57 protein-coding genes and 1 pseudogene (1 of these 58 running past the window's edge) are annotated in these 56,369 nt (G+C 46.5%); 36 read left to right on the top strand and 22 right to left on the bottom strand.

The features are described from left to right. Window positions 1-240: 240 nt before the first annotated feature. From PMG71_RS20605 to PMG71_RS20615, 3 genes are all read left to right on the top strand, one after another. A complete protein-coding gene (locus PMG71_RS20605) occupies window positions 241-444 on the top strand; it encodes a type II toxin-antitoxin system HicB family antitoxin (RefSeq protein ID WP_283755609.1) in 204 nt (67 codons plus the stop codon). Beyond that, the gene (locus PMG71_RS20610) at window positions 441-665 is read left to right on the top strand and encodes a type II toxin-antitoxin system HicA family toxin (protein WP_283755610.1); all 225 of its coding nucleotides are present in this window, start codon (window positions 441-443) and stop codon (window positions 663-665) included. The genes PMG71_RS20605 and PMG71_RS20610 overlap by 4 nt, the downstream gene beginning before the upstream one ends. A gap of 167 nt (window positions 666-832) precedes the next feature. Continuing rightward, complete coding sequence (locus PMG71_RS20615) at window positions 833-1,732, top strand: glutaminase (RefSeq protein WP_283755611.1); 900 nt, start codon at window positions 833-835, stop codon at window positions 1,730-1,732. A gap of 26 nt (window positions 1,733-1,758) precedes the next feature. Here PMG71_RS20615 and PMG71_RS20620 read toward each other — a convergent pair whose 3' ends face one another. Genes PMG71_RS20620 through PMG71_RS20630 form a run of 3 tightly spaced genes read right to left on the bottom strand, consistent with a single transcriptional unit; the run spans window position 1,759 to window position 5,436 of the window. Beyond that, a complete protein-coding gene (locus PMG71_RS20620; protein ID WP_283755612.1) occupies window positions 1,759-3,282 on the bottom strand; it encodes a response regulator in 1,524 nt (507 codons plus the stop codon). 39 nt (window positions 3,283-3,321) lie between these two features. Then, window positions 3,322-4,314, bottom strand: coding sequence for a chemotaxis-specific protein-glutamate methyltransferase CheB (gene cheB, locus PMG71_RS20625; protein WP_283755613.1), 993 nt, complete (start codon window positions 4,312-4,314; stop codon window positions 3,322-3,324). A gap of 6 nt (window positions 4,315-4,320) precedes the next feature. Beyond that, complete coding sequence (locus tag PMG71_RS20630; RefSeq protein WP_283755614.1) at window positions 4,321-5,436, bottom strand: tetratricopeptide repeat protein; 1,116 nt, start codon at window positions 5,434-5,436, stop codon at window positions 4,321-4,323. Window positions 5,437-5,583: 147 nt separating this feature from the next. Here PMG71_RS20630 and PMG71_RS20635 point away from each other — a divergent pair, with 147 nt between their 5' ends. Beyond that, window positions 5,584-5,952: a hypothetical protein gene (locus PMG71_RS20635; RefSeq protein WP_283755615.1), complete on the top strand. Its 369-nt coding sequence runs from the start codon at window positions 5,584-5,586 to the stop codon at window positions 5,950-5,952. Here PMG71_RS20635 and larE read toward each other — a convergent pair. The 7 genes from larE to PMG71_RS20670 form a co-directional block, all read right to left on the bottom strand. Further along, window positions 5,942-6,763, bottom strand: a complete 822-nt coding sequence (larE, locus tag PMG71_RS20640) for an ATP-dependent sacrificial sulfur transferase LarE (RefSeq protein ID WP_283755616.1) — start codon at window positions 6,761-6,763, stop codon at window positions 5,942-5,944. The two genes, PMG71_RS20635 and larE, sit on opposite strands and share 11 nt — an antisense overlap. Window positions 6,764-6,782: 19 nt before the next feature. Then, window positions 6,783-7,565 (bottom strand): ABC transporter permease, encoded by a 783-nt coding sequence (locus PMG71_RS20645; RefSeq protein ID WP_283755617.1) that lies wholly within the window; start codon window positions 7,563-7,565, stop codon window positions 6,783-6,785. Between the two features lie 30 nt (window positions 7,566-7,595). Beyond that, a complete protein-coding gene (locus PMG71_RS20650) occupies window positions 7,596-8,186 on the bottom strand; it encodes a DUF5357 family protein (protein ID WP_283755618.1) in 591 nt (196 codons plus the stop codon). A 41-nt stretch (window positions 8,187-8,227) separates the two neighbouring features. Then, window positions 8,228-8,749 carry a filament integrity protein FraC gene (gene fraC / locus PMG71_RS20655; RefSeq protein WP_283755619.1) on the bottom strand — a complete coding sequence of 174 codons (522 nt, stop codon included), beginning with the start codon at window positions 8,747-8,749 and terminating at the stop codon, window positions 8,228-8,230. Between the two features lie 77 nt (window positions 8,750-8,826). Further along, window positions 8,827-9,588 carry a PspA/IM30 family protein gene (locus PMG71_RS20660; protein WP_283755620.1) on the bottom strand — a complete coding sequence of 254 codons (762 nt, stop codon included), beginning with the start codon at window positions 9,586-9,588 and terminating at the stop codon, window positions 8,827-8,829. 108 nt (window positions 9,589-9,696) lie between these two features. Beyond that, window positions 9,697-10,428 (bottom strand): PspA/IM30 family protein, encoded by a 732-nt coding sequence (locus tag PMG71_RS20665; RefSeq protein WP_283755621.1) that lies wholly within the window; start codon window positions 10,426-10,428, stop codon window positions 9,697-9,699. Window positions 10,429-10,442: 14 nt separating this feature from the next. Beyond that, window positions 10,443-11,840 carry a hypothetical protein gene (locus PMG71_RS20670; protein ID WP_283755622.1) on the bottom strand — a complete coding sequence of 466 codons (1,398 nt, stop codon included), beginning with the start codon at window positions 11,838-11,840 and terminating at the stop codon, window positions 10,443-10,445. A gap of 462 nt (window positions 11,841-12,302) precedes the next feature. Here PMG71_RS20670 and PMG71_RS20675 point away from each other — a divergent pair, with 462 nt between their 5' ends. Next, window positions 12,303-12,611 carry a hypothetical protein gene (locus tag PMG71_RS20675; protein WP_283755623.1) on the top strand — a complete coding sequence of 103 codons (309 nt, stop codon included), beginning with the start codon at window positions 12,303-12,305 and terminating at the stop codon, window positions 12,609-12,611. Window positions 12,612-12,733: 122 nt separating this feature from the next. Here the strand turns inward: PMG71_RS20675 and cysK are convergent, their stop codons facing one another. Both cysK and PMG71_RS20685 read right to left on the bottom strand, forming a co-directional pair. Beyond that, window positions 12,734-13,672: a cysteine synthase A gene (cysK, locus tag PMG71_RS20680; protein WP_283755624.1), complete on the bottom strand. Its 939-nt coding sequence runs from the start codon at window positions 13,670-13,672 to the stop codon at window positions 12,734-12,736. A 136-nt stretch (window positions 13,673-13,808) separates the two neighbouring features. Further along, window positions 13,809-16,436 (bottom strand): cyclic nucleotide-binding domain-containing protein, encoded by a 2,628-nt coding sequence (locus PMG71_RS20685; RefSeq protein WP_283755625.1) that lies wholly within the window; start codon window positions 16,434-16,436, stop codon window positions 13,809-13,811. A gap of 226 nt (window positions 16,437-16,662) precedes the next feature. Between PMG71_RS20685 and PMG71_RS20690 the strand changes: the two genes are divergently transcribed. The 14 genes and pseudogenes from PMG71_RS20690 (at window position 16,663) to PMG71_RS20755 (ending at window position 29,644) form a co-directional block, all read left to right on the top strand. Continuing rightward, the gene (locus PMG71_RS20690; RefSeq protein WP_347179355.1) at window positions 16,663-17,226 is read left to right on the top strand and encodes a Uma2 family endonuclease; all 564 of its coding nucleotides are present in this window, start codon (window positions 16,663-16,665) and stop codon (window positions 17,224-17,226) included. A gap of 56 nt (window positions 17,227-17,282) precedes the next feature. Then, complete coding sequence (locus tag PMG71_RS20695) at window positions 17,283-17,846, top strand: Uma2 family endonuclease (protein ID WP_283755627.1); 564 nt, start codon at window positions 17,283-17,285, stop codon at window positions 17,844-17,846. 44 nt (window positions 17,847-17,890) lie between these two features. After that, window positions 17,891-18,328, top strand: coding sequence for a DUF1810 domain-containing protein (locus PMG71_RS20700; protein ID WP_283755628.1), 438 nt, complete (start codon window positions 17,891-17,893; stop codon window positions 18,326-18,328). Between the two features lie 19 nt (window positions 18,329-18,347). Then, window positions 18,348-18,530 (top strand): annotated as a pseudogene (locus PMG71_RS20705) (hypothetical protein); the annotation flags it as partial. After that, the gene (locus tag PMG71_RS20710) at window positions 18,518-18,754 is read left to right on the top strand and encodes a hypothetical protein (RefSeq protein WP_283755630.1); all 237 of its coding nucleotides are present in this window, start codon (window positions 18,518-18,520) and stop codon (window positions 18,752-18,754) included. The pseudogene PMG71_RS20705 and the gene PMG71_RS20710, both read left to right, overlap by 13 nt. Window positions 18,755-18,894: 140 nt before the next feature. Further along, complete coding sequence (locus PMG71_RS20715) at window positions 18,895-20,619, top strand: ABC transporter ATP-binding protein (RefSeq protein WP_283755631.1); 1,725 nt, start codon at window positions 18,895-18,897, stop codon at window positions 20,617-20,619. A 106-nt stretch (window positions 20,620-20,725) separates the two neighbouring features. Continuing rightward, entirely contained in the window at window positions 20,726-21,094 is a 369-nt protein-coding gene (locus PMG71_RS20720) for a hypothetical protein (protein ID WP_283755632.1), read from the top strand. Window positions 21,095-21,470: 376 nt separating this feature from the next. Next, the gene (locus tag PMG71_RS20725; RefSeq protein WP_283755633.1) at window positions 21,471-24,692 is read left to right on the top strand and encodes a WD40 repeat domain-containing protein; all 3,222 of its coding nucleotides are present in this window, start codon (window positions 21,471-21,473) and stop codon (window positions 24,690-24,692) included. Window positions 24,693-24,816: 124 nt separating this feature from the next. After that, on the top strand, window positions 24,817-25,092 hold the full coding sequence (locus tag PMG71_RS20730; RefSeq protein ID WP_283755634.1) for a hypothetical protein: 276 nt from the start codon (window positions 24,817-24,819) through the stop codon (window positions 25,090-25,092). A gap of 4 nt (window positions 25,093-25,096) precedes the next feature. Beyond that, window positions 25,097-25,498 carry a type II toxin-antitoxin system tRNA(fMet)-specific endonuclease VapC gene (gene vapC, locus PMG71_RS20735; protein ID WP_283755635.1) on the top strand — a complete coding sequence of 134 codons (402 nt, stop codon included), beginning with the start codon at window positions 25,097-25,099 and terminating at the stop codon, window positions 25,496-25,498. 30 nt (window positions 25,499-25,528) lie between these two features. Next, on the top strand, window positions 25,529-26,086 hold the full coding sequence (locus tag PMG71_RS20740) for an HD domain-containing protein (protein WP_283755636.1): 558 nt from the start codon (window positions 25,529-25,531) through the stop codon (window positions 26,084-26,086). An 86-nt stretch (window positions 26,087-26,172) separates the two neighbouring features. After that, window positions 26,173-26,592 (top strand): DUF2996 domain-containing protein, encoded by a 420-nt coding sequence (locus PMG71_RS20745; RefSeq protein ID WP_283755637.1) that lies wholly within the window; start codon window positions 26,173-26,175, stop codon window positions 26,590-26,592. 284 nt (window positions 26,593-26,876) lie between these two features. Then, window positions 26,877-28,709, top strand: coding sequence for a biosynthetic-type acetolactate synthase large subunit (ilvB, locus tag PMG71_RS20750; RefSeq protein WP_283755638.1), 1,833 nt, complete (start codon window positions 26,877-26,879; stop codon window positions 28,707-28,709). Window positions 28,710-28,813: 104 nt separating this feature from the next. Further along, window positions 28,814-29,644: a pentapeptide repeat-containing protein gene (locus PMG71_RS20755; RefSeq protein ID WP_283755639.1), complete on the top strand. Its 831-nt coding sequence runs from the start codon at window positions 28,814-28,816 to the stop codon at window positions 29,642-29,644. Between the two features lie 844 nt (window positions 29,645-30,488). On the opposite strand, the gene PMG71_RS20760 is transcribed toward PMG71_RS20755, so the two are convergent. Continuing rightward, the gene (locus PMG71_RS20760) at window positions 30,489-30,884 is read right to left on the bottom strand and encodes a pre-16S rRNA-processing nuclease YqgF (protein ID WP_283755640.1); all 396 of its coding nucleotides are present in this window, start codon (window positions 30,882-30,884) and stop codon (window positions 30,489-30,491) included. A 108-nt stretch (window positions 30,885-30,992) separates the two neighbouring features. On the opposite strand from PMG71_RS20760, the gene PMG71_RS20765 reads away from it, so the two are divergent. Beyond that, the gene (locus PMG71_RS20765) at window positions 30,993-32,795 is read left to right on the top strand and encodes a M3 family oligoendopeptidase (protein ID WP_283755641.1); all 1,803 of its coding nucleotides are present in this window, start codon (window positions 30,993-30,995) and stop codon (window positions 32,793-32,795) included. Between the two features lie 561 nt (window positions 32,796-33,356). Here the strand turns inward: PMG71_RS20765 and PMG71_RS20770 are convergent. Further along, window positions 33,357-33,524, bottom strand: coding sequence for a hypothetical protein (locus PMG71_RS20770; RefSeq protein ID WP_283755642.1), 168 nt, complete (start codon window positions 33,522-33,524; stop codon window positions 33,357-33,359). A 110-nt stretch (window positions 33,525-33,634) separates the two neighbouring features. Between PMG71_RS20770 and PMG71_RS20775 the strand changes: the two genes are divergently transcribed. Together PMG71_RS20775 and PMG71_RS20780 are read left to right on the top strand one after the other, a co-directional pair. Beyond that, on the top strand, window positions 33,635-34,477 hold the full coding sequence (locus PMG71_RS20775) for a YaaW family protein (protein WP_283755643.1): 843 nt from the start codon (window positions 33,635-33,637) through the stop codon (window positions 34,475-34,477). Then, window positions 34,474-35,706: an O-antigen ligase family protein gene (locus PMG71_RS20780; RefSeq protein WP_283755644.1), complete on the top strand. Its 1,233-nt coding sequence runs from the start codon at window positions 34,474-34,476 to the stop codon at window positions 35,704-35,706. Before PMG71_RS20775 ends, PMG71_RS20780 begins: the two co-directional genes overlap by 4 nt. An 11-nt stretch (window positions 35,707-35,717) precedes the next feature. On the opposite strand, the gene PMG71_RS20785 is transcribed toward PMG71_RS20780, so the two are convergent. Both PMG71_RS20785 and PMG71_RS20790 read right to left on the bottom strand, forming a co-directional pair. Then, window positions 35,718-36,137 carry a type II toxin-antitoxin system VapC family toxin gene (locus PMG71_RS20785; protein WP_283755645.1) on the bottom strand — a complete coding sequence of 140 codons (420 nt, stop codon included), beginning with the start codon at window positions 36,135-36,137 and terminating at the stop codon, window positions 35,718-35,720. Window positions 36,138-36,142: 5 nt separating this feature from the next. Continuing rightward, window positions 36,143-36,460: a hypothetical protein gene (locus PMG71_RS20790; protein ID WP_283755646.1), complete on the bottom strand. Its 318-nt coding sequence runs from the start codon at window positions 36,458-36,460 to the stop codon at window positions 36,143-36,145. 79 nt (window positions 36,461-36,539) lie between these two features. Between PMG71_RS20790 and PMG71_RS20795 the strand changes: the two genes are divergently transcribed. Both PMG71_RS20795 and PMG71_RS20800 read left to right on the top strand, forming a co-directional pair. Beyond that, complete coding sequence (locus PMG71_RS20795; protein WP_283755647.1) at window positions 36,540-37,451, top strand: serine hydrolase; 912 nt, start codon at window positions 36,540-36,542, stop codon at window positions 37,449-37,451. A gap of 183 nt (window positions 37,452-37,634) precedes the next feature. Further along, window positions 37,635-38,453: a hypothetical protein gene (locus PMG71_RS20800; RefSeq protein ID WP_283755648.1), complete on the top strand. Its 819-nt coding sequence runs from the start codon at window positions 37,635-37,637 to the stop codon at window positions 38,451-38,453. 218 nt (window positions 38,454-38,671) lie between these two features. On the opposite strand, the gene sir is transcribed toward PMG71_RS20800, so the two are convergent. Then, window positions 38,672-40,612, bottom strand: a complete 1,941-nt coding sequence (gene sir / locus PMG71_RS20805; RefSeq protein WP_283755649.1) for a sulfite reductase, ferredoxin dependent — start codon at window positions 40,610-40,612, stop codon at window positions 38,672-38,674. 286 nt (window positions 40,613-40,898) lie between these two features. Here sir and PMG71_RS20810 point away from each other — a divergent pair, with 286 nt between their 5' ends. Further along, window positions 40,899-41,159 (top strand): CRR7 family NDH-1 assembly protein, encoded by a 261-nt coding sequence (locus PMG71_RS20810; RefSeq protein WP_283755650.1) that lies wholly within the window; start codon window positions 40,899-40,901, stop codon window positions 41,157-41,159. Between the two features lie 7 nt (window positions 41,160-41,166). Here PMG71_RS20810 and PMG71_RS20815 read toward each other — a convergent pair whose 3' ends face one another. Beyond that, entirely contained in the window at window positions 41,167-41,736 is a 570-nt protein-coding gene (locus PMG71_RS20815) for a DUF2854 domain-containing protein (RefSeq protein ID WP_283755651.1), read from the bottom strand. 124 nt (window positions 41,737-41,860) lie between these two features. Here PMG71_RS20815 and PMG71_RS20820 point away from each other — a divergent pair, with 124 nt between their 5' ends. Then, entirely contained in the window at window positions 41,861-42,118 is a 258-nt protein-coding gene (locus PMG71_RS20820) for a hypothetical protein (RefSeq protein ID WP_283755652.1), read from the top strand. Here PMG71_RS20820 and PMG71_RS20825 read toward each other — a convergent pair. Continuing rightward, window positions 42,115-43,038, bottom strand: coding sequence for a histone deacetylase family protein (locus PMG71_RS20825; protein WP_283755653.1), 924 nt, complete (start codon window positions 43,036-43,038; stop codon window positions 42,115-42,117). The genes PMG71_RS20820 and PMG71_RS20825 overlap by 4 nt on opposite strands. A 172-nt stretch (window positions 43,039-43,210) precedes the next feature. On the opposite strand from PMG71_RS20825, the gene PMG71_RS20830 reads away from it, so the two are divergent. The 5 genes from PMG71_RS20830 (at window position 43,211) to PMG71_RS20850 (ending at window position 47,179) form a co-directional block, all read left to right on the top strand. Continuing rightward, window positions 43,211-44,170: a LysR family transcriptional regulator gene (locus tag PMG71_RS20830; RefSeq protein ID WP_283755654.1), complete on the top strand. Its 960-nt coding sequence runs from the start codon at window positions 43,211-43,213 to the stop codon at window positions 44,168-44,170. A 10-nt stretch (window positions 44,171-44,180) separates the two neighbouring features. Then, window positions 44,181-45,257: an anthranilate phosphoribosyltransferase family protein gene (locus tag PMG71_RS20835; protein WP_283755655.1), complete on the top strand. Its 1,077-nt coding sequence runs from the start codon at window positions 44,181-44,183 to the stop codon at window positions 45,255-45,257. A gap of 2 nt (window positions 45,258-45,259) precedes the next feature. Next, window positions 45,260-46,435, top strand: coding sequence for a GTPase family protein (locus PMG71_RS20840; RefSeq protein WP_283755656.1), 1,176 nt, complete (start codon window positions 45,260-45,262; stop codon window positions 46,433-46,435). Between the two features lie 101 nt (window positions 46,436-46,536). Beyond that, window positions 46,537-46,839, top strand: a complete 303-nt coding sequence (locus tag PMG71_RS20845) for a DUF2499 domain-containing protein (protein WP_283755657.1) — start codon at window positions 46,537-46,539, stop codon at window positions 46,837-46,839. A 40-nt stretch (window positions 46,840-46,879) separates the two neighbouring features. Then, complete coding sequence (locus tag PMG71_RS20850; RefSeq protein ID WP_283755658.1) at window positions 46,880-47,179, top strand: DUF3593 domain-containing protein; 300 nt, start codon at window positions 46,880-46,882, stop codon at window positions 47,177-47,179. 100 nt (window positions 47,180-47,279) lie between these two features. Here PMG71_RS20850 and PMG71_RS20855 read toward each other — a convergent pair whose 3' ends face one another. Then, window positions 47,280-50,996: a DNA polymerase III subunit alpha gene (locus PMG71_RS20855; RefSeq protein ID WP_283755659.1), complete on the bottom strand. Its 3,717-nt coding sequence runs from the start codon at window positions 50,994-50,996 to the stop codon at window positions 47,280-47,282. A 270-nt stretch (window positions 50,997-51,266) separates the two neighbouring features. Next, entirely contained in the window at window positions 51,267-51,689 is a 423-nt protein-coding gene (locus tag PMG71_RS20860) for a GPW/gp25 family protein (RefSeq protein WP_283755660.1), read from the bottom strand. A gap of 138 nt (window positions 51,690-51,827) precedes the next feature. On the opposite strand from PMG71_RS20860, the gene PMG71_RS20865 reads away from it, so the two are divergent. From PMG71_RS20865 to rsmI, 3 genes are all read left to right on the top strand, one after another. After that, window positions 51,828-52,355 carry a DUF1269 domain-containing protein gene (locus PMG71_RS20865; protein ID WP_283755661.1) on the top strand — a complete coding sequence of 176 codons (528 nt, stop codon included), beginning with the start codon at window positions 51,828-51,830 and terminating at the stop codon, window positions 52,353-52,355. Between the two features lie 154 nt (window positions 52,356-52,509). After that, window positions 52,510-53,187, top strand: coding sequence for a response regulator transcription factor (locus tag PMG71_RS20870; RefSeq protein ID WP_283755662.1), 678 nt, complete (start codon window positions 52,510-52,512; stop codon window positions 53,185-53,187). A 48-nt stretch (window positions 53,188-53,235) separates the two neighbouring features. Continuing rightward, window positions 53,236-54,072 (top strand): 16S rRNA (cytidine(1402)-2'-O)-methyltransferase, encoded by an 837-nt coding sequence (gene rsmI, locus PMG71_RS20875; RefSeq protein WP_283755663.1) that lies wholly within the window; start codon window positions 53,236-53,238, stop codon window positions 54,070-54,072. Here rsmI and PMG71_RS20880 read toward each other — a convergent pair. Then, the gene (locus PMG71_RS20880) at window positions 54,069-54,671 is read right to left on the bottom strand and encodes a DUF4126 domain-containing protein (RefSeq protein ID WP_283755664.1); all 603 of its coding nucleotides are present in this window, start codon (window positions 54,669-54,671) and stop codon (window positions 54,069-54,071) included. The two genes, rsmI and PMG71_RS20880, sit on opposite strands and share 4 nt — an antisense overlap. A 209-nt stretch (window positions 54,672-54,880) precedes the next feature. Here PMG71_RS20880 and PMG71_RS20885 point away from each other — a divergent pair, with 209 nt between their 5' ends. Continuing rightward, entirely contained in the window at window positions 54,881-56,236 is a 1,356-nt protein-coding gene (locus PMG71_RS20885) for a hybrid sensor histidine kinase/response regulator (protein WP_283755665.1), read from the top strand. Between the two features lie 2 nt (window positions 56,237-56,238). Further along, window positions 56,239-56,369, top strand: partial view of an urease accessory protein UreF gene (locus PMG71_RS20890; RefSeq protein WP_283755666.1) — the 5' portion only. It continues 544 nt past the right edge of the window; 131 of the gene's 675 nt are visible here — the first part of the coding sequence; it begins with the start codon at window positions 56,239-56,241; its stop codon lies off the right edge, out of view.

Genomic DNA, 56,369 nt, shown 5'->3' on the forward strand with positions numbered 1-56,369 from the left:
ATTCATGTCCGCGAAGCGGAAATACCCTAATTAAAAATCCAGGGAGCAAGATGCTCCCACTCCAGTCAGATCAAAGAATTCGAGGAGTGCGGGCATCTTGCCCGCTTCTTAACAAATTTTCAAGTCCGCTTGCGGAAACCGGACTTGATATGATATGATATGCCTCTTCTGTCACTTTCCCAAAAAGGGGGTTCAAACCCTTATTCTTTCGTTCAGGATTAAGTTTTAGAGTTAAACCCTATGAAATGGCGTGTCGTGTTAGAAGTAGATCCCCAAACCCATGATTGGGCGGTTTGGTGTCCAGAATTACCGGGTTGTGTCTCAGCCGGAGAAACAGAAGCAGAAGCGTTAGAGAATATTCGGGAGGCGATCGCACTGTATCTAGAACCAGATAAGATTGAACTGAAATCTGGTGAGATTTTGCGAGAGGTATCTGTAGGATGACTCGTATTCAACGTATGAACGCCGATCAAGTAGAGCGTATCTTAACTGAATATGGGTTTGAATTAGTGTCACAAAAAGGAAGTCATCGTAAATGGAGAAATACTGAAGAACAACTTCAGGCAATCGTTCCTTATCATAAAGGAAAAGACCTCCCCATTGGAACTCTACGCAACATTATGATAAGCGCCAATATTCCAGAAACGGAATGGAAAACAGAGTAGATCAAATTTCTTTTAAGTGCCTCTTTGAACACCTATCTGCATAACCTAGAGAAAAACCTAGCAAAAGGCAGCGAGCGCAGCCATTTAACTGGGGGCTGTCGTTGCGATTGTGGTAAAATATTCCCAGTTAAATTTTAGAGTCAAATCCATAATTGGGCGGTTTTAGAGTGAAACATCTCAATACAATCTCCCGGTCTCTGATCGAGCAGTGGTTAACGGAAATTGAACAGTTAAATTTATCGGGTAGCTTGCCTCGTTATATCCCTCAATTGGCTCAGGTCGATCCTAGACATATGGGTATTTATGCCAAAAGTTTAGAGCGTCCGGGTGATGGATGGGGGGAAAGTTATGTGCCGTTGATGAGTGTGATTAAGCCGTTTGTGTTGCTGTATGCTTTAGAACAGTTCGGTTTAGGGAAAATTAAGACGATGGTGGGTGATTTGCCTTCGGATTTACCCTATAATTCGGTGGAGCAATTACGAGTGGATGGGGGATTTCCCCGGAATCCGATGATCAATAGTGGGGCGATCGCCCTTTGTTCCCATTTTCCCGGTACGACGGGTATAGAAAAATGCGAACAGTTCTGTAATTGGCTCAATGATTATGGTCAAACTCAGTTGTTTTTAGATCGACAACTTCTCGCCTCTGTCGAGTCTTTACCGAATGTCATCAATCAGAATTTAACGGAACTTCTAGCCCAATCGGGATATTTAGGCAGTTCTGAAGCAGTGGCATTAGATACTTATCAACGGGTGTGTTGTTTATCATCGAGTCTTGAGGATTTAGTTCAATTGGGATTAGGGTTAATTGATTCACAAGCCAAAATTCAGTCAGAGCATCAACTCTGGGTAACGGAGTTAATCCGAACCTGTGGCTTATATGAATATTCTAGGGACTTTTCTCGTTTAGTGGAATTACCGACAAAATCCGGTGTTAGTGGAGTATTATTGTCTTTGGTTCCCCAGCAGGGGGCGATCGCCATTTATAGCCCCCGTCTCGACTCTACCGGAAATTCAGTCGTAGGAATGGCATTATTAAAACGCATAGCCGCTTACTTGCAGGATTAACATCCTCAATTTCATGATCTATGCCGCTATTTTTCCGTAAAAACCCATACTCCTTGCCAATCTTCTGGCACACCCTGCTCCAGTAATTGATCGATTCGTTCTACATAGAGCAAAGCCGTTTTATCTTCTGGATTGACGGCAATCACCCTCTCAAAACAGGCTCTAGCGGCTTCAAGTTGGTCTTTTTGCTGATATAACTGTAACCCCTCCTCAAAATCCGGTTGGGTTTTCAGCTTCAGTTCTCTGATGGTATCATCGGCTGCATCTAAAACCTCATAAACAGAGATGGCCTCATTTCGTCCCTTAACAATAGCTCGGTCTAAAAAGCGCAACTGAAATTCATCCGCATTCGTTGCATGGTCTAAAACTTCCCCCGAAATTAACAGAGAAACCCCATAAAACTTAGTCAATCCTTCTAACCGTGCCGTTAAATTAATACTATCAGAAAATGCATCCCCCTGCATCCGATTTTGTTCTCCCACCATCCCCAACATAATATGACCCACATGCAGGCCAATCCCAATTTCAATCGGTTTTTCTCCCGCTTTACATCGTCCCTGATTCCATTCTTTCACCGCTTGCAACACATCAACCCCAGCCACCAGTGCATCATTCGCTGTCTCTGGAAAAACGGCCATAATTCCATCTCCCAGAAACTTGACAATTAACCCATGATGAACATGAATTCTGGGTGTAACCAGTTGCAAATAAGTATTAATAAAAGCAAAATTATCCTTAGCGCTCATGGACTCTGAAAGAGTTGTAAACGAGCGAATATCAGAAAACATCACCGCCATCACCTTACTGACATGATCCCCTAACTGCACTTCAGTGATACTTTCTTTCCGCAAAAAACGTAGATACTCATGGGGAACAAAGCGACCAAAAGCCGTCAGCAATTCCTCCAATTTTTGATTGGCTTCAGTTAATTCTTTTTCCCTTGCCTTAACGGTTTTCACCATCTGACTAAACACTCGCGCCAGTTGTCCCAGTTCATCACTGCGTTGGGCAACTTCTGCTAGGGCATCGGGCTGAAAATTATCCCGTTCTACTTCTGAGGCGGCTGTAGTGACTTTTCCCACTTGTTCAATATAGGCAGCTTGACGCATAATTTCTGCTTTAAACAATTGTTCCGCTTCCTGTCGTTTGAGGAAATTTAAGTAAGCTTTAGAATGATAGCGGATGCGAGCAATGATTTCCCGGCGATCGGGTAGTTTCACGAGGTAGTCATTGGCTCCCAATTCAAAAGCTTTCGCTTTGATCGTCGGATCTTCCTTACTCGACAAGACGATTAAAGGAATATGGGAGGTTAAGGAGTCATGAGAGCGCAGAAACTTGACTAATAACAGTCCATCCATTTGCGGCATCACTAAATCTTGTAAGATGACCGTCGGCTGGGACTTTTCAACCCAATCAAAGGCTTCAGTGGGGTCGCTACAATAGCAAAAGGTAATATCCTCTTCATCAGCTAACATGCGACTAATGGCTTCACTAATAATGGGTTGATCGTCGATGAGTAAAACGGTGATTTTTTCTTCTGTAGAATTCATATGTGTCTATTAAAAATAATCAGTAATTTCCAAGCTAATCTATCTCCCCATCCGAGAAGCGATCCCTTTAGCAATAGCATCGAGGGACAAAACCTCGATCGCCGCGTTTAACTCTATCGCGGCTTTGGGCATTCCGTAGACTGCACAACTGTCTCGATCTTGGGCAATGGTATGCCAACCTTGACGCTTAAGTAAGTGTAATCCTTCGGCTCCATCTCGCCCCATGCCCGTGAGTAAAATGGCGATACCCTGACGGGTAGAATGTTCGGCTAGACTCTTGAAAAATACATCCACTGAGGGACGATAGGGGTTATGGCGAGGATCTGGGGTATAGGCAAGGGTTAAGTCGGGTTTGAGATAGAGGTGATCGTTTGTACCGGCAACTAAAACGGTTCCGGAGAGCAGGCGATCGCCCTTAACCGCTATTCTGACCGGTAACTGGCTCTGTTGTCGCAACCACTCTACTAAGCCACTCGAAAATTGGGCATCCACATGCTGAACAATCACAATAGCACCCCTAAAATTCACGGGCAGTTGGGAAAGTATACTGGCTAAGGCTTTCGGCCCCCCCGTTGATGAGCCAATGGCGACTAAAGGAGGAGATTGGGTTTTAGGGAGATGAACAGATGTTGATGAGGAGTGTTTCAGCAATTTCCCCATGCGAGCGACTTTAGACAGGAATACATCAGTGGGATCGGCAGTTGTGTCACTCAAAAGGGGCATTTCCACCGCATCGATCGCCCCCTGTTCTAGGGCAGCATAGACTTGGGCAATCTTTGGTTTGCCATTAGCCGTCAGGATCACAATGGCACAGGGACATTTTTTCATGATTTGTTGAGTCGCTTCTACCCCATTGAAGTCCGGCAACTCCATATCCATTAAGAGCAGATCCGGTCGATTTTGATGGCACTTAGCCACCGCTTCTACCCCATCTGATGCTGTCCAAATCACTTGGTAGTTAGCCACACTTTCTAGCATCCGTCGTAAGGCAGCCGTGGCGATCGCCCCATGATGAACAATTGCAATTCTCATTAAGATTTAATCTCCTTGGCGAAAGAAGACCAAGCCACTGTACAAGGCAAAAGCCCGATCCCAATCTGTTTCTGCCCTGCGAAAGATATCAATATAGGGGCGAATTGCGCCAAAGAGATCCCTCATATCTGCTACCACTTTAGCCTCCTGTAAGACCATTTCCCCAAAAGGCGTAAAATCTGACCAAATCGGAATCTGGGGTAAATTTTTGACCATCACTTGGATTAAACGATTCCATTGCAAACGAGTCGTCAGTTGCGATCGCGGAATCTCTGGAGAAACAATGCCCACACTCTGATGAAACTCAAAGGAGCGATCGCAAAACCGCAATAAACAATTTCTCTGGGGAAGATGTAAATCACACAAATAAACATAATCCTGGGTGCGCTCCACCCTCTCCTGTTTACCCTTACTATCCAACATCACCACCGATTCAAAAATGGGTACTCGCCCCTCTACCCGTTGCGCCACTTCTGACCATTGAAAACTCAAAGTTCCCAACTGATTCGACTCATCATGGCACATAATACCCACACTTTTTCCCAATTCCGAAATCGACTGCACCCGAAACACCCGAATCTGTTCAATTTTCTCCAAATTGACCCAAAATGCCGGAATACCTGCCTCTCGCAATTCTTGACCATAAACCCCCAACGCCCCTATATTCCCAGTCCGGTGCAAACGCCAAAACCTCCCAGGAAGTTGCCGTTGGGCGCTATAAGAATCTAAATTCATGATCCGGGCAAACTCTTTTGCCGCCGCTTTACGCCCTTCTCCAACTACCGGCTCAATAATCAAGAGTCCAGGTTTAGCTTGATTAGGATCTTGAGTCGCTTGGGCGATCGCCTGTTGCCGTCTTTGCTGTTCCTGAGCCTCTTTTTGGCTTTGCAGCCGTTGCAGTCCCGAACGAGCTTGAGACACAATTTTCGGATGTTCTGCTTTCCGTAATAACTGCCGATAAATCGGTTCAGCTAAATCCGGTTTCCCTCGTTCCTCATACAACCGCCCCGCATAAAGTCGCCCCCAAGGATTTTGGGGTTCTTTCTGCAAGAAACTCTTGAGCAAATTCTGAGCTGTACGATAATCCTTACGTTCAAAGGCTTTAGCAATTTGATCGAGCATGGTAGGGGAGTGGGGAATGGGGAGTGCCCTTCGACTTCGCTCAGGGCGAGGGGAATAGGCAATAGGGAGTGCGAGCGTCTCGCTCGCTACAAGTCAAAAACGAGCTATAACACTACCGATTTAAACTTAAAGCCAACAGCGAGCAAGATGCTCGCACTACTAGCTGTAAATCATTTAAATTTAAAGCCAACAGCGAGCAAGATACTCGGACTACTGGCTGTAAATCATTTAAATTTAAAGCCAACAGCGAGCAAGATGCTCGCACTACTAGCTGTAAATCATTTAAATTTAAAGCCAACAACGAGCAAGATACTCGGACTACTGGCTGTAACTCATTTAAATTTAAAGCCAACAGCGAGCAAGATACTCGGACTACTGGCTGTAACTCATTTAAATTTAAAGCCAACAGCGAGCAAGATGCTCGCACTACTGGCTGTAAATCATTTAAATTTAAAGCCAACAGCGAGCAAGATGCTCGCACTAGCTATAACTTATTTTAGCCCAGTCACACCCTAGCGACTTCCCCTAAAACGCGATTGAGTTTGCCACTGACATACCCTTCTAAGTCCAGGGTGACATAAAGAAAACCAAATCCCTGAAACTGTTTCACCAGTGTTGGTAAGTCTGTAGAGAGAACAAAAGATTGAATCTGTTCTGGCGGTAATTCAATTCTGGCGGTTTCTCCCTCCGATCGCACCCGCACTTGAGTTAAACCCAGTTGTCGTAAATAGCGCTCGGCTCGCCCCACCCGTTGTAATTTAGACAGGGTAATTTCTTCACCATAGGGAAAGCGGGAACTCAGACAAGGTTGAGCGGGTTTATCCCACCAGGGAAGTTCTAGATATTTCGAGAGTTCCCGAACCTCAGCTTTAGTTACCCCAACTTCCGCTAAAGGCGATCTAGCTCCCCGCTCTTTTGCCGCTTGAATTCCCGGACGATAATCTTGTAAATCATCCCCATTCACCCCATCAATGACATAGGGATATCCCCAAGCTTGGGCTAGGGGTTTGAGGGTATCATGGAGTTCGCTTTTACAAAAATAGCAACGGTTAACGGGATTAGACGTATAGTTTGGATTGTCCATTTCGTGGGTTAAGACAACCTTGTGGGTAATTCCGATCGCCTCCGCCTGCACTTTAGCATCCTCTAAATCTTCCGGCAACAGGGAGGGAGATTCAGCAGTGACAGCGAGGGCGCGATCTCCCAGGCGATCGTAAGCAATTTTCGCCACCAACGTACTATCAATTCCCCCGGAATAGGCAATCAGCGCCCGATCCATCTCAGTAAATAAGGTTTGTAGACGATTGAGTTTTTCCCTGATATCCATATTCTGTATTAATTAGGAATCAAAATTCCCGTTGGGCAAAAATAATCGTGGCTAAAGCTAATAATGCCATCGTGTAAACTATACCATATCCCGCATTAACTGTCAGCGTCAAAGCATCCGGCAAAGAGTTCATCCCATACACCGCTAAGTTTTTCACATCTAAGCGCGATAGATCGGGCACAATGATAAATAAAACTTGGCTCAGACGGGAAAACAGGGGATTTTCGACTAAGGCATTAAGCTTCACCATATCGGCACTTAAATTGCCCATGAAATAAATGCCAAACGTGAGGAATAGCGCCACTAAGGAACGGGTAAAAACTCCAAATAAAATCGCTGCGGCTGTAATTAAACAGAGCTTCAGAATCAAGAACAGAGCAGAAATAATCAGGGCAGTTAAGGATGGATAGCTCGTTTGATTCAGGCTTAAAATCCCTAGATAAATAGCCATCATCCCCGTGACTAAGATGCTTAAAACCGCCGCAATTCCCAAGAATTTACCGGCAATGAGTTCAGAGGTATTCAGGGGTTTAGCAATCAGTAAATAGATGGTACGTTGGTCAATTTCTTTATTAATTAATCCCGTACTGATAAACACCGTTACTGCCACTCCTAGAATTTCCATCAATCCTAAGCCTACATCCAAGATGATTTTATCTTCTACGGTAGAGGCAACTTCCCGAATGAGGGGAATCATGAATACTACAACGATCGCGAATAATCCCAGCACATAGAGAATACGATCGCGGATGGTTTCGGCGAATACATTATTGGCAACAACCCTGAGTCGATTAAAATTCATAGGTCTATCGAACAGCAGTTCAAATAAGTGTTAGTTAATTAGTTTGCGGATATTTTCTAGGTTTAATGGTATCACAAATAAACTATTTTTCATCTTTTCCACATCCATTAATTCTGAATGACATTGCCCCCATTCATTAATCATAAAGTACAAGTAAATCCAGCAAGTGACCAGTAAACTACTGAGGAGAATGATGATATTTCTTTGTAAGCGTTGCTTGCTTTCTCTTGATTGTATATCTACAGAGTATATTTTGATGACATCAGGTAAGATCTCGGTTAGGGCAATCGCTTGCGGATAGGTTATCCAAAGGATTTTTTCGGCCCACCGATCATCTACATTTATTTTTTTACTAATCGCTATGCAAAACAATAACCAAACAATAATTGATTTTAAGTCTATTCCTAAATAGCGCAAATTCCATTGATTGAGGAAAACCCATAGGGTAGAGAGTAAACTGATAAATCCCAATAGAGCCATCAGTTCTTGGAGTTCTTCCTTTTGAAAGATGAGCATCAGAGCTGCCATAGCCCAGAAGCCAAAACTGATCGTAAATAGAATTTGCCAGAGGGTGGGAGGTCGAGAAAATAGAACATTGAACAGTTGAATTAAGTGTTTCATAAACTCCTTAGAACATCAGGGAGATAGAGAGCCTAAACGAGCTATTGTCCATGACCAGAGTTTAGCGCTATCAGTTGAACAATGACGATCGTTAAAATTACACTGTTGCTGATCAAATGGGCATTAAAGACAGTACGAGAAATGGTTTTTTGGATGAAAGCTTCACTGGCGGCATTACTAAATCCGCCTTCTCCATATTTTTTTTCAATCCAAAAGTTACGAATAGTGCGGAGAAGGGCTAACCCTTGTCTTTTGACCAACCAACCTATGAAAAAAGCACTGATAATTCCGAGTAAAATCCAGGATGAATTCGATTGATCTAATTCTCCGAGTAGGATTACACGCATCAAGCTTTGGCGAATGGGAGAGGGTAGTAGTTTTTCTAAACTAAAGAATAAAAACCAACCGAGCAAGTTCGCCAGTAGATTGAGTGTGGCGGCATAAAAAATGCTGAAGCGGCGATGGAGTTGGAGCTGAGTGTGAAGCAGATAGGATTCAATGGCGATCGCCACCCATAAGAATAGCATTTGTAAGGCGATCGCCCGTAGAGGCAGGATAACCATCACCAAAATAAGTAACAATGAACAATTAACAATGAACAATTACTTTAAATTATTAATTGTTCATTGTTCATTTGATCCTAGCTTTTATCCAATTCCCGACGCAGTTGCTCAAGTTCGTCATCGACGGGAGGCGTTGAGCTGCTTGAACCCCTATCTTGGGGAAGAGCCGCTTGATTCGGGGATGCGCCACTTAACTGCGCTTTCATAGCTGCCAGTTCATCATCCACATCGCTCCCTTCCAAAGCCGCAAACTGTTCTTCAAGCCCCGTTCCCCCAATTTCATAGGCTGCCTGGCTTCTAGCTTCCATTTGCAGCACCTTTTCTTCCATCCGGTCAAATGCTGCCAAGGAACTGCTCGTTCCGATATTCGAGACCGTATTCTGCAAGTTTTCTTGGGCTTTAGCCGCTTGCATCCGTGCTTTGAGCATATCTTTCTTGGTTTTAGCCTCAGAAATTTTGCTCTCTAGCTGCATTAAATTTTTCTTCAGGGTATCGACCTGGGCGATTTGTTGGTCTAAAGAAACTTTAATGGTATTAGCACTATCCATCTGGGCTTTTTTGCGCTGCAAGGCTTCCCGTGCCAAATTCTCGTCCCCCTTCTGGAGAGCCAGTTGCGCCCGTTGTTGCCATTTATTGGCCTCATTCTGGGCTGTATTATATTGTTGCTGGCTTTTCTTTTGGCTGGCGATCGCACTGGCAACCGCTTGTCGGAGTTGCACTAGATCTTCCTGCATGTCAATAATAGACTGCTCTAGTATCTTCTCCGGGTCTTCTGCTTTGCTAACGAGATCGTTTATATTAGCTCTCAGAACTCGGCTGATCCGGTCGAATAATCCCATAATTCTAATTCTGCTTTGCTGTCAGGGTCTATATACAGATTATAGTGGAGGATAAAAGCCAATAGGGAGTGGCAAGAGATCCCCAATTACTCATTACTCATTACTCAATTACAATTCATTAAGACGCGATCGCAACTCCTCCAATTCGCGATCGTATTCCGATTCGCTCCGAGTACCCTGGCTTTTGAGTTGCGTTTTAATCGCCGTCAACTCCTCCTCTACAGAATTCTGCTCTCCTGATTCTAGAGCTTGGAACTCTTTTTCCACCGGATCTTGTCCCCATTGGGCCAGTTCCGCTTGTGCTTCGAGTTGGTGTACCTTATTTTCCATCCGCTCTAAAGCCGCTAATGTCCCCCTAGGATGCAACTGATTCATCACTTGGTGTAACTGTTCAGAGGTTTTAGCAGCACGGGCACGGGCGATATAGAGGTCTTTCTTCGCTTTAGCCTCCGCTATTTTCCCCTCCAACGTGCGTAAATCCTGCTTCATCCGATCCACCACAACCCCCTGCTGTTGCAGGTGTTCCTGGAACAGTCGCGCCGTTTCCAGGTAAGGCTTGCGGCGGGTTAACGCTTCCCTAGCCAAAGTTTCATCTTGTTTTTCTAGGGCGAGTTCGGCCCGTTTGTGCCAATCTTCCGCACTCCTCGTGGCTCGATCGTATTGTCGCTCTGTCCGTTTTTGTACGGCGATCGCCTGAGCCACCGATTGCCGTAGAGACACCAAGTCATCCTGCAATTCCAAGATAGCCGTTTCTAACAGCTTTTCCGGGTCTTGCCGTTGGGTAATCCAATCATTTACCTGGGCACGAACAGCACGAATTAGGCGATCGACAACACTCATAATCCCCTCTCAGTTTACTCACCCTCATAAATTTTGGCAGAAATTCCCTCAATCTTCAGCTCATCCAAAAACGCTTCCGCCATACCCCGATGATCGAATACCCCCAACTGCACATAAATTCCATCCGCAAAATTGCGTAAATAGGCATCCGGAACCAACGCTTGAATTTTCGCCATAGCCGTTCCATCCTCATAGTTCGCCACCACATAATAGGACTCCAGATCCTGCACTTCCGGCACAGTCGCCACCGGTTCTGGCATCCATTCCTGCTCTGGAGGCATATCTACCGGAATAGGAATCGACCCCGCAAAACCCTGAAGCTGACTTTGAGGAGGTACAGGTTCAGCAAAAGACGGAGCTTGCGGGGGGACAATCGGAGCCGCCGCTTGCAACTGCGGCAACTCTTGCGGATTCAGAGGAGCAGTTGCCGCCACCGGTGGAGGAGGTAGGGGTGCTGGAGCTTCTACCGCTTGCGGCGCTTGCGGTGGAGCAGACGGAGGTTCAGGAGCAGCAGAAAACACCGGTAAACTCAACACCCGCAAATTCAGGCCTGATTTTTGATTCGACTTCGAGGCTGTAGTAGACGGCTCTTCTACAGGACTTTTCGCCACCACCGGCGAAGCCACTGGGGAAGGCTGGGGGGGCTGCTTGGGGTCTAGAATACTCAAACTCTCTAGCGTTAACTGGCCAAATTCCGAAGTAGGACGGTTCAGGGACTGGGAAACCTCAGAAGAATTAGCCGGAGTTGGTGTTGATTCTGGAGCAGATTCAGGAACAGTGGGATTAGGCTCCCTGAAGGGACGATTCGGGAACAAATAACGCATCAGGGAAGGATTGAAAAAAATCACCCCAAATGTAATGCACAGCAGAATCAAGAGCAGAGTAGAACCAATACCCAGGGGAGTCAGCCAGGGGTTAAAAGCTGGAGTAGTAACGGGCATTTCGTCTTCCTCTTCCTCCTCCGCCAAACTTCTGAGCAGCTCTTCTGAAGATTCTAGGTAATCGTCTGGGGGACTATCGGGTTCAAACCCCGTATCCGGTTCTGCCAGGTGTTGATCGGCAAAAGAGGTGGATAGGGCAGATCCCAAATCTGGATTAGCCGAAGGGGATAGAGAAGCTGGAGATTCTGAAGCCGTTTCTAGAGTCTCTTGAACCGGGGATGAGTTCGGTTTTGGCCGTTCTGGAGGCGGAGGCGAGACTAAATCTAAAGTTTTTCTACCCTCACCTTGAGGGGTCTGGCTCAGGGCATAGCTTTTCAGGGGGGGAGTATAGCCCTGGCGATAGCGCCGATAGCGGGTTAACTCCTCCTCCAGACTGACATTGAGACTGGTTAGAGCTGCTTGCAGGGGTAAGGGGATGGCATCGGTCTGATGGGGTTGGGTCGGGGGTTTTCCAGGAAAACGGTTACTCATCGCCAAAGTCTCGCCGGTAGGGATTCAGTGAATCTGCTTATTTAAGCGTTGATTGTATCTTATTCTGATGCGTAATGATAGAGAATCCCTAGATTTTTATTCACAAAAATTTAAAGTAAAGCCATCTTTAGCTTAATTTTTTGTAATGCTGGCTACTTTTTGGCGATCGCTCTAATGCAAAGGTTTAGAGTCCTTTATGCTTAGTTTTAGCCCTCAGATTACAGCATTTGAGATCTAGATCGAACCTAGCTTCAATTGCGGTGGTCTCATTGATCCCCAATGGGTTTTTCCCAGAAATCCCCCCTTATCCCTGAAAAAATGATAGTGCCAACCGGGAATTTATGTCCGAATTTAAAGCAAAGATAAAAAAAGTATGAAGCTATTTTCATTTTCTCTAGAAGATAACTGAAAATATAGAGGAAGCCGATACTCGCCCCTTCTTCCCTAAATTGAGGATTCCCCATGAGCAACTCCAATTGTCAAACATCCGCCTGTCGGTATTGCCGCCACTTTACTCCCGAAGGGCGGCGAGGGGGTAATTGCCAACAGCTTGGTGTTCCTGTACGCGGCGGATGGAAAGCCTGTTCCTTAGCGCTGCCAGCCTTTGCCCCATCTTGGGAAGGTTTAGAAGGCTTAGGTCTCTGGCAATATCAACCCTTAACCGTGGTTGAAGCCCAGTCTAAGTCCTTAGAACCCCTTTCCCTGAAAGAGTCCCGTCCTAGTTTGAGTGTTGTAGAAGATGACTTAGATCAAGGTCTAGCCTTAGCTTAAGCAAACAACCGATAAACGAACCCTTTTTAAAATCAAAAGTTTCAAAGACCCTATAGTATACCCATTCTCGATGCAACCTAGAAACCGGTTTTCTTCAAAAGAGCCGGTTTCTCTATGGAAGCTCAAGGATTCAATCCAAACAATGCTGTACTCAAATAGCGCTCCCCTCCACTCGGTTGAATCACCGCAATCATCTGCCCCTGATGCTCTGGAAGTTGGGCGACTTGCAGCGCCGCATAAACTGCTGCTCCCGTAGAAATGCCACTGAGAATACCCTCTTCCTTCGCTAAACGGCGACCGATATCATAGGCTTGTTCCTCGGAAATGGTCATCACTTCATCAATCAAGTCTACCCGCAGGACATCAGGGATAAAGCCCGCGCCAATGCCTTGGAGATTATGAATACTGGGTTTTTCTCCTGTTAAAACTGCACTGGTTTTCGGTTCGATCGCCACAATTTTAAGGCCTGGCTTCTTTTTTTTCAAATAGCGACCCGCTCCCGTGAGGGTTCCCCCCGTTCCCACTCCCACTACCAACACATCTAGCTTACCCTCCGTATCTGACCAGAGTTCCGGCCCCGTGGTTTGATAGTGGATTTTCGGGTTGGCAGGATTACTAAACTGTTGGGGAGAAAAAGAATTAGGCGTACTTGCCAGCAACTCATTCGCCCGTTGAATGGCTCCCACCATATCCAAATGACTCGGAGTCAACACCACCTCTGCCCCATAAGCAGTGACCATCTGTTGACGCTCGCGGCTCATATTCTCTGGCATCGTCAGAATTAAGCGATAGTTTTTCGCCGCGCACACCATGGCCAAGCCTATTCCCGTATTGCCGGATGTGGCTTCAATAATCGTAGATACGCCAGGGGTAATGAGTCCTGCTTGTTCAGCCTCTGTAATCATGCTGAGGGCAATGCGGTCTTTGACTGATTTTGCCGGATTCATCCCTTCTAATTTCAGGACAATTTCGGCTTGACAATTAAACGCTTTCGGCAGGTGGCGCAAGTGGACTAGGGGAGTTGCGCCAATGAGTTCGGTAATGTTTTGGTAAATTTTCATGATCGATTAGAAATTAAAATGGTTGCCCTCATCCCCCAACCCCTTCTCCCGTGGGAGAAGGGGAGTAGAAGTCCCTCTCCCCTGGGAGAGGGATATAGGGAGAGGGCATTGCCAGTTCAGATCTCAAATGAAAACCCTATAACAGCAGTTGGAAAAAGATAAAGGTTAATGCTGCCATCAGGAATAGATGGGGCAGGTTGCTCCAGAGAGGGCGTTGAGTAATTTTGAATAGGGGATAGATACTAAAGGCGATCGCCGCCAATAGGGTCACCCCTTGTAAAAAAGCTGCCACATCTCCACTCCAGGTCAGCACTGGCCAACTCGCCCCCGAAAAGCCAAACGTGCGAGCTGTAACAGGCAACAGTTGCCCGGCTTCTGTCATGGCTGCTGGGATATAATGGGCTAAATTGGCTCCCAACGTCATCGGTAGATAGGCGTAGATGGTGACCAAATAGGGGGGCATGTCCCGGTCAAAGAATCGGGCGATCGCATGAACCCCATAGGTTAAAATCCAAGGAATACTTAGCAACACCAGCACCACCGGCAAAGCCATAAACCAGGGTTGTCCCGTAATCAGAGCTACATCCAGGCCAAAAAAGCCTAAAACTTTGTCGCCAGAATGCATAAACACCCCACCGAACAAAAGCAGCAACAGCGCCACTTCTGCCCAAAACGGCTGATGATTTTCCAACAAATCCGCCGCCACAAACCGCAAGTTGAACTGTACCGAGCGACTCGGACAAGCCTTTAAGCAGGTCATACACAACACACAATCGCGGTTATCCCGCAGTTGGGCCGGGTGGGAATAGAGGGGACATCCCCCGGTAGCTTGGCCCTCATTCGGTAGGGAGTCGGCAAACGTCACCGGAGTCACATCACTGCCTTTGTAACAGCTAAACGTGCTGCATTGACTGCCACAAATTTGCTGAGTCGATCGCAACTCCGTCAAGGCCAGTTTGGCAAACATGCCATTCATCCCACCAATGGGACAGAGATACCGACACCATAAACGGCGCTCATAAATCAGGCTACAAATCACTGCGCCTGCGGTAATAATCAGCAATAAATCAGAAGAGAGATGGGGGGTATGGGGCAAATCCGCCAGTTTCTCCCAGAGATAAATGGCCACAAACCCGGCCCAGAGTAGCCATGCTCCCCAGCGATTCATCCATTTAGTCGGCCAAGGGAGCAGTTTACGGGGCCAAATCCATAGAGAGATTTTTCTGATCCATTCTCCCGTCACCATAAATGGACAAACGGCACACCACAACCGACCAATAATTGGGAAAAGCAACAGATAGAAGGGCCACCACCAGGCCCAAAAGAGATTGAGCGTCATGCTAGAGTCACGGGTTTGGGGGCCCAGATAACCCATGAGGGTGACGGGGATAAACAGGAGCATGACGATAACCCAGAACCGTTCTGGCCACCAGTCACTGAGCAGAAATCTGCGTAACCAGGGAAATTGATTGAGTAAATCGACACGAAAGGCATTTTTTTTCGATTCAACCGACCAAAGGACTTGTTCGGAAATAATGTCTTGTTCGGGGGGAGTCATGACCACCGCCCGTTTGAGGATGCTTTCGAGTTCCGCAATATTGGCGGGATAGTCGTAGCTAATCAGACGGCGTAAATCGGCTTGACTGAGTTTTACGGGCGATCGCTGGCTTTCTTGGCAGTATTTATCCAGGAAATAGCGGGCAAAACTAGGGATATCTAGTTTGCGCTGTTTCAGGGAGGAGAGTTTGATCGAGTGACTGGGGATATCCCCCAGGGAGAGGGAGGAGGGACTACTGAGGATCAGCCTTACCCAGGACTGGATCGGGGGGCCTTCGGGGTTGGGGGTAAGGGTGTTCGTTTGCAGATAGTCTAACAGGCGATCGCGGTCTTTTTGGCTCAGGAGCTGATAATTGGCAATTAACAGGGTTCCTCGCTCCAGTAGTTCAATTACCCCCAATTGTTGGCCCACCCGGCCAAACAGATTATCTGTATTCAAGGCCCCACTCTCATCACGGGGAAGTAAGGCACAGTCAATTTCAGCCCAAGGATGGTCTTTAATCCCCGAACGGTGATGAATGTAGCCCGCGAGAAAGGTTTTTCCGCCTCCGGGAGGGGATTGGAGTTGGATCGGTTTTAGGTCTAGGGTCGCTTTTTCAATTTGGGCGGCCAGTTTTTGGCTGACTTTACTTTTACCAATAATCAGGTTATCGGTGGGGATGGGGCGAATAAACGGTTGTAATCCTTGGATGCGGATTTGTTCGGTGGCGATGCGATTTGCAAAATGCTCTAAATCTTGAGCTAGAAAGGTATTGAAGGCTTTTTCGATGGAAGGATATCGATCGGTGAGCTGCTCAAAGTCCGTTTGACTGAGAAACCAGAGTTCGCTTTTGGCGATCGCCACCGCATTCGTATTATAAGTCGCCGTTGTTGGGTTCAGAGCTAAAGGAATATAGCCAAACAGCTCCCCCGCGCTGTAATAGCGAATATGGGTTTTGCCCACCAAGGAAGAGCGATAAATCTCTACCGAACCCCATTTGATCAGGTATAACCCAATCGGTTCTAGACCTTCATGATAGATGTCTTGGTTGGGTTCGACTTTCAGCAGACGTAGGGATTTGGCGATCGCCTCAATCACCTCATCGCTCAATTGCCCCCATACCCGATGGAAGCTTAACCAGTCGATACCGTCTGTAATCTCTTTCTCTTCTAGGAATGTATCCTGCTCTGGATGGGGCTGTAATGGGAGGAGTGAACTGGGAATCATGATATCTGTGCCCGATGTGGCTCAGATATCATTTTAATATAGTTATTCAGTAATAGGAAGCAGCGATCGCCCGCTCTCTAGAAACAATCTGTAGGGGCGGGTTATACCCAAGTCTTGTAGACTGACAACTATTTTTGTATTCATGTCCGCTTGCGGAAAACCGCACGAACCCACTACTCCAGCTATAATTAACATAGCCTTTGTAGCATATCCAGACCATTCAACCATGCCATTGATGACTATAAAAGACTTAGAAAAAGTCCAAGCTAATCTCCAACAATCTGGACAAGATTACCGCGTAGAACTTGAAGATGGAAAAATCATTGTTATGGGGCCCTCAGATATTGTCTCTAGCGAAATTGGATCGATCTTGATTAGCCTGCTGATTACTTGGGTTTATCCTCGGCGTTTAGGACGAGTCTTTGATTCTTCTGGTGGCTTTATCTTACCCAATAGCGACCTGACGGCCCCCGATGTTTCCTTTGTCCGTGCGGAACGACTGAAAACCACCCCTCGTTATTTCGGCGATCTGGTTCCCGATCTAGTCGTCGAAATCAAATCTCAGAGCGATCGCATCAAACCCCTAGAAGACAAGCTCCAATTATTCCTCAGTCTGGGAAGTACAGTCGGTCTCCTCATCGATCCCGATCTCCAAACCGTAACGATCTATCGCTCGAATGCTCAACCCATTATTTTACGAGACCAACAAGAGTTAACCCTTCCCGAACTCTTACCCGGTTGGTCAATACAAATTAACCAAATCTGGCCCCCTATTTTTACAGATGAATAGAGGCGAGAATCAATGGCAATGAGTCCCATGGCAACATAACGGATCGGTAAGGCTACATGGTACAAGCACCATCTAAACCGCTTACATTGGCAGAATTTCTCAGATTGCCAGAAATAGAACCGGCAAATGAATATATTGACGGACAGATTATCCAGAAGCCTATGCCACGAGGGAAACACAGTGCCATTCAAGCAGAATTGGTTCCTGCGATCAACAGTGTAGTCAAAACTAAGCGGATTGCTCGTGCGTTTCCTGAACTTCGTTGTACTTTTGGCGATCGCTCAACTGTTCCCGATATTTCTGTTTTTATTTGGAGTCGCATTCCTAGGGATGAGAATGGGGAAATTGCCAATACATTCGATATAGCACCAGACTGGACAATTGAAATTTTGTCTCCCGATCAAAACCAGACCAAAGTTACCAAAAATATTCTGCACTGTCTCAAGCATGGAACTCAAATGGGTTGGTTAATCGATCCCGATGAAAAAACCGTATTTGTCTATCGTCCCAAGCAAGAAACTGAAGTATTTGACAAGCCTAATTCAATTCTTCCCATGCCATCCTTTGCCAGTGAACTATACTTGACCGTTAAGGATTTGTTTGCTTGGTTATTGGATTAATAACCCCCTAACTAGACCGTTATCCAAAACCGATAAGACTAAAAATGAACAGCGATCCTTATAACCTGAAACGTTTTTTAGATGCACAAGCGACGATTTATGAGAAAGTCTTGGCTGAACTAAGTTCTGGTCAGAAGAAATCCCATTGGATGTGGTATATTTTCCCCCAGTATCAAGGCTTAGGCTTGAGCATGATGTCGAAAAAGTATGCAATTCAAAGCCTAGAGGAAGCTAGAGCGTATTTAGAGCATCCGGTATTAGGCGATCGCTTGCTCGAATGTACAACAACGGTTTTAGGTATTACGGGGCGATCGGCGTATGAGATTTTTGGCTCCCCGGATGATCTGAAATTGCGATCGTGTGCCACCTTATTTGCAGTGGTGTCACCGCCCGATTCTGTATTTGTGCAATTGTTAGAGCAGTTTTACAATGGGCAAAGAGATACCAAGACGTTGGAGTGGTTAGGATTCGAGCATCTATAACAGTTTCATGAAATTTGAAATTTCTACACCGGACGAGGTTCGACGCAGTAGCCGGGATGCAGAAGTATTATTGTTTTATCGGGTACGGCCAGAAGAACGTTGGGTTGTTGCAGTTGCGCGACGCTTAAATGGAGATGGATTTTTGATCACAGCCTACCAAACGGATGCGATTAAGGAGGGGGAAACAGTATGGCTCAAATAAAAGTGTTTTATGAACCAGAAACGGAGCTATTGAGTGTGTTTTGGCAAGTTCCACGAATGAATCAAATTGGTACTGAGCTTGGAGATGGGGTGATTTTGATCAAGGATGGGGTAAGTGGTGAGCCAATTGGATTAGAAGTGCTATCTTACCATCCTGGTGACGATCGCTTTGATGCCGTAAGTGTTGAATTCGGGCAAATGAGTTCTAGGAATGTCGTTACCTAGCAAAGTGAGGAGTGCGAGCATCTTGCTCGCTGCCTTTCTCTAGCGAGCAAGATGCTCCCAATCCTAAAGTACCAAATTAGCTGTGTCAAGGCACTACAATTCCCTCATTACTCATTACTCATTTGAAGGACAAACTAAGGGTGAAACCGCGCTCAAGCTATTACGATTTAATTCCTTATCTGCGTCAAGAGTGGCAAACGATCGCCCAAGCTCTGTTTTGTACGCTTGTGTTTACGGGCTTTTGGCCGATTTTAGCCCAACTTGCGGGCGAGATTGCCGAGTTGATCGCACAGGGTTTGGTGGTGCAAATTGCCCAAGTTGCGGCGATCGCGGCGGGGGTGTTTCTCTTGCGAGGCTTGGTACAATACGGCCAAGATGCTCTGATGGCCAAAGCTGCATTTCTGATTGCCCGCGATTTACGGCAAGAAGTCTATCGCCATTTACATCGCCTCAGTTTAGATTACTTTGAAACCGCTAAAACCGGCGATTTATCCTATCGACTCACGGAAGATGTGGATCGCATTGGCGAAGCCATTAACAAGATCTTTCACCAGTTTATTCCCAGCATTCTCCAGCTCATTGTCGTCATTGGCTACATGGTTTACATTAACTGGCAGCTTACCCTAGCCGTTGCCATTGTCGCCCCTTTAATGGCTCTGTTGGTGGGATGGTTTGGGGAACAATTGCTTCAGTATTCTCGCCGCAGTCAAAATCGAGTCTCGGATTTAGCCTCTTTGATTTCCGAGGTCTTGGGCGGCATTCGTTTAGTGCAAGCCTTTGGTGCGGCTGATTATGAAGTCGAGCGCTTTAGTCTAGAAGCCGAACGTAATCGCCGGGCTAAGTATAATGCCGAACGTCTAAAGGCAATTCAGTTTCCCGTGGTGGGTTTCCTAGAAGCCATGAGCATCATCTTCCTGTTGTTTCTGGGAGGATGGCAAATTCAACAGGGAAATCTGACGGGGAATGGCTTCTTGCGCTATGTGGTAGCAACTGCCATGCTCATCGATCCGATTTCCTTTGCTACCAGCAATTTTAATGAGTTTAAGCAAGCTGAAGCCTCTGTAGACCGGGTATTTGAGTTAATGAAGATTGCCCCCCAGGTGGTGGAGAGTCCAGAGGCGATCGCCTTACCCAGAGTTGAAGGAACGGTAGAATACAACCAGGTTTACTTTGCCTACGATCGCCACAAACCCGTCCTACAAGGTCTCAGTTTTCAGGTTAAACCCGGTCAAGTGATCGCCCTCGTGGGGCCTTCCGGCGCAGGTAAAACCACCCTGGTGAACCTGCTCTTACGATTTTATGATGTGCAGAGCGGTGAAATTCTCATCGATGGAATGGATATCCGCAAAGTAACCTTAAACTCCCTACGGCAACAAATCGGCATCGTGCCCCAAGAAACGATCCTCTTTTCGGGCACAGTAGCGCAAAATATCGCTTTTGGTCAAAAAGACTTCAATCTTGAGCAAGTCGAAGAAGCGGCTAAAATTGCCAATGCTCACTCGTTTATCGAACAACTGCCCGAAGGCTATCAGACGTGGATGGGAGAGCGAGGAATGACGTTATCGGGGGGACAACGACAGCGAGTGGCGATCGCCCGTGCAGTCTATCTCAATCCTCGGATCTTAATTCTTGATGAAGCCACCTCTGCCCTAGACTCAGAATCAGAGAGCTTGGTACAAGAAGCCCTAGAGCGGGTGATGAACCATCGCACCGTCTTCATTATTGCCCACCGGTTAGCCACCGTGCGCCGAGCCGATCGCATCCTAGTGGTTGAACAGGGGCAAATTGTCGAGTCTGGAACCCATCAGGAACTCTTGGATAAAGGCGATCGCTATGCCCTCTTTCATGCTCGCCAATTCAATTAAAAATTAAAACTTCCACTATGTTCGACCCATAGCCTTTTATAGGGTATAACAAAGACAATTAGGGAATCAGTGAACTGTAAATTATTTATCCGAGTGGAGAAAAAGTATGGAACCTCTCTCTTTAATTATGGCGGCGTTAGTGGCTGGTGCGGCTAAGGCGGCGGGTGATGCTGCACCGGATGCCTATCAAGGGCTGAAGGCGTTGATTAAGCGCAAGTTTGGCGGGGAACCGAAGGCAGAAATGGTGTTAGAAGAACATGAGAGCGATCCGGAAACTTACGAAGACCCTCTGAAGAAAAAGTTACTTGAAGCTGGAGCCGATCAGGATGAGGCAATTTTGGCGGCAGCTCGTAAGTTGCTGGAGGAGATGGAGTCGAAAGACTCAACCCCTGGGGGCTTTCAGACCACCTTTGAAGGGGAAGTGAAAGGGGCGCAAGTTGGGACTCATAACCAACAAACCAATACGTTTAGTTAAGTCCCAGGTGGGGGTAGGGCGGGTTCAGGTTATTGATGGTGCGTTTCCTAGATTTGGGTGAACCCGCCCCTACAAGTCGAAAAATGGGTAGGGGCGGGTTTGTTTATCCGTGAGGAGACTAACCTGTAACCTTCCTAAACCCGCCCTCCCCACCGGTTATGTCCATAGAAATGTGCTGGGGTGGGGCGGGTTCAGGTTATTGATGGTGGGTTTCCTAGATATGGGTAAAACCCGCCCCTACAAGTCGAAAAATGGGTAGGTCATCATAGCTAAACAGTTGTCATTGCGACCGCAGGGAAGCAATCGCTACAATTAGCGAAATAGTCGAGCAATACCCATTTTTAATTTTTAATTTTTAATTTTTAATTGAAACCATATGGCTGACGATACTTCTCAATTTGATTCCCAGTTTCAGGGAGACGTTAAGGGAGTGTCCATTGGTACGGGCAATGTTATTTACAATTACTTCTACAGTTATCAGAGCCAGGCTACAACGGAAGAGGTTGCAGAAACGGATAACCTGCCTTGTCCCTATCGGGGGTTATTTCATTTTGGCCCCAATGATGTCGAATTTTTCTTTGGGCGCGAGGATTTTATTAAGGAACTCTATCAGGCGACGAAAACGGAGCGGTTGATTCCGGTGTTGGGAGCGTCGGGGAGTGGTAAGTCTTCGGTGGTGTTGGCGGGGTTAGTGCCGAAACTGGTACAGGAGGGTCATTGGCAGTTTACCCATTGTCGTCCGGGTTCGGAGCCGTTTCATAGTTTGGCATTATCCTTGGTTCCTTTGTATGCTCCGGGGTTGAATAAGACGGAGCAGATGGCTCAAGCGCGGCAATTGGCGGGTTATTTGCAGAAGGGGGAACTGCCGTTGGGGGATGTGTTTGCACAGATTCGGCAGAATTATCCCACTGACCAAATTTTACTGATTATCGATCAATTTGAGGAACTCTATACCCTCTGTGGTGAGGTGGAGATACGCCACCGGTTTTTAGATGCCCTGATTGCCGATTTACCGGGTACGGTGGTGATGACGATGCGGGCGGATTTTCTGGGGAATGCCCTGTCCTATCGGCCGTTTGCGGATGTGTTGAATGACCAGGATTACCTGTTGGGGCCGATGAACCGGGAGGAGTTGACGGAGGTGATTGTTAAGCCTGCGGAAGCTCAGGGGGTGGGGTTTGAAGCGGGGTTAGTGGAGCGCATTTTAGACGATGTGGATCATCAACCGGGGAATTTACCGTTATTGGAGTTTGCCTTAACGCAATTGTGGCATCAGCGACGGGGGAAGACGTTAACCCATGAGGTTTATGCCGCCATTGGTGAGGTGGAAGGCGCTCTCGCTCGTCATGCGGATGAGACCTATGGCACGTTGACGGAGGGGGAAAAGGAGAGGGTACACCAGATTTTTATTCAATTGGTGCGTCCGGGTGAAGGAGCGGAAGATACGCGACGGGTGGCGGTGAAAGGGGAGTTAGGGGAGCAGAGTTGGTCGTTGGTGAAACAATTGGCGGATGCTCGGTTGGTGGTTACCAGTCGGGATGGGCAAAAACAGGAAACGGTGGAAGTAGTTCACGAGGCGCTGATTCGGAATTGGGGTGAGTTGCGCGGTTGGATGGAGACGGATAGGACATTTCGCGCCTGGCAGGAGCGACTCAGGGGGGCGAAGCGACAATGGGAAGTCACGGGGAAAGATGCGGGGTCATTGTTGCGAGGAGCATTTTTAGCGGAGGCTCAGGAGAGGCTAGAGGAGCGTCCCCAGGACTTGGGCGCTGAGGCAGAGTTTATTCGGTTGAGTGTGGCGGAGAAAGAGAAAGTCAAGCGACGGGCGACAATGACAGTATCGGGGATTGTCATTGGTTCTTTGACCGCAGTTGTGATTAGCACTAGCTTATTTTTCACGGCTCGGCATCAGCAGAAGCAGGCAGAATTGAGTGAAGCAGATTCCCTAGCTCGGTATTCTCTGGCTCTGTCTAACGAAGGTACAAAAGACCTGGAAGCAGCCATTGAAGTGATTAAAGCTGGAAAAATCCTGCAAAAACACCAATCTAGCGATCTAGAGGTAATGAGCGCCCTAATGACTCAGGTCTATCAGAGTAGAGAGCGGCAGAGTTTTTATAGCAATCAGGGGTCGGTCTACAGTGTCAGTTACAGCCCGGATGGCCAGACTTTAGCTTCTGGGGGTAATGACGGAACGATCAAGGTGTGGAACCTAGAGACTCAGGCAGAAGTGGCTACCCTTACCGGTCATCAGGAGTGGGTCTACAGTGTCAGTTACAGCCCCGATGGAAAGACTTTAGCTTCTGGGGGTGCGGACGGAACGATCAAGCTGTGGAACCTAGAGACTCAGGCAGAAGTGGCTACCCTTACCGGTCATCCGGGGGGGGTCAGCAGTGTCAGTTACAGCCCCGATGGACAGACTTTAGCTTCTGGGGGTAATGACGGAACGATCAAGGTGTGGAACCTAGAGACTCAGGCAGAAGTGGCTACCCTTCCCGGTCATCCGGGGGGGGTCAGCAGTGTCAGTTACAGCCCCGATGGACAGACCTTGGCTTCTGGGGGTGGGGATGCAACGATCAAGGTGTGGAATCTAGAGACTCAGGAAGAAGTGGCTACCCTTACCGGTCATCAGTATTGGGTCAACAGTGTCAGTTACAGCCCCGATGGAAAGACCTTGGCTTCTGGGGGTAGGGACGCAACGATCAAGGTGTGGAACCTAGAGACTCAGGCAGAAGTGGCTACCCTTACCGGTCATCCGGGGGGGGTCACCAGTGTCAGTTACAGCCCGGATGGAAAGACTTTGGCTTCTGGGAGTGGGGACGGAACGATCAAGGTGTGGAACCTAGAGACTCAGGAAGAAGTGGCTACCCTTCCCGGTCATCTAGGGGGGGTCAACAGTGTCAGTTACAGCCCCGATGGAAAGACCCTGGCTTCTGGGGGTAGGGACGCAACGATCAAGGTGTGGAACCTAGAGACTGAGGAAGAAGTGGCTACCCTTCCCGGTCATCTAGGGGGGGTCTACAGTGTCAGTTACAGCCCCGATGGAAAGACCTTGGCTTCTGGGGGTGATGACGGAACGATCAAGGTGTGGAACCTAGAGACTCAGGAAGAAGTGGCTACCCTTCCCGGTCATCTAGGGGGGGTCTACAGTGTCAGTTACAGCCCCGATGGAAAGACCTTGGCTTCTGGGGGTGGGGGTCGGGACGGAACGATCAAGGTGTGGAACCTAGAGGCTCAGGAAGAAGTGGCTACCCTTACCGGTCATCAGTGGGGGGTCACCAGTGTCAGTTACAGCCCGGATGGAAAGACTTTGGCTTCTGGGAGTGGGGACGGAACGATCAAGGTGTGGAACCTAGAGACTCAGGAAGAGGTGGCTACCCTTCCCGGTCATCCGGGGTGGGTCAGCAGTGTCAGTTACAGCCCGGATGGAAAGACCTTGGCTTCTTCTTGGAGTGGGGACGGAACGATCAAGGTGTGGGATGTGGACTTTGACTCTTTAATGCAGAGAACTTGCCAGAGAATTCGCCCTTATTTAGATAATCCTAATGCTCCTTTGACTAAAGAAGAGCGCCGCTTATGCGATGGAATCGGGGAAGAATGAGTTGAGTAATGAGTAAGAAGTTATCCCTCTTCGGTCACTTTCGGCGATCGCTCTATCCCTCTATTGAGGAGCGTTTGTTAGAATCAGAGCAATGTTCACGTTCTATGCATACAGAGGTTTTTACATGACGATTATTCTTGATGATCTTGAGCCAGATCTATTAGCAAAGCTCAAAGACCAGGCAGTTGCTCACGGTCGAACCTTGGCCGAAGAAATCAAGGTTATTTTAACCCAAGAGTTAGATCAATCCCAAAAAATGAAAACTCCAGAAGAATTAGGATGGAGTGAAGGATTCTTTGAGAAAACAGCAGGAGCTTGTGCGGATGATCCGATTAGGCTTGACAGTGGAGGCATTGACTCGAACTTAGATCAGTCTTTGGCCAATGTCTTTAATGAGTAATCTCATGAGATATTTGTTAGACACCAATGTAATTATTACATACCTAAACAATCGCTCTACCGCTATTAGAGGACGCTTGCAGCAAATACCGGTTCAGGATATTTGTGTTTGTTCTGTTGTTAAATCTGAATTGTTTTATGGGGCAAACAAAAGCAATAATCCGGTTAAGACATTATCCAAGCAAAAGGAGTTTTTGTCAGAATTTGTCTCGCTTCCATTTGACGATCGTTCAGCAGAAGTCTATGGAAGCATTCGAGCGGATTTAGAGCGAAAAGGAACGCCGATTGGTGCGTATGATTTGCAAATTGCAGCGATCGCCATTTCCCATAACTTAACCCTGGTAACCCATAATACCAGGGAGTTTGCCCGAATTGATAGGTTGAATCACGAAGATTGGGATGCTTAGATATAGCGCTGTGCGCTAGGGTTAGAAAATATGCTTTCTAAACGGTTTGAAAATGCCTTGATCTTGGCGCACCAACTGCACCAAACCCAAATCCGTAAGGGTTCGGGAGTTCCTTATATTGCCCATTTATTGGGAGTGGCCAGCATTGCCTTAGAATACGGTGCAACCGAAGATGAGGCGATCTCGGCACTGTTGCATGATGCCATAGAAGACCAAGGAGGAAAAGCAACCCGCGATCGCATTCGAGAAGAATTTGGAGATACCGTAACCGCTATAGTCGAAGGATGCACCGACGCTGATACGACACCTAAACCCCCTTGGCGACAACGCAAAGAAGCCTATATCGCCCACCTTCCCCAAGCTTCTGCCTCTGTTCGCCTCGTCTGTGCTGCCGATAAACTCTATAATGCTCGTTCCATCCTCAAAGACTATCGCCAAGTCGGAGAGAGCATTTGGGACAGATTTAAAGGTGGAAAAGCCGGAACCCTATGGTACTATCAAGCTTTAGTTCAAGCCTTTCAACAAGCAGATAACACCCCCCTTGTCCAAGAACTTGCCCAAGTAGTCGCCGAAATGCAAAACCTATAATGCTTTGCGCGGTAATCGGACACTCCCCCATTCCCCCATTCCCCCCTATCATAGGAAAGACAGCACATTTTCTTAAGACGCAGACTATGGCAGAAGAACAAAGCACAGCACCCAAAAAAGAAAAGCCACCAGCCCCAGAAGACAAACCCTTCGCGGACTTTATTCAACAGGATTATCTCCCTGCCCTACAAGCGGGACTCGAAAAACAGGGCATTAGTGACCTAAAGCTCAACTTTACCCAAGCCAAAATAGCTGTACAGGGTATGGAAAAAGAACCCCCCTGTTGGCAAGTGATCGGAACTTGGAAAAAGGGCCAGCACCAATTTAATGTTTACTTTTTTAAAGAAGACATCACTGGACAACGGGCCTTTTCCTACTCCCTGAATGGTGCTAAACCCAGTACCCTCGAACCGTTCTTGATTGATGAGCGTAAAATTAATCTGGGTCTATTGGTCTTTGGGGTTGTCACTCGTTTGAATGGACAAAAGTGGTTGACGCTCAATTAATCCATCTTTAGAGCCAAGGAGGGGAATCTTCCCCTCTAAGCATTTATTCTGGGTGAATCCCCATCGATACCCATCAAGGTGGCAGGCGATCCCCATCTAGTCATGAAATGCTGATAGACTGAGGATCGCGACAAATCCCCAAAAACCGCACGATCCCCAAATCCTAATTTTAAGAATTAACAAGACTCTAAAATATGCATTAAATTGTGTGGATTATTGGAAAATAGAAGCGATACAATTCAAAGACTACTAAACAAGGCAAGCAAGCTGAAGGAGACCGACCTATGCAGGCCACAACACTAATAGCCACTCGAAGAACGGGCGCATATGCCCTTATGGATAGCTTAAAACGGCACGGAGTCAAGCACATTTTTGGTTATCCAGGAGGAGCAATTCTACCGATTTATGATGAATTGTATCGCTGCGAAGCCAATGGAGAAATGAAACATTTCTTGGTTAGACATGAACAGGGGGCTTCCCATGCGGCGGATGCTTACTCCCGTGCCACTGGTAAAGTGGGCGTGTGTTTTGGCACGTCTGGCCCTGGTGCAACGAACTTAGTGACGGGTATCGCTACGGCTCAAATGGACTCGATTCCCATGGTCGTCATTACTGGACAGGTGACTAGGGCAGCCATTGGTACAGATGCGTTCCAAGAAACGGATATTTATGGCATCACCTTGCCTGTGGTTAAACATTCCTATGTGGTGCGTCGGGCCCAAGATATGGCTCGGATTGTGGCGGAAGCGTTCCATATTGCTAGTACCGGACGGCCGGGGCCTGTTTTGATTGATGTGCCCAAGGATGTGGGAACAGAAGAGTGTGATTATGTGCCAGTAGAGCCGGGAACGATTAAGTTACCGGGGTATCGGCCTACTATTAAGGGTAATCCTCGGCAAATTAATCAGGCGATCGCCTTAATCCAAAATGCAGAACGGCCCTTACTCTATGTGGGCGGTGGGGCGATCGCCTCTGGGGCCCATGCTGAACTGAAAAAACTGGCGGAATTGTTCCAAATTCCAGTAACCACGACGTTTATGGCTAAGGGGGCCTTTGATGAAAAACACCCCTTATCTGTAGGCATGTTGGGAATGCATGGTACAGCCTATGCTAACTTTGCGGTGAGTGAATGTGACTTATTGTTGGCTGTCGGGGCCCGCTTTGATGACCGGGTAACCGGGAAACTGGATGAGTTTGCTTCCCGTGCCCAGGTGATCCATATCGATATTGACCCGGCGGAAGTAGGTAAAAACCGCACTCCAGATGTGCCTATTGTTGGTGATGTGCGTCAAGTGTTGCTGGATCTTTTGGCTCGCTGCCATCAAATGGGTTTATCGGGTCAACCGGCTAAAACGACTTTGTGGTTAGAGCGGATTAATCGCTGGCGTACGGACTATCCTTTGGTTATTCCCCGTCCGGAAGGGCAACTCTCTCCCCAAGAGGTGATTTATGCGGTGGGTCAACAAGCTCCGGATGCGTTTTATACCACGGATGTGGGTCAACACCAGATGTGGGGAGCGCAGTTCCTGGAAAATGGCCCTCGGCAATGGGTTTCTAGTGGTGGCTTAGGAACTATGGGCTTTGGGATGCCTGCGGCTATGGGGGTTAAGGTGGCTTTACCGGATGAGCAGGTGATCTGTATTGCTGGAGATGCCAGTATCCAGATGAATATTCAGGAACTGGGAACGATCGCCCAATATGGCATTAATGTCAAAGTGGTGATTATTAATAATGGTTGGCAAGGGATGGTACGCCAGTGGCAGGAAACGTTCTATGGTGAGCGCTATTCTGCCTCGAATATGGAAATGGGAATGCCTGATTTTGTCAAACTCGCTGATGCTTATGGCATTAAAGGCATGAAAATCGATAGCCGAGATCAGCTTGAAGGGGCGATCGCCGAAATGCTTGCCTATAATGGCCCCGTCATCCTCGATGCTCATGTCACCCGCAACGAAAACTGTTATCCCATGGTGGCTCCAGGTAAGAGCAATGCCCAAATGATTGGCTTGCCTACTCTGAATAAAGAACAGCCCTTAGAGTTACTCTATTGTGCTAGTTGTGGAGCGAAGAACGTCACCAGTAACAAGTTCTGCCCTGAATGTGGCGCGAAACTCTAAAAAATCGGGAATGGGAAAGATGGGAATATTACCCTCTTCCCCATTGCCTACCCCATCTCCCCATCTGCCCTTAAGATAGAACAGATGGCTATGGCATTTGGGTTATGAAAAAAGCAATCTGCACCGCTTTCGTCCTTCTTGGTTTCAGTTTAGCGGCTCCTGTAGCCGCAGAAGATTTAGAACATCTGAGACAACTGCTCTCTTCTAAACAATGTCCGATGTGTAACCTGAGCGAGTCAGGGTTAAGTATGGCTCAGTTAGAAAATGCCGACTTAACGCAAGCGGATTTAAGTTTTGCTAATTTGGATAATGCTGATTTAAGTGGGGCGAATTTGAGCGGCGCAGATCTGACGGGAGCGCTGTTGTATAAGGCAGATTTGCGACGGGCGAATTTAGCGGGAGCCAATTTAGCGGGAGCCAATTTAATTGGGGCAGATTTATCTTATGCTGACCTGACGGGGGCGAATTTGGCTGGGGCAAATTTGAGTGGCTCGAATATGGCTAATGCTCAAATTGAAGGAGCGATTATTAATACGGCTATTCTCAATGGGGTGATTGACTTTCCGGGTGGGGTGCTGAGTCCGGAGGATTATTATCGGTTAGCGTTTGTGGATGCTCGTGCGGGAAATCATCAAGGAGCGTTGCAAAAGCATAGTTTAGCCTTACAGATCGATCCCAATTTTGCTCCCGCTTATTTGGGACGGGGGGTGAGTCGCTTGCAACTCGGAGATGGCAGTGGGGCGATCGCCGATTGGACAGTAGCCCGTACTATTTTTGAAACTCAAGGCAATGAAGAAGGCTCCCAAATCTCTCAAGAGTTTATTGAAGTGACGGAAAAGGCGATCGAAGAAAGCAAAAAAACGAGACGACGGGGAGGTGGGTTTATGGGTATTGTGAATCAACTCGCTCCGATGTTGCTGCAATTCCTCTTGTAAGGCAGAATCAAGGCTCTAGCATCTTCCTCTTCTCAGCATAATCCACAGGTAGTAAAAACTCAGTGATATTACTGAGTTCAAGGATTGAGTCTGCCCTAGGTTGTGGCTATTTCTAAGGGACAAAAACTTCCAGAACAACCTCTAGCACAGTCATAACCGTCTGTTCAGCCAGCCTAGAGCCGAGAAAACGGCCCGTCAATTCCCCAAGTATACTTCCTGAAAAATACGGATATAAGAACTTCATCATTTTTGAGTAATTCAGAAAATTTGCCCTCCAAATCTTTAAATATTTTTTAAAACTCCTGTGGATTTTAGTGGATTCTAAAAACTTTGCGTAAAATTCATGAAATTGCAAAGATTCGGTCAAGATTGGAGCTTTAACCTTGTCAGATAAAAAATAAAACGACTATGCTAATAGGTGAAATCTTAAAGCTCATGCTTTTTTAGAGTATCAACATCAGCGATCGCTCAATCGAGCAACTAAACCAGAAAAAGCAAGCATCTACTTGAGTTACGGAAGCACCCCATTATGAACAAGATCCTTAAAAACCGGAAATCCTCTTCTTCTACTAATGAAGCCTGGGACGGAGAATTTAAATCAGAGGCTCCTAAGTGGGCAGAAAGACTAATCAGAGAAGAATCGGTCGATAGTGACTGGGAATGGGGAAAAGTGATCCCCATTTTGCGGAGTAATAGATTTGAAACCTGTAATGTCAATTAGGTTAGGTAGAGTGATATTCAGAATCTTTTTTATTTCAAGATAGCACCATTTTGCGGTTAGATAACTGGGTGATGACCGACTTCAGTCGGTCATTTTTCTGGGAAAGTGTGGAGTTATCGTCATTTAGAATGAAGCGAAATACCGTTCAATCAGGATAATCGCCACGATATCATCAATGGGACGGGGGGGTTGGCGCATTCCTTGAGGAATCAGACGAGTGAATCCTTGAGGAGGATACATGAGCCAATAGCGATCGCGAGCTTCTAAAGTAGAATATCTCTCATCCACCTTAATGATTGGGACAGTATCGGCAAACTCCGGTTTCAGCTTGGCTTCCCATGCTTTCGAGGTGGTTTGATTTCCCATCACCAATACCGAAACTCCATACTGTTGGCACCATAGCTTTAAAGTGGCGATCGCCCGATCCGACGCAACCACCTCATGCTCCCATACCTGGCGATCTTCGGACATCACGGCAATACCACACTTATCCTTACCCGGATCAAAGCCTAGAATCATCAATTATTCGACTTCCTGCTTCTTCATATCCTCTCATTGTACGCTAGGGAAGAGACGAAGACTATGAGACAATCTAAAGCAAAATAGCATCAACAAAACTCACTGACTATGACAACACTCACCAACTCACTAGAATCCCCCCAAGAATGGGATCTTTCCGACCTCTATCATGGCTTAGACGACCCCAAAATCCAACAAGATCTCGATCGCCTCCAACAACAAGCAACCACCTTTCGCCAAACCTATCGCGGCCAAATTGCCCAACTCTCCCCAGAGCAAATCCTCAACTGCTTACAACAACTCGAAACCCTCTTTCAGGCTTGTGGATACCTTTGGGCCTATCCCAGCTTAGTCTTTTCCGCCGATACCCGCAACAGCGCCGCCAAACAACTCCTCGACCGGGTAATGGAAGCCGTTACCACCCTAGAAAATGATGTCCTATTTTTTGATTTAGAACTCAAACAATTACCCGAATCACAACTCAATCAACTGCAACAATCTCCCGAATTAGCATCCTATCACCATTACCTGCAACAAATTGCCAAATTTCGCCCCTACGCTCTTTCTGAAGCCGTTGAACAAACCCGAAATCAAGATAACTTAACCGGTCGTAGCGCCTTTATTCAACTCCGTTCTTTACATCTGGGCGAACAAAACTATACTCCAGTAACCACCCCAGAAGGAAAAACAGCCGAAACCGAAGCCGATCTTTCTGCCCTGCGTTTGCATCCTTCCCCAGAAATCCGTTATCAATCCTATCTCTCCTTACGGGAAGTCATGCAGGAACATAACTTGCTCTATGGCTATATTCTCAACAGTATTGCCCAAGATCATAAGCTCGAAAACAAAATGCGAGGTTATGACTCTACCCTCAGAAAACAACTCTTAGAAGATCACGTTTCTGAACCCGTCTTTCAAGCCATTATGACGGGCATGGCTGACCGCTACGATCTATTTCAACGCTATTACCATCTCAAGGCGAAAACCCTAGGGGAAACCATTCGTAGTTGTGATATTTATGCTCCTTGGACACAAGACCCTAGCCCATCTTTACCCTATAAATCAGGAGTTGAAATCCTCTTAAATGCCCTAGAGAAATTTGATATTAACTATGCTCGTCGTGCTGAAGAATTTTTCCTGAAAAACTGGGTTGATGCCAAAGTCAGACCGGGAAAACGGGGGGGTGCGTTTTGTGCTTATAGTCATGGCAAACATAGTTATTTATTGCTCTCTTATACTGAGGACTATAACTCCCTATTTACCCTAGCCCATGAAATGGGTCATGGTTTACATTTTGCCTGGATTGATGACCACCAAAGTTATTTTAACAGCAATCCGCCTATGGTGATGGCTGAAGTGGCTTCCACATTTAATGAATTGTTGTTATTAGATTTTCTGCTTGACTCTTCCGATCCCGCTTTGAAGCTCTCTATTTTAACCGGACAACTCGAAGATCAATTAAGCTTACTGTTTCGTCAGAGTACCATTAGTCGGCTAGAATTGCTGATCCATGAGCGAGCCACAGAAGGCAGTTTTGACCACCATTTTGTGAATCAAAAGTGGATGGAGTTATATGAACAGCTTTGTGGAGATTCCGTTACTTTATTGCCTGAACACCAATATGATTGGGCGAGAGTTGGTCATATTTTCTTTAAGCCTTTCTATTGCTATCAATATACCGCTTCCCATATTGTCAGCTTGGCCTGTTATCAACAGTATCGACAAGTAGGTAAGGAGTTTGTGCCCGGATATTTAGACTTATTATCCACAGGGGGAAGTGTAGATCAGGTTGAGGCTCTTAAGCAGTATGTGGGGATTGATTTGACGGATTCAGCGACCATTTATCATGCTCTGGAGTATGTTCAAGGCTTAATCGATCAGTTGGAAGAAACGTTAAAAGCTAGTTTTTGATATCAAGTCCGTTGGATATAGTATGTCATTGCGAGTGGAACGAAAGCAATCTCAGCAATATCGGGAGATGTGGAGATTGCTTCCCGGAGGTCGCAATGACAACTGTTTAATCGGACTTGATATGAGTTAAATGTAGGGGCAGGTTTATCCATATCTCTCGCTTCCCACCGATAACCTTGGTGAACCTGCCCTCAAACGTTCGCGGGAGTGGGAGCGGGTGGGATTACCGATGGGTGGGGCGGGTTCAGAAAATTGATCGTTTTGTGTCCTAATTTTTGGTTAAACCCGCCCCTACGAAATGGATGAATAATGATCAATCTTGGGGGCAAAGAAACCGGGTTTCTGCCAAAGTTGAGTAGACGAACGAGAAAATAAACAAGAAACCCGATTTCTGGGTTAAGAATGGAGGGATAAATTGTTAATTGTTCATTGTTAATTGTTCATTGATTACAGGTTACAATCTACAAGTCTCGACGCGAGAGAAGAGACCCCCGGCAACATCCACCACCCACCCATACTACCAACCCACAACCAAACACACACGGTAGGTGACCGTTTATACTAAGAGAAAAATCGAGGTCTTCGTAGTTCATCATCCGCTTCCTTCCACTGTTGCTGCTGCAACAGGTGCTGCAAGTAGCGATAATCAACCTCTTTATCCGACCTGTGTCTGAAGGTGGGGCCAGCTAGGGATGGCGATCGCAGGGTAGAATAGAGAGCGGACTTCAACCGAACTTTTAAAATCTCCAATAGTATTAACGGTTTTCAAATGGTCTTTACTGTACATTCTATAGATAATCGTGGTTGACCAACCCCCCAATTCAGTTGAGGTAAAGAATGTGGATGAACTAAGAGCAGCCCTAGAACTAGCCACAGAAGAAGAGTTACAACAGTTAACCCATCTCCTATTTCAGCGCAAACTAAACCCCCTAGATTATGTTTATACCCCCGATCCGATCGCCGTTCAAAGTCAAAATCGCCAACAGTGGATTGATGCCATAGAAGAGCGCTTCCAATTCTTGGCGGCTGATGGCTTCACGGTTTTACGCGGACAAACTCAGAATATTACCTATCGTCAAGTCCTCATTCAAGTCTGTCAATACCTGAAACTTGCCTATTGCGAAGCCCTCTCCACCACAGAACTCGAAGCGGAAGTCTTTTTACACCTGATTCGTCGCTCCTGGAAAAAGCTACCAGCCGAGCAAAAACGGGGCTTAAAAGAGCGTATCCGTAAAGCGCTTGTACAATCAAATTTTGCCGAACCCCTGCCTTTATCGGCTCAGAAAGACCCGATCGCCGTATTTTTAAAAGGGGGATGCGCCTTTGCCGTTAATTCCGTCATCCGCCCCGTGGTCGTGCAGAAACTCGCCCAACAATTTGCCCTCCACTTTGCCGCCTATCAAGCCGCCAAACAAGCCCTAGTTCGCGGTGGGGCGATCGCCGCCACCAAGCTCCAATCCCAAATTGTCCTGCAAAAAGCCACCCTGGGCATGGCTGGCAATGCCGCTCGCTATGGGGCAGCCAGAACCCTATTTGCCGTCCTCGGCCCCGCCCTGTGGGCCTGGTTTTTCGCCGATCTCGGTTGGCGGGCGATCGCCACCAACTACACCCGCATCATCCCCACAATCTTTGCCCTCGCCCAAATTCGGCTCACCCGTTCCACCGCTTGGGAAATGGCATGACCCCAGCATCGGCTCAAAGACCCTGGTTCTGTCTCCAAGGTTGGTTAGCCACCTTTGTCTTTAGCCCCTTCATCGGCGCATTATGGGGGCTGGTTTTCCTCTTCGATGTGGCACGAAACCGAGGAGACCAAGCCCTCCGTCGTCCCTTCACCCAAGGGCTGATCTTTTTCGCGCTCGGCCTCATCTTCACCTGTTTAATGGCAGAATTTCCCGGAGAAGCAGCCCTCGGTTTAGCCCATTTTCTGCCCTTTATCCTCATATTGGTCTTTCTCGGAGAAATCATCAACACCCCCGGTCATCTACGCCGCATGGCTTCCTGGGTGGTCTTCTCTTCCCTCCCCGTCGCCATCATCGGCTTAGGACAACAGTTTTGGGCATGGTCAGGGCCGATCCGATGGCTAGGTATCGTCATTGACTGGCCCTTAACCGCAGGAGGGATGCCCCCCGGCCGTATCTCTTCCGTCTTTAGCTATGCCAATGACTTAGCTGCTTATTTGGTAGTGGTTTGGATACTTGCATTAGGATTATTACTCGAAAAACGCCCCAAAAAACGCTGGTTTTGGATCGGGTTAGGAGTGACTACAGTTTTAGATGGCATCACCCTATTTTTAACCCATTCTCGCAATGCCTGGGCGATCGCCACCTTAGCCATTTTAGCCTACGCCCTCTATTGGGGATGGGGCAAACTCGTAGCCGCAGTTATAGCCCTCTGTGGACTCATTCTCTGGTCAGCCTTTGGCATCGATCCCTCCCGACAATGGGCGCGGATCGTCGTCCCTCCCTACATTTGGGCTAGACTCAGCGATGAAATGTTTCCCGACCGCCCCATTGCCCAACTGCGATCGACCCAATGGCAATTTGCCCTAAATCTCACCCATCAACGGCCCTTTCTCGGTTGGGGACTGCGGAGTTTTTCCCCCCTCTACGAAACCCAGATGAACTATTGGATTGGCCATCCCCACAATTTACCCTTAATGCTGTTAGCCGAAATCGGTATTCCCTTAACCATTTGGCTCTTCTGTTTAGTCGGTTGGATCTTAGCCAAAGCCGCCCTTCTCCTCTCCCGTTTACCCCGTCAAACTGAAGGCGCAATCTTGTTTACTTATTTACTTGCCTTTGCCGGAATCACTCTCTTTCACCTCTTAGATATTCCCCTCTTTGACTCTCGGATCAATTTCCTCGGTTGGTGGCTTTTAGGGTCAATTTTAGGATTAGTTTATAGGGATTAACACTTACTTAACTAGACTGACCAATCCTCAAGGGCTAAACCAGGGATACGCTCAAAATCTTTTCGATTCCGCGTGATTAGTCTTGCTCTTTGGCTTAAGGCGATCGCTGCAATTTTCAAATCTTGTGTACCAACCCGAATTTTCTGAGCCAGTAGCGATTGAAAACAATCTTCTGCTTGAGCATCATAATCCAAGACTCTAAAATTTTGTAAAAAATCAATAGTTTTATTGAACCAGTAATAAGAATAAATGCGTTCTTGAGGCTGATTGGCTTTACGAATTTGTGCCAAACGACCTCGAATTAATTCTTCAACACTAATCACCGTGATAGCAATTTGCTCAGGTCGAATCACCAGGAGTTGATATCCTAAAGCTTGATGACCTCGTTGATAGAGACTTAAGTGATCGCTGTCCAAAATGTATAATGTCATTGAAGTTATGAGATGGCTCGATCCAATCCAGTTTCTCGATCGATCTCGTCTCTATAGGCTTGAATTTCAGCTTGTAGATCGTCAAAGGTAGGATCGTCTTTAAACCAACCAAATTTGTCTATACAAGGATTGCCGGTCTGGGTTGCTAGTGGAAGATCAACTTGAATGACTTCAACTTTATTCGTTAGATAGTCCAGCAGTTGGGATTTAAGCCGATCGATCGCGGCATCACGGCTATTTTCGACAACCATGACTTCAGGCCATTCTTTGGCACGAGCAATATACTTATCATCTTCTCGACTGAGAATTACGTCATACATCATTCGCGTATCTCCTGCTCATCATTAGATGTAATATAGCGCTAGGTGCTGGTAATGGGTAATGGGTAATCCGTAAATTAACATGACTTTTTTTCATAAAGATAAAGACTTAGCCCATCTGGGATATCAGATCCTGGATAATACTTGGACAGCCTTTCCGCAATTGAGCCAAGATCAAGTCGCTCTGACTTGGGTGGTGTACGATCCTCCCATTTGGGTGAATACCGGGGGAGCGCTATCGGCACAAGAGTTTTGGAAACATCCGGTGAGGGGGTTTGAATATCGGGGAAAACAGGCGATCGCCTCCGCGCATATCGTCACCCTGTTCTATTTAGTTGCTATCTATGAGTGGTTAGAAACCGGGATGGCGGTTTCTAGTCCAGAATTAGAACGGGCAATTCGGGATATGATCCGCGATCGCAACCCCGATGCTACCAGTTTAGTTCTCGATGTCTTAACCGGAACCACCAGCGGCCCGGAGTTTTCCGGAGGCCCCTTTGAAACCTGGAAGTCCCAGCGCAATATTGTTAACCGCTATTTTCAAGCCTTGGGATGGCCAGAATTAGAAGCCATTAATGTCAACCAAAAAAACTGGCATCATGGTGCTTATGGCCGCGATCGCCTCTTTTTAGGCCCGCAAATGGAAAACCAAAATCGTCTCACCACCAACGCCACCGCTCGCCTATTGCACAGTATCATTGGTGGCGTAGCCGTCTCCTCTAAAGCCTCTCAAGAAATGATGGCCCTGATGCGTCGGGAAATTGACCCCAACCAAGACTCAATTCTCGGTTTTCTCGGTCAAGGGTTACCCCCAACGGCTGCCCTGTGGTCAAAATCAGGATTGATGGGAACCTTGCGCCATGAAAGCGCCTATATTGAAATGGGCGATCGCCAGCCCTATTTACTGGTCATTTTTACCGAACAAAGTGAAAATCCCCATCTCCTTCCCTTTATTTCCCAGCAAGTAGTAGCCGCCATGGGCAATCTAGCTTAAGATATCCCTGGAGCGACTATCCCGTTCATCGAGGAGTGAGATCAATTAAAAATTAAAAATTAAAAATTAAAAATGGGTAGGCGTTGGGGATAATGACCTCTAGCGACGCTAATACAGGATATACAGGGCCGCCCTGACCTTTTTCACCCCCATTCAATCGTAGTCAACATTTAAGGATTTGATATGACATTGATCATCACGGTTTTAAGGCGTATTAATTTATATTTATTCCTAAACTTGGCGGCCATTGTAGCGATCGCCCCCCAATCCGCATCCGCCCAAACTTCAGGGTATGCCCCCCTAGAAGCCCCCTATCTGGCTCCAGAGATTCCCGTAACCCCCACTGCCATCAGTCCAGAAGCCTTTGAAGCTACCCTCGACACAGTACGCACCCAAACCCTCCCCAGCGCTCCTGTAACAGCTCCCCAGCAAATAAAAGCCACCTCTGACTACGAAATACCCGGACAAGGGAGCGCCAACGCCCAAGAACTCGGAGAAACGCCCGTTTCTGGAGCATTCGCCCAAGCTCCAGAAGGTCAGAATAGCTACTCAGTGGAACGGCGACGTTATGAAAGGAGCCAATACTACAACGGCTTTAGCTATATCGGTTTAGGCGCAACCATTGGCTTGCATGGTGAATCTTCTATGGGTAATGTTGGAGGTACAATTTTAAGCCGCGTTGCCTTTACCGAAAACTTCTCCTTCCGTCCCTCGGTCATTATTGGCGATGGTACGAGCATTACCATCCCCTTTACCTATGATATTCCCTTCAGCCGCGAACCCTACGGCCCGCCAGTAACTCTGTTTCTTGGTGGTGGATTTGGCTTAGACCTGAAAAATGGCACGCATGGGCCGTTAATCACCACAGGGATTGATATTCCGTTTAGTAAAAATTTCACCTTTAATGCCACGTTAAACACAGGCTTTTGGGATGTGCGGGCGTTGGATTGGGGCTTAACTTTGGGAGTTGGGTATAATTTTCCGGGTTTGTTCGATCGCTAATCTCAAGTCCGGTTAATGGAAAAAGAAGCGGGCAAGATGCAAGTCCGGTTAATGGGATCAACAGAAGCGGGCAAGATGCCCGCACTGCTGGAGTGGGAGCGTCTCGCTCCCTACCTAAATTTTTAATGAGCGTTGCGCTCCCTAGAAATCTAAATGAGCGTTGCGCTCCCTAGATTTCTAAATGAGCGTCGCGCTCCCTAGATTTCTAATGATGGTGTTTAACCTTTGTTAGCAATGTAGGCTTCTAAGACCTCCGTGGCTAATTGGGTCATGGACTTACCTTCCTGAGCGGCTAAGTCTTTAAACTGCTGATACACCGTATCGCGTACTCCAATCCGGTATCGGGCTTTACCCGATTCTTTGCCCGCAGCAACTAAGCCTGAGCCAGGAATATAACTCTCAGAAAAGGCTCTGAGCGCGTCAAAACCGACTCGATGACAAAAATCTCCAAAACTCTCAACTTTGCCGTTATTGAGGCGATCTTGCTTGAAATAGACGAATAATGGCTCTAGGGTGGACTCGATATCCTCATCCTTGACTTTATCTAGGAAGGGTTCGGAGAGCCGGTTTTGATTGGGGTCTGCTCCCAGCCAGACCTGGTATGCTCCAGGGGTTTGACCGACGAATCCTAATTCGGCAATATAGGGCCGAGCGCAACCGTTGGGACATCCGGTCATGCGGACGACAAAGTGTTCTTTGGGTAGTCCAACTCTCTTGAGTAAGGTGCGGATGCGAGCGAGAATGCCGGGTAGGGCCCGTTCTGATTCGGTTACAGCTAGGCCACATAAGGGGAGTGCTGGACAGGCCATGGAATAGCGGACTAGGGGATCGAGCCGTTCGGCATTAGTTTCGACTCCGTGTTTTTTGAAGATGTCGGTAATGGCCCCTCGATCTTTGGGATCGATTTCATAGATAATCAGATTATGATTGGGGGTGAGGCGTATGGGTAACTGAAACTGGGTGATGATTTCCCGCAGAGCGCTCTTGAGCTGGAATTTACCCTCATCTTTGACGCGACCATTTTCAATGGATAAGCCAAAGAATTTTTTACCATCGCCTTGATCGTGCCAACCTAGATAATCTTGATATTGAAATTCCGGTAGGGGTTTGAAGGGGGAGATGGGTTTACCGAAATAGTGTTCGACCTGAGCGCGGAATTTCTCCACACCCCAATCATGGAGCAGATATTTCATTCTGGCATGACGGCGGTTGTGGCGATCGCCATAATCTCGCTGAGTCGCCACAATGGCCTTGACCAGATCGTACACATCTTCCTTCTCCACATAGCCAATGCGATCGGCCGCCCTTGCAAAAGTTTCCTCCTTATTATGGGTGCGACCTAAGCCACCTCCAGCATAAACATTAAACCCTTCCAACTCTCCCGAATCATTCGTCATCACCACCAAGCTAATATCTTGAGTCAAAATATCAACCGAATTATCCCCCGGCACAGTCAAACAAATCTTGAATTTACGGGGCATATAATGCGTACCATAAATCGGCTCTTCTTTATCTGTGAAATTCGTGCCATTGATATTTTGATTACGGGCCGCCTTCACTTCTGGTGCTTCTTCCGCACTAATCACCTTTTCCCCATCCAGCCAAATCTCGTAATAGGCTCCCGTTTGTGGGGTGAGCAAATCGGCAATCCGATTCGCATATTCCCAAGCATATTGATATTCTGGCTTGGTTTTATAAGGAGCAGCCGGAGCCATGACATTCCGATTTAAATCTCCACAAGCGCCTAGGGTAGACCCCATATTTTTAACGATCGTAGAAATCACCGTTTTTAGATTTTTCTTCAGAATTCCATGAATCTGAAACCCTTGGCGAGTCGTCGTTCTTAGGGTATGATTTCCATAGGTTTCCGATAAATTATCCAGCGCCAAATAGAGTTCTGGCGGAATAAAGCCCCCCGGACTCCGAGTCCTGAGCATCATTTGATAATCTTTTTCTTCTCCTTTTTTGCGATTATCTCGATTATCTTGTTGATAGGAGCCATGAAACTTGAGAATTTGAATCGCATCGCCAGAAAAATGGGTCGTATCTTCCAATAATTCAGAAGCAACCGGTTCTCGGAGAAAATCGCTATTTTCTTTGAGAACTTCTACCTTAGACGGCTTAGATGTGGTAGCGGGAGAATTCAACGATGAAACCATAGAACAAATGAGTGATTTTTTGCTACAATACCGAAGGATCTAACCCCACAGGGATTAGAAAACAAACCGAACGGTGTCATTCACTCCAAATTTACTTAACTTGGGTGATAATGACTAAACATCCAGTGAGATGATAATTGGGGTTTCTTTTCATTTTATCGGAAGTGGGGCCTCAAATTCAGAGAAGATTAGATTTTCTTAAACTCACCTTTATAATGGGGATGGAGGAAAAAGAGCAGCTTCAAGTGCTGTCCTTTCAATTAATCACTTAAATCGAGGGACTAAAATGCCTGATTCTCTAATGTATCAGTCCGATGGGTTTGTAGTTTTAGAACCGAATCAACCAGAGCAATTTCTGACGGAAGCTGAATTACTTGATAAGCTTAAGGCCCGTTTGAGTGAGAGCCAAGAGGAACTCCCCAGAGATTTACAAAAGTTTACTACTTTAGAAGACCAGGCCAAGTATTTGATGGAAACCTCTTGCGAACTCGATCTTGGCCCGGGAACCTTCTTACAGTGGTATGTGGTGCGCTTAGAAAAATCCTAGGGAGGGTTTAACTGACGGGAGCGGGTTCACAGACGGCAATTAAGAATACATCAAAACAATCTTCTTCGCCGTCTTGGGGGGCAACTTCGACCCGCAAACCAGGGCCAAAAAAGCGTTCAATTTTCTCTCGTTTCTCTTGCCAACCCTCTAAGGAGACAAAAGGCGACTCAAACTCTAAAACCAAAGCATAACAGCCATCAACAGCGACTTCTCGAAGGCCAATTAAGAGGGGTCGTTCTTCGTCAGTGGGACTTAAGCCTAAACTTTTGAGAGACTCGTCTAAATGGGCTTCTTGGCCATAGCGATAGCGGGTCACATCTTTCCAGACTTGCAATTGAGTATCAGTTCCCTGTTGGTCACGTAGGGCTAAAACCTCAGCAGAAGGTTCTTGAGTAACCGGGATGGGTTTTAATTCTGAGGCTTTTAGGGCTAGTCCTCCGAGTAAGAGGGGAATACCATAAAAAAATCCGGCTAAGTTGAGGGTAGGATGATTCGTAAAATAGGCAACAAAGCCTCCGATGGTTAAGAGACCACCCACATATAAACCCACAGTGCCCAAGGAAATTTTGCGTAACATAATCGTCTTATTTAAGGAATCAATGACTACTTTATCGTTTCTGGAGAGCTACGACCAAACACCAGAGACGATCCACAACTATTATTATTGAGATAGTGTCGCAACGTTTTAGGGAGATTTTCTAATGGTCACCAATAAGGACTTTAGTTCGTCCAAAACTCGTCAGTTACTCGATCAAATCAACTCCCTCAAGCGTGAAGATGAAACGCTCTATAATATTTTAGCGGTGGATGTGTGGGCGTTGGCGAAAACGATGGATGAGTTTCAGCCGGGGTTTTGGACGGCGTTTATGAAAAATCGGGAAAAGGCTCTGAAGCGGTTTATGAGTGAGGCGGCTAGAAATAAACAGGCTGATGGGAATACTCATCCATTTTTGCGCTAGAGCCGATAGTGATAATAGACATCTCTGGCGGCGCGGTGTAGGAGGGAGTGACGATAGACTAAGGCGGACATATCTTTGGCGTATCCGCCGCCAATGACGCAAGCGACGGGGTATCCGGCGGCTAAACAGGTGCTGAGGACTTGCATGTCTCGGCGAAAGAGTCCGGTGTCGGTGAGGGCGAGTTTGCCGAGGGCATCATGGATATGGGGGTCAACACCGGCATCGTAGAGAATGAGGTCGGGTTTGAGTTGGCTGAGGAGGTCGGGGAGATAGGTGGCAAGGGTTTGTAGGTAGGGTTCGTCTTCCATGCCGAGGGGTAGGGGGATGTCGAGGTCGCTGGGGGGTTTGTGGCTGGGAAAGTTGATGTCGCAGTGCATGGAGAAGGTGAATACGCTGGGGTCGTCTCGAAATATCCAGGCGGTTCCGTCGCCTTGGTGTACGTCTAGGTCTACGATGAGGATTTTTTGGGCTAGGTTTAAGTGTTGGAGGACGCGGGCGGCGATCGCCAAATCGTTGAAGATACAGAAGCCGGTTCCGCGATCGGGGAAAGCGTGATGGGTTCCTCCGGCAGTATTACAGGCGAGGCCATGTTTAAGGGCGAGTTGACTGGTGAGAATGAAGCCACCAACGGCTCGACAGGTGCGCTGGGCTAGGGCCGGACTCCAGGGTAAACCGATGCGTCGCTGGGCCTTGGGGTCTAGGGTTCCTTGGCAGTAGGCTTGGATGTAGTCGGGGGTATGGACGAGTTGCAGCCATTCTACGGGGGGTAGTTCGGGGCTATGGACTTGGGAGGGGGTGATGATGCGATCGCTCAGAAGTAACTCATAGAGCAGCTTAAATTTGGCCATGGGAAACCGATGACCTGGGGGCAGAGGTGCTACATAATCGGGGTGATAAACGATGGGAACAGATGTAGTCAAGGTAAGAAGACAAAATGAAAAAATTAAACTAAAGCACTTTATCTTGTATTGTTGAGTATACCTTGAGATTGTGACGGCTCATGGTTTATTTGTAGTCTTAAATACTAAATCCTGGTTCCAGGTTCGCTAAGGTCTTGAAATAACTTAACACTGGGGATAGGCTGGGTAGCCTATGCGTTTAGAGCAATTACAAGCCTTTTTATCTGTTGCTAAAACAGGAAATTTTCAACAAGCAGCGCATGAGTGCGGGGTAACCCAATCCACAGTTAGCCGACAAATTCAAGGACTAGAGGCAGATTTGGGAATTCCCTTATTTCATCGTTCCTCGATCGCCAAATTGACGGTTGGGGGAGAGGTGCTACTTCCCCATGCTCGACGGATCTGCCAAGAATGGCAAACGGCGCAACAGGAAGTCTCGGAACTGTTGGCTGGAAAACAGCAGGAACTGTGTGTAGCGGCGATTCCTTCCTTGTGTTCCTATGGATTACCTTTAGTTTTACAGCGATTTTGTTGGTCTTATCCAGAGGTGCAATTGCGAGTGACGGCTTTAGGGAGCGATCGCGCTCTCAAAGTGCTTAAAGATGGTCTAGTAGACTTAGCACTAATTATGCACAACCGCTTTTTAACCCATAGTGCTGAATTAGTGGTCGATCCCTTGTTTGAAGAAACTATTGCCGTATTAATGGCGGCCGATCATGCTTTAGCTGGGGAAAAACTGTTATCTTGGGAGGCCATTTCTCACTATCCGCAGGTGGTCTTTAAGGATGGATATGGGATGCAAAGATTGGTTCATGAGCAGTTTAGTAAACATAATCTTCAATATCGAGCGGTTTTAGAACTCAATACTTTAGATGCTTTTCGAGGAGTGATTCGTCAAGGAGAATTTCTAGCGGTTTTACCGGAATCGGCCGTAAAATTAGCCTGTGAAGACCCTAGGGTAATTTTTCGTCCTCTACAACCGAGTCTTCAGGATGGGGGAAAAACGTTAAGTCGTCAAGTGGTGTTAGTAACCACTAGAGACCGACTTTCTATTCCACCTATTGAAAGCTTCCGCGCCTTAGCCCTAGAATATATTCCGCCCCAGTTTACTCGACAAGCGGCGATCGCCACGGGAATAGGGAATAGGAAATAGGGAAGAAATTATGAGTGATTCATTCCGAGAGCTGTTAAAAAAAGTAGGCAGTGGCCCCCATACGGGAAAGCTGCTGACCCGCACAGAATCAGCCCAAGCCGCACGACAGATGTTGCTCCAAGAAGCTACTCCGGCGCAAATTGGGGCGTTTATGATTGCTCACCGCATGAGACGACCGACACCGGAAGAGTTAGCGGGAATTTTGGATACTTATGAGGAGTTAGGGCCAAAATTGCAACCCCGTCAGGAAGGGGAAAAAGTTGTAATTTTGGGAATTCCTTATGATGGGCGATCGCGCTTCATTCCTGTCAATATAATCACAGCTTTGATGCTGGTGACGGTGGGTATACCGGTCATTCTCCATGGAGGCCCCCGGATGCCGACTAAATATGGAATTCCCCTGATTAAGCTGTGGCAAGGATTAGGAGTCCATTGGCAATCCCTTTCCCTGGATCGAACTCAGGATATTTTTAATCAAACGGGTTTAGGGTTTATTTATTTGCCTCAGCATTTCCCCGAAGCCAATAGTTTAATTATTTACCGGGAACAAATCGGTAAGCGGCCTCCTTTGGCAACGGTTGAATTGATGTGGTGTCCCTATGCTGGACAAGTTCATCTAATGGCTGGGTATGTGCATCCTCCCACCGAAAGTTTATTTAAGCGCACCTTAGCGCTCCGGGGTGTTGAGGAACTGACTACCATCAAAGGACTCGAAGGTAGTTGCGATTTACCCCTTTCGCGCACCGCTATTCTTGGACTGAGTAGGGATCGCTCGGCAGAGATTTCTGAAACTGGAGAGCCGGAAATAGCTCTGGAACGGCTTTGTATTAATTGTCGAGAGTATGACTTCACGCCATCAGATGTAACCTTAGACTCAGAAGCAGGGGCGATCGCCTCCTTAAAAGCAATTTTAGACCATCAACCCACCCCTCTTTTGCGCTCGGCAATCTGGAATGGCGGATTTTATCTCTGGCGCTGTGGCTGTTGTGATAGCTTGGAAGCAGGTTTATCAATGGCTAAAGATCTCCTTTCTGGGGACACAATAGCTAGAACCCTGGATGATCTGCACAGAAAAATTAATCATTAACAATGCATAAGTGGTTTAGGGTGAGTGAGTGGTTTAAGGTGAGTGAGGAGCAAATTGCCGAAATTCTCGATCGGGTGCGATCGGAATTACCGACAACAGAAGCGTTGCTCATTGGCAAACCGCAGACGGGAAAAAGCTCAATTGTGCGGGGACTAACGGGAGTATCGGCGGAAATTGTCGGTCAAGGGTTCCGTCCCCATACCCAACATACAGAACGCTATGCTTATCCCTCGGAGGATTTACCCCTACTGATTTTTACGGATACGGTGGGGTTGGGAGATGTAGAGCAGGATACCGATCGCATTATTGAGGAATTAGCTCAGGAATTGGCAGGCGAAACCGTTGGCGCTAGAGTCTTAATTTTGACGGTTAAGATTAATGATTTTGCCACCGATAGCTTGCGTCAAGTGGTGCAAAAACTGCGGCAAAAGTATCCCCAAGTGCCCTGTTTATTGGCGATTACTTGTTTGCATGAACTGTATCCTCCGGATGTGGAGAATCACCCCCCTTATCCTCCAGAGTTCGAGGCTCTACAACGGGCAGCCTCTGCTATTGAGGAGGGGTTTAAGGGCGATCGCGCCCTAGAACCGGATCGGGTGATTCTCATTGATTTTACCCTAGAAGAAGATGGGTATACCCCCGTATTTTATGGACTCGATCAACTGCGGGATACCCTGGGGGATTTGCTCCCAGAAGCAGAGTCTCGCGCCATTTATCAACTTTTGGATGGAGGAGTAGGCAAGCAGTTAGGCAATTTATATCGAGATGTGGGACGGCGCTATATTGCCGCTTTCGCGGTGATGGCGGCAACGGTGGCGGCTGTTCCTTTACCCTTTGCTACTATGCCCGTATTGACGGCTTTGCAAGTGTCGATGGTGGGAGTGTTGGGTAAACTGTATGGTCAAACCTTGAGTGTGTCTCAGGCTGGTGGGGTGGTGAGTGCGATCGCCGGTGGATTCTTAGCCCAAGCCATTGGCCGAGAGTTGATCAAATTTATTCCGGGTTTGGGCAGTGCGATCGCTGCATCTTGGGCAGCCGCTTATACCTTCGCCCTAGGGGAGAGCGCTTGTGTTTATTTTGGTGATTTAATGGGCGGCAAAAAACCCGATCCCCATAAAATTCAATCGGTCATGCGCGAAGCCTTTCAAGGCGCAAAGGAACGGTTTAAGAATAATTAATAATGAACAATGAACAATGAACAATTAATTTTTAATTTTTAATTTTTAATTTTTAATTGATAAGGTAAAATAAGGTCTGGCGTTTTGGATTCAACCAATTTATGAATGTACTGTCAATTCCCACTTGGGTGATTCATGTCTCCAGTGTAATTGAATGGCTCATGGCCATTTGGCTGATTTGGCGTTATGGAGAATTAACCGGCGATCGCCGTTGGTCATGGTTTGCCCTCGCCATGCTCCCCGCCCTCATCAGCGCCATGTCTGCCTGCACCTGGCACTTCTTCGACAACGATCCCAACCTCGAATGGATCGTCACCCTACAAGCGGCCATGACCGTCCTCGGCAATTGTACCCTTTGTGCTGCCGGTTGGCTCCTCTGGCGACAAACCCAATCTCAAGCTTAAACCTCAACCCGACTCCCCTTTCTTCCTCCATAACATAACCATGTCTAAAGATGCCCTATTTGCAATATCCTTATTTCCCTATTTGGGATTTCTATGGTTTATCACCCGCTCTGGACAAATGCCCCGGTTAGCCCTCATCGGCTTTTATATGACCTTAGTCTTTGTCGGCGTAACCATTCCCGCCGGAATTTATGCCCAAGTTGTCTACCATGAAGCCCTAGCCAATGTAGACTGGCTCCATGGCGGCGCGGAAGTTTTCTTAAGTATTTCTAATATTTTAATCGTGGTGGGATTTTATCAAGCCGTTAGATCTCAACGAGCAAAAGTCTCTGACAGTTAAGCCAATTGTAGGGGCGGGTAAGGTGGGCATTGCCCACCCTACAAATCCAAAACCCATCGACTGTAATTTTTAATTTTTAATTTTTAATTTTTAATTGATCTTACACGCGCAAGTTTTCCAACTCTAACGACTTAAATTCAGCCGCAACCTGTTCTTGGCGCAGTCGTGCCACCAGAGCATCCGGATCTTGAACTTGCCATTGTTGAGGCAGCTTCACCCCTTGCAAAAACCCAAAGCGATCGCCTTTAATCACAATCAGAACCGGATAAGTTTGCGTATTCGTTTGTCCAGAATACTCCTCTAACAACAACTTCAGCCGATTTCGCATCACCGGTTCAGAGGCATCTTCTGATGGCAGACTAATCACCACCCAAGATTGGGGAACTTCAGCTACAGCAGGTGAAGCAACCTCCTCAGAAGCTTGACTGCCAACTTTAGGCGCAGAAGTTTGGTGAATTTCCGGCTCAACCGATAATTCCAATTCACCTCCTGCCGACTCTTGCATCACTTCTAAATCCACCTTTTCCGCCTCGCTCACCGTAAGCTGAGTTTGCTCATTCCATCGGCCAACTTTTCCCGTCAAAATCACCGGCACATCAGTCACCAAATTCCTTTTTACCCGTTCATAATCATCTCCCCAAACCTTCGCTTCTCCCTTCGTCGTCAAATCTTCCAAATTCAGAATCACCATTAACTTCCCTGACTTAGTGGTAATTTCCTTAATCTCCGTAATCATCACCACTACTTTAACCGGCTTGCGACTACTCGCTGCTTCTAGTTGAGCTAAAGTAATCGGTTTTGGATCTAAGGTTTCAGCCAGTTTAGCCACAGAATTTAGGGGATGTTCAGAGACATAAAATCCGAGTAACTCCTTCTCCATTTGCAGCTTATCCGCTAACGTGATTTCTGGCACAGGAGCGGCTTTTGGGGCAACTTCATGGGCGCGACCATTGGTGTTTTGACTACTAAAAGGAGTATTGCCCAACATATCAAATAAATTGGGGCCGCTTTCCCGATCTTTGGCTCGACTATGGGCCCAAGGAACAATCTTTTCTAAATCGGCTAAAAGTTGAGCGCGATTATCATCAAAACCATCAAACGCACCGCATTTAATCAGCGATTCTAAAGCGCGGTTATTCACCGTTCGTAAATCCACGCGATCGCACAAATCAGCTAATGCCTTAAACTCCCCTTCTTCTCTAGCTTTTAAGATACAATCAATCGCCCCTTGTCCTAAATTTTTCACTGCCGATAAGCCAAATAAAATAGTTTGATTTTTAGTCGGCGTAAATTCCACACCCGATCGATTAACATCCGGTGGTTCAATCTTTATACCCATTTCTCGACAATTGGCGATATATTTCCCCACCTTATCCTGATCGCCACTATTAGAAGTCAGCAACGCTGCCATGTATTCCACCGGATAATTGGCTTTCAGATAAGCCGTCTGATAGGTCACATAAGCATAGGCGGTAGAGTGAGATTTATTGAAGCAATATTCAGCAAACTTAACCATCTGATCGAACAAACTTTCAGCAATGGTTTTATCAATGCCATTTTTCGCTGCCCCATCCATAAAAATATTGCGATGTTTTTGCATTTCTGACATCTTCTTTTTACCCATGGCACGGCGCAATAAATCCGCTTCCCCTAGGGAATAGCCCGCTAAATCCTGAGCCACTTTCATGATCTGTTCTTGATAGACCAAAACTGCATAGGTTTCATTCAAAATTGGCTCTAACAGTTGATGCTCATAAACAATTTTTTCCGTTCCATGTTTGCGGTTAATAAACTTGGGAATTAGACCCGCATCCAGCGGCCCTGGTCGATAGAGAGCCAGAATAGAAGAAATATCTTCAATACAAGAGGGTTTTAGTTCCCGAACGACTTGCCGCATTCCGGAAGATTCCAACTGAAAAATGCCTTCTAAATCTCCTTTTTCCAGCACTTTATAAGTTTTGTTTACATCTGGGGGTAATTTCTTAATTCGCAGATAAGTTTGCTGCGCTTTGCGTTCTTCAGCCGGTATATCATAGGGGTCAAGCTTCCGGTCATAATTTCGCTCTACATATTCCAAAGCCTTTTGAATCGTGGTCAGATTTTTTAATCCCAGAAAGTCCATTTTCAGCAATCCCAAGGCTTCAATGTTCTCCATGGAATATTGGGTGATGACGGCTCCATCATTATTGCGTTGCAAGGGAACAATTTCATCTAAGGGTTCTTTAGAAATGACCACTCCAGCAGCATGAACCCCAAAAGTTTTGTTGGTTCCTTCAATTCTCATTGCCATGTCTATCCACTGACGAACCCGCTCATCTGAGTCATATTTTTGCTTGAATTCCGGTGTTGGCGTTTGATCGGAAACCATGATTTTCAGCTTGGTGGGTTTCCCCCTAGAAACGGGAATCATTTTCGCCATTTGATCCGCTTCTGAGTAGGGAATATCCAAAACTCGTGCCACATCTTTCAGAACGGCTTTTGAGGTCATGCGGTTAAAGGTGATAATTTGTGCAACCCGTTCTTTACCGTATTTTTCGGTTACATATTCAATCACATCATCTCGCCGTTCAATGCAGAAATCTGTATCAATATCCGGCATAGATTTCCGTTCAGGATTCAAAAATCGCTCGAATAAAAGTCCATGATGAACGGGGTCAATGTTGGTAATTCTTAAGGCATAGGCAACTAATGAACCCGCAGCAGAACCGCGACCGGGGCCGACGGGGATGTTATGATCTCTGGCATATTTGATATAATCCCAAACGACTAAAAAATAAGTGGAAAATCCCATCCGTTGGAGCATTTTGAGTTCATATTCTAGTCGCTCTTTATAAACGGGTTTAAGTTCTTCGCGATGTTTGAGTTCTAAGCGCTCTAGGAGTCCATCCCAAGCTTGTTTTTCTACATAGGTGTCGGGGGTATGATCTTTGGGGATGGGATAATCTGGGATGCGAGGCTCTCCGAGAATGCCTTTGTAGGGTTCGATTTTTGACGCGACTTCCAGGGTATTGGCGATCGCCTCCTGAATCACCTCTTCCGGAAGATGATCCCGGAATAACAATGCCATTTCCTCAGCCGTTTTTAGGTACTCCGTCCCGCTATAGCGCATCCGCTTCTCATCGCTAATTAAACTCGCCGTATTAATGCACAATAGCGCGTCATGGGCTTCTGTATCATAACAGGAAATAAAGTGGGAGTCATTCGTAGCGACCAGTTTAATCCCCAATTCTTGACCGATTTTCATCAATTCTACATTCACAATTCGGTCTTCTTGCGATCCATGGTCTTGAATTTCCAAATAATAATCATCCCGGAATAAATTCTGATACCATTTCGCCACTTCTCGCGCTTTTTCCATCTCTCCCATGAGGATCAACTGGGGGATTTCGCTGCCTAAACAACCACTGGTTAAAATCAGCCCCTCGTGATATTCTTCGAGGAGTTCCTTATTGATGCAAGGACGGGAAAAAATTCCTTTTCCTTGAATTCCGTTTAAGTTAGATATAGTGGTTAATTTAACTAGATTTTTATAGCCTTGGGTATTTTTCGTGAGAACCAGTTGGTGATATTTTTTGATTTTCTTATATTTGGTTTCAATATCCCCATTAATGATATACATTTCATTGCCAATAATGGGGTTTACCGGACTATTGCGACAGGCTTTAATTAACTCAATTGCTCCATACATCACCCCATGATCGGTAATGGCGATCGCGGGCATTCCTAATTCCTCCGCTTTGCCCACCAATTGGGCAATTTGAGACGCACCATCAAGGAGGCTATAGTCGGTGTGAATATGTAATCCTACGAAAGACATAATCGAGTTGGCCATGAAGCAACAATGATGGCTATTATATCGCACTCTCCTCAAAATCCGCTATTACTACCTTCAAGAGAAATGGTATAATTTAAGATTAGCTGGATAAAAACAAGAGAGTTAACCATTGATGAACTTTTTCATCAAATGTGAGAAGAACGAAGTCAAGATTTTTTTCAAGCTTGTTCACTCAAACAGCAGGTGAAACGATGACAGATTACATTTGTATGGCTGTCTCAGCTATGTTGAGATCAGACCATCCATTGAACATCACCCTTCTTCGGACTTGAGATAAAACGGAAATACCATACTGCGGGGATCGTGAGTGGCCCGAATTTCATATTGAATCATCAGATCCACTCGCCCTTCTCCTTGACGAGGAAGGGTTAAAACTTGGCGCACAATAATTCGCGGTTCCCACTGTTCTAGGGCTTCTTGCACCCAAATTCGCATCAGAGTTAAAGTTTCTCGGTTCATGGGTGCAAAGGCTAATTCGGATAACCGACAGCCAAAGTTAGGGCGATAAACCCTCTCCCCCAGGTCAGTCATCAGAATAATCACCATAGACTCCCGAATATTGAGATCTTCGGCACTCAAGGCTAAACTGCCTTGGCGAGTCACTTGTAAGGGGAAGGAGACTCCCTGACCGACGAAGGGACGACGCTGTTTAGATAAACGAGATGAATTGACCATAGGGTATGGCACTGTACGCTGGGGACATCACTCTTATATAATAGAGTAGAAATAGGTGAAAAATCTCCTTTTTTAGGTCAGACAGATAAGCCTAAATGTTGTTTGAAGTATTGCAGAAACTTGAGCAAGGTGCTTTCTATGAGTAGTGAATTAGTTGTCTTAGCCTTCGATAATGAGGCAGATGCTTATGCCATGCGGGATAAACTAGCCCAATTACAAAAAGAATATCTGATTGAGCTGGGAGATGCTGCTATTGTTAAACGTAATGCTAAGGGTAAAGTCAAAATTGATCAAGCCGTTGATCTGGTTACTGCGGGTGCATTAGGTGGCGCATTTTGGGGAATGTTAATTGGACTGTTGTTTTTTGTTCCCTGGTTTGGCGCGGCTGTTGGAGCCATTACCGGTGCTTTGAGTGGTAAAGCAACCGATTATGGGGTAGATGATACTTTTATCAAGGATGTAGGTAAAACCATTGAACCCGGTCATGCAGCTCTGTTTCTATTGATTCGGAAATGGACAGAAGATAAAGTGATGGAGCAATTGACCCAGTTTAATGCCAAAGTTTTGCGAACTTCTTTGTCTAAAGAAGATGAAGAAAAACTGGCTAAAGCTTTATCGAAAGAACAAAAAGAGCAAGTTATTAGTGCTTTAGAAAAAGAAGAGTAGTCTGAAGGATTGAAGAGTTGACTTAATTTTCAACTTATTACCAATAAATTCAAGATGAATAGGGTGGTTGGGTGATGGCCCGATCGCCCTAAATTCATAAATTGATCCCAAAATTGGTTACAATAGCAAGATTAACCCTATCGCTTAAAACTCTATGTCAGCAAAACTGTTATTGGTGGATGATGAACCGGGACTGCGGGAGGCTGTACAAGATTATCTCGAAGATTCAGGGTTCACAGTAGAAGTAGCGAATAATGCCATTGAAGGTTGGGAAAAAGTTCAACACATTGTCCCAGATTTAGTGATTTCGGATATTATGATGCCGCAAGTGGATGGCTATCAGTTCTTGAAACAGTTGCGGGAAGATGACCGATTTAAGGCTTTACCGGTAGTATTTTTAACGGCTAAGGGGATGACTTCCGATCGCATCCAAGGCTATCAAGCGGGATGCGATGCCTATTTACCGAAACCTTTTGATCCAGAAGAATTAGAAGTAATCATCAAAAACTTACTCGAACGACGAGCAGCAGCGAGTAATTCAACAGAATTGGATGATATTAAACAACAACTCAATCAAATTCAGGGCATTCTGCAACAAGGGCATACGGTATCGACTCAAACCAGCCCGATTCAAATTGATTTTACCCCTAGGGAGCAAAGTGTTTTGAACTTAGTCACAGAAGGCTTGATGAATAAGGAAATTGCTCGCCGTCTGGAAACCAGCGTGCGGAATGTGGAAAAATATGTGAGCCGATTGTTTGTCAAAACGGGAACCAACAGCCGCACGGAGTTAGTCCGGTTTGCGATCGAGCATGGATTAAATCAATCTTGAGGGGAATGGGGGAATGGGTATATGCCCTATGACCCATAATTTTTAATAATGACGTTATATATAGTAGCAACACCCATCGGCAATTTAGAGGATATGACGTTTCGGGCGGTGAAAGTTTTGCAGTCGGTGGAGATTGTTGCTGCTGAAGATACTCGCCATACGGGTAAGCTGTTGCAACATTTCCAAATTCAGACGCGGCAAATGAGCTGCCATGAACATAATCAGCAGCAGCGTATTCCGGAACTGTTGGCACTGATGCAAGAGGGAAAGGCGATCGCCTTAGTCAGTGATGCGGGTATTCCTGGTATTTCCGATCCAGGGTATGAATTGATTCAAGCTACATTAGAAGCGGGACTGGATGTGATTCCTATTCCTGGGGCAAATGCGGCTCTAACGGCTCTGTCTGCTTCCGGGTTGGGGAGCGATCGCTTCTGTTTTGAGGGCTTTTTACCCCCCAAAGGGAAACCCCGTCAACAACGTTTAGAGATGCTCAAAACGGAAACTCGCACGGTTATTCTCTATGAAGCGCCCCACCGCTTGCAAGCTACTCTACAAGATTTAAGCAATACTTGTGGAGAAGAGCGAAAAATCACCATTGCTCGCGAATTGACGAAACTCTACGAACAGTTTTGGCGAGGGACATTAAAGGAAGCGATCCAATATTATCAAGAGCATCACCCCAAAGGAGAGTTTACCCTAGTGTTGGCAGGTGCAGATCTGGAGAATGTAGCGTTATCTGAAAGTGCCCTGAAAGCCGAGTTAGCTGATTTATTAGAGCAAGGATGGTCGCGATCGCAAGCCAGCCGTCACTTAGCGCAACTTACCCATCTTCCCAAACGGCAATTGTACCAAATGGCCTTAGAACTGCCGGATGCGATCGATTAATCAGGATTACTTTTATGACGACGGGGATGGCTTCCACTATCGTCGGGTTTTGCCTGCTCTACATACCAGCGATACCACTCCTTAGAGCTACGAATGGCTAACCATAATAACAATAAAGCAATCAGTCCCCCTTGTTGGGGAGCATCAAAGGCGAATAAGACTAAAAATACACAGAGTAGATCTTGCAGGAAAATGGCCCATAGGGGAATTCCTCGAAGACGATAGAACCATCCCGCTTGTACCAGTTGTAGAACAAGGGCTAAGATCCCGCCAACTCCACCAACGATCCAAATCATCCAGGGGGTTTGTTCGAGGGCAGTTTGGGCGATCGCCATTCCCATGATCGTTCCCACCACAGGACTAAACACCACCTGGAGCAACTGCTGCACCCGTTGACCCAAAAGTTTCTTAGGTGCAACCAATTCAAACAACGACCAACTCACTAACACCGCCAATACAACTTGGGGAGGAATTAAAGATAGAATAGGAACGCGAGACCATAGGGAGTCGCCATGTAATAGACCAATCACTAACAGGGGCAGGGCAATTCTGAGGCCAGCCGATGCAGAAGCTGAGAGGGCTGCTAAAAGCTCAACCATAATTTATCCACTTGTACAATCTTTATTATGAAGTATCAATGGTGGGACATCCCATATTTGGATCGGAACAGAGACCAACATGATGATCTAGATCGCACCTGGAGTCCCTTCAGATGTTCCTCATCAGTCAGCACTCCTCCTCTATGTTCAAACTTGCCGATAGGGAACTCCTAAAGTTAGTCTAACAAAAGAGATTGGAGAAATAACCTATGGAGATGGAGACGGCGAAACAAGACTTAATCTTAATTGTCGATGATAATCCGACAAATATCAAAGTCCTCTTTAGCTTTTTAAAAGAATCAGGGTTTAAAGTCCTGGTGGCGAAGGATGGGGAAAGCACCTTAGAAAAGCTCAAGGAAATTACCCCAGATTTGATCTTATTAGATGTGATGATGCCGGGGATTGATGGGTTTGAGACCTGCCGTCGGATTAAAGAGTCTCCCCAAACCCAGGAGATTCCGGTGATTTTCATGACAGCCTTATCGGATACGGTTGATAAGGTCAAAGGGTTGAAGATTGGCGCAGTAGACTATATCACTAAGCCCTTTCAACAAGATGAAGTCTTAGCTCGGATGAATATTCATCTTCAGTTACAAAACTTAACCCGTAAATTCAAAATTCAAAATGAACAGTTAAAAAGCTTAACAGAAGATCTCGAACAACGGGTAGAAGATCGCACAGCACAATTAAAAGAGTCCCTCAGTCAACTTCAACAAGCTCAAATTCAACTGATTCAAAGTGAAAAAATGTCCAGTTTAGGGGAGTTGGTGGCTGGGGTTGCTCATGAAATCAATAATCCAGTGGGATTTATTGCGGGCAATATTAGTATGGCGATGGAATATACGGAAGATATTTTTGAGCATTTGAAGTTATATCAAAAACAGTTTACCGATCCAGGAGATGAAATTGCTGAACATGCAGAAGATATTGAATTAGATTATTTGATGGAAGATTTGCCTAATATGCTCTCTTCTATGGAGTCGGGAATTGAACGAATTCGCAATATTAGTTTATCCCTGCGAAATTTTTCTCGGTCAGATAGTAATACTTGTACGGATTTGGATATCCATGAAGGATTGGAAAGTACATTAATGATTTTGAGGCATCGTTTAAAGGCGAACGATCAACGACCGGAAATTAAGATTAATAAAAATTATGGAGATTTGCCGATTGTAAATTGTTATGCTGGCCCCTTAAATCAGGTGTTTATGAATCTTTTAGCGAATGCTATTGATGCCCTGGATGAGGAAAATGAGAAACAACAGAGAAGTTATGATGATTTGAAAGATCATCCCAATGAAATTACCTTAACGACTAAGGCGATCAGTGGGGGGAAGGTAGAAATTAAGATTGCTGATAATGGCCCAGGAATTCCGGAAGAGACAATTCCGGAAATTTTTAGTCCTTTTGTGACGACGAAACCGGTAGGAAAAGGGACAGGTTTAGGGTTATCGATTAGTCATTCTATTGTGGTGGAAAAACACCAGGGTTTTCTAGGGTGCAATTCGGAGTTAGGGAAGGGTACAGAGTTTGTGATTCAAGTGCCGGTTAAACAGGCCGATTAATTATGGATGATTTGGTTTTACTGTCCTTATTACAATTGGCTAGTCCTGCTTTACCGGTAGGTGCTTACAGCTATTCCGAAGGGTTGGAAACTTTAGTAGAAGAGGGAAAAATTAGGGATGAATGGTCTTTAGA

Origin of the sequence: Roseofilum acuticapitatum BLCC-M154 (assembly GCF_030068475.1) — a bacterium.
Classification (GTDB): Bacteria; Cyanobacteriota; Cyanobacteriia; order Cyanobacteriales; family Desertifilaceae; genus Roseofilum; species Roseofilum acuticapitatum.

What these genes read in the sequence shown, in the direction of transcription:
- PMG71_RS20845 (WP_283755657.1), top strand. Translation starts at nt 46,537, where the DNA reads ATGAATGTACTGTCAATTCCCACTTGGGTGATTCATGTCTCCAGTGTA.
- PMG71_RS20620 (WP_283755612.1), bottom strand. Translation starts at nt 3,282, where the DNA reads ATGAATTCTACAGAAGAAAAAATCACCGTTTTACTCATCGACGATCAA.
- PMG71_RS20710 (WP_283755630.1), top strand. Translation starts at nt 18,518, where the DNA reads ATGGCTCAAATAAAAGTGTTTTATGAACCAGAAACGGAGCTATTGAGT.
- PMG71_RS20700 (WP_283755628.1), top strand. Translation starts at nt 17,891, where the DNA reads ATGAACAGCGATCCTTATAACCTGAAACGTTTTTTAGATGCACAAGCG.
- PMG71_RS20850 (WP_283755658.1), top strand. Translation starts at nt 46,880, where the DNA reads ATGTCTAAAGATGCCCTATTTGCAATATCCTTATTTCCCTATTTGGGA.
- cheB (WP_283755613.1), bottom strand. Translation starts at nt 4,314, where the DNA reads ATGAGAATTGCAATTGTTCATCATGGGGCGATCGCCACGGCTGCCTTA.
- rsmI (WP_283755663.1), top strand. Translation starts at nt 53,236, where the DNA reads ATGACGTTATATATAGTAGCAACACCCATCGGCAATTTAGAGGATATG.
- ilvB (WP_283755638.1), top strand. Translation starts at nt 26,877, where the DNA reads ATGCAGGCCACAACACTAATAGCCACTCGAAGAACGGGCGCATATGCC.
- PMG71_RS20635 (WP_283755615.1), top strand. Translation starts at nt 5,584, where the DNA reads ATGCTCGCACTACTAGCTGTAAATCATTTAAATTTAAAGCCAACAGCG.
- PMG71_RS20695 (WP_283755627.1), top strand. Translation starts at nt 17,283, where the DNA reads ATGGTACAAGCACCATCTAAACCGCTTACATTGGCAGAATTTCTCAGA.
- PMG71_RS20745 (WP_283755637.1), top strand. Translation starts at nt 26,173, where the DNA reads ATGGCAGAAGAACAAAGCACAGCACCCAAAAAAGAAAAGCCACCAGCC.
- PMG71_RS20755 (WP_283755639.1), top strand. Translation starts at nt 28,814, where the DNA reads ATGAAAAAAGCAATCTGCACCGCTTTCGTCCTTCTTGGTTTCAGTTTA.
- PMG71_RS20630 (WP_283755614.1), bottom strand. Translation starts at nt 5,436, where the DNA reads ATGCTCGATCAAATTGCTAAAGCCTTTGAACGTAAGGATTATCGTACA.
- PMG71_RS20740 (WP_283755636.1), top strand. Translation starts at nt 25,529, where the DNA reads ATGCTTTCTAAACGGTTTGAAAATGCCTTGATCTTGGCGCACCAACTG.
- PMG71_RS20665 (WP_283755621.1), bottom strand. Translation starts at nt 10,428, where the DNA reads ATGAGTGTTGTCGATCGCCTAATTCGTGCTGTTCGTGCCCAGGTAAAT.
- PMG71_RS20720 (WP_283755632.1), top strand. Translation starts at nt 20,726, where the DNA reads ATGGAACCTCTCTCTTTAATTATGGCGGCGTTAGTGGCTGGTGCGGCT.
- PMG71_RS20605 (WP_283755609.1), top strand. Translation starts at nt 241, where the DNA reads ATGAAATGGCGTGTCGTGTTAGAAGTAGATCCCCAAACCCATGATTGG.
- PMG71_RS20765 (WP_283755641.1), top strand. Translation starts at nt 30,993, where the DNA reads ATGACAACACTCACCAACTCACTAGAATCCCCCCAAGAATGGGATCTT.
- PMG71_RS20810 (WP_283755650.1), top strand. Translation starts at nt 40,899, where the DNA reads ATGCCTGATTCTCTAATGTATCAGTCCGATGGGTTTGTAGTTTTAGAA.
- larE (WP_283755616.1), bottom strand. Translation starts at nt 6,763, where the DNA reads ATGGATATCAGGGAAAAACTCAATCGTCTACAAACCTTATTTACTGAG.
- PMG71_RS20885 (WP_283755665.1), top strand. Translation starts at nt 54,881, where the DNA reads ATGGAGATGGAGACGGCGAAACAAGACTTAATCTTAATTGTCGATGAT.
- PMG71_RS20880 (WP_283755664.1), bottom strand. Translation starts at nt 54,671, where the DNA reads ATGGTTGAGCTTTTAGCAGCCCTCTCAGCTTCTGCATCGGCTGGCCTC.
- PMG71_RS20835 (WP_283755655.1), top strand. Translation starts at nt 44,181, where the DNA reads ATGAGTGATTCATTCCGAGAGCTGTTAAAAAAAGTAGGCAGTGGCCCC.
- PMG71_RS20610 (WP_283755610.1), top strand. Translation starts at nt 441, where the DNA reads ATGACTCGTATTCAACGTATGAACGCCGATCAAGTAGAGCGTATCTTA.
- PMG71_RS20785 (WP_283755645.1), bottom strand. Translation starts at nt 36,137, where the DNA reads ATGACATTATACATTTTGGACAGCGATCACTTAAGTCTCTATCAACGA.
- fraC (WP_283755619.1), bottom strand. Translation starts at nt 8,749, where the DNA reads ATGGTTATCCTGCCTCTACGGGCGATCGCCTTACAAATGCTATTCTTA.
- PMG71_RS20675 (WP_283755623.1), top strand. Translation starts at nt 12,303, where the DNA reads ATGAGCAACTCCAATTGTCAAACATCCGCCTGTCGGTATTGCCGCCAC.
- PMG71_RS20865 (WP_283755661.1), top strand. Translation starts at nt 51,828, where the DNA reads ATGAGTAGTGAATTAGTTGTCTTAGCCTTCGATAATGAGGCAGATGCT.
- PMG71_RS20855 (WP_283755659.1), bottom strand. Translation starts at nt 50,996, where the DNA reads ATGTCTTTCGTAGGATTACATATTCACACCGACTATAGCCTCCTTGAT.
- PMG71_RS20685 (WP_283755625.1), bottom strand. Translation starts at nt 16,436, where the DNA reads ATGATTCCCAGTTCACTCCTCCCATTACAGCCCCATCCAGAGCAGGAT.
- PMG71_RS20730 (WP_283755634.1), top strand. Translation starts at nt 24,817, where the DNA reads ATGACGATTATTCTTGATGATCTTGAGCCAGATCTATTAGCAAAGCTC.
- PMG71_RS20800 (WP_283755648.1), top strand. Translation starts at nt 37,635, where the DNA reads ATGACATTGATCATCACGGTTTTAAGGCGTATTAATTTATATTTATTC.
- vapC (WP_283755635.1), top strand. Translation starts at nt 25,097, where the DNA reads ATGAGATATTTGTTAGACACCAATGTAATTATTACATACCTAAACAAT.
- PMG71_RS20795 (WP_283755647.1), top strand. Translation starts at nt 36,540, where the DNA reads ATGACTTTTTTTCATAAAGATAAAGACTTAGCCCATCTGGGATATCAG.
- PMG71_RS20860 (WP_283755660.1), bottom strand. Translation starts at nt 51,689, where the DNA reads ATGGTCAATTCATCTCGTTTATCTAAACAGCGTCGTCCCTTCGTCGGT.
- PMG71_RS20650 (WP_283755618.1), bottom strand. Translation starts at nt 8,186, where the DNA reads ATGAAACACTTAATTCAACTGTTCAATGTTCTATTTTCTCGACCTCCC.
- sir (WP_283755649.1), bottom strand. Translation starts at nt 40,612, where the DNA reads ATGGTTTCATCGTTGAATTCTCCCGCTACCACATCTAAGCCGTCTAAG.
- PMG71_RS20790 (WP_283755646.1), bottom strand. Translation starts at nt 36,460, where the DNA reads ATGATGTATGACGTAATTCTCAGTCGAGAAGATGATAAGTATATTGCT.
- PMG71_RS20820 (WP_283755652.1), top strand. Translation starts at nt 41,861, where the DNA reads ATGGTCACCAATAAGGACTTTAGTTCGTCCAAAACTCGTCAGTTACTC.
- PMG71_RS20830 (WP_283755654.1), top strand. Translation starts at nt 43,211, where the DNA reads ATGCGTTTAGAGCAATTACAAGCCTTTTTATCTGTTGCTAAAACAGGA.
- PMG71_RS20780 (WP_283755644.1), top strand. Translation starts at nt 34,474, where the DNA reads ATGACCCCAGCATCGGCTCAAAGACCCTGGTTCTGTCTCCAAGGTTGG.
- PMG71_RS20725 (WP_283755633.1), top strand. Translation starts at nt 21,471, where the DNA reads ATGGCTGACGATACTTCTCAATTTGATTCCCAGTTTCAGGGAGACGTT.
- PMG71_RS20815 (WP_283755651.1), bottom strand. Translation starts at nt 41,736, where the DNA reads ATGTTACGCAAAATTTCCTTGGGCACTGTGGGTTTATATGTGGGTGGT.
- PMG71_RS20690 (WP_347179355.1), top strand. Translation starts at nt 16,663, where the DNA reads ATGCCATTGATGACTATAAAAGACTTAGAAAAAGTCCAAGCTAATCTC.
- PMG71_RS20670 (WP_283755622.1), bottom strand. Translation starts at nt 11,840, where the DNA reads ATGAGTAACCGTTTTCCTGGAAAACCCCCGACCCAACCCCATCAGACC.
- PMG71_RS20760 (WP_283755640.1), bottom strand. Translation starts at nt 30,884, where the DNA reads ATGATTCTAGGCTTTGATCCGGGTAAGGATAAGTGTGGTATTGCCGTG.
- PMG71_RS20840 (WP_283755656.1), top strand. Translation starts at nt 45,260, where the DNA reads ATGCATAAGTGGTTTAGGGTGAGTGAGTGGTTTAAGGTGAGTGAGGAG.
- cysK (WP_283755624.1), bottom strand. Translation starts at nt 13,672, where the DNA reads ATGAAAATTTACCAAAACATTACCGAACTCATTGGCGCAACTCCCCTA.
- PMG71_RS20660 (WP_283755620.1), bottom strand. Translation starts at nt 9,588, where the DNA reads ATGGGATTATTCGACCGGATCAGCCGAGTTCTGAGAGCTAATATAAAC.
- PMG71_RS20645 (WP_283755617.1), bottom strand. Translation starts at nt 7,565, where the DNA reads ATGAATTTTAATCGACTCAGGGTTGTTGCCAATAATGTATTCGCCGAA.
- PMG71_RS20870 (WP_283755662.1), top strand. Translation starts at nt 52,510, where the DNA reads ATGTCAGCAAAACTGTTATTGGTGGATGATGAACCGGGACTGCGGGAG.